The following is a 55,039-nucleotide window of genomic DNA, read 5'->3' as shown; positions in this document are numbered from 1 at the left end:
AATCCAACCCCCGCAACCACACACAACCAAGCCCCCATGGCAAATCGCCAAGGGGGCTTTCTTGCGTCCAGAGCGTGAGTAACCGACCGGGAGGTAATGCCTAGCGCTGGCTGCTGCGCATGGTCTTTCTCAGCGCGGTCTGGAAGCGGCCTATTTATTTATCGACGAGGGACTCGCGTGGGCGAGATCCGATGCGGGGCTGGCGCTGCCCTCGCGGATATACCAGCCGTGGTACTTTCTGTCGTGGCTAAGGGTACCGCTATCACTCACAGACATGTCTGCCGCGAGACTTATCGCGCCAGCGGCAAGTGCACTTCGAACGTGCTGCCTTCACCCGGCGCGCTTCTGACGAGGCGGATTTCCCCGCCGTGCAGTTCGACAAGCTGTTTGACCAAGGCGAGGCCGATCCCCAGGCCGCCTCCGACGAGCCCACGGCCATTGTCCGATTGTCCGAACATTTCGAAGATAACCGATTGTTGTTCCACGGGTATTCCGACGCCATTGTCCGACACTGTGATATTCGCGCCATCAGCCAGCTTTGACACGGCGACCGTGATCTGGCCGCCCGCCGGGGTATAGCGGGCCGCATTGCTGACGAGATTGCCTACGATCTGGATGAAGCGCGCCGGATCGACCTCCAGCGTCATCGGTTCATCCGGCAATTCCACCTGAAGGTCATGACCAGCGGCCTCGATCGCCGGTCCGGCAATATCGAGGGCTGGTGGCAGGATATCGCCGAGCAGGACCGTTTCCTTGCGGAGCGATATCTTGCCGTGCTCGATGCGGTTGATGTCGAGCAGATCGTCGACCAGTCGGGTCATGTGATGAAGGTGCTGCCGCATCGATTTGCGCACGGATTCGTTGTCGAGGCCTTCTTTCGGTCTCTCCAGAAAATTCAGGCCCGCCAACAGCACCGCGAGGGGATTGCGCAGTTCGTGGGCGAGGACCGCCAGAAACCGGTTCTTCTGTTGGTCTGCTGCCTGCAAAGCCGCGGTCAACATGGCCAGTTCGTCGCGTTGGGACGTAATCTGCTGGCGCTGGACGAATAGATCGAGAAAGACGTTCGACTTGGAACGCAGGATATCGGCTTCGATCGGCTTCTGGATGAAGTCGACGGCACCGGCCTCGTATCCGCGAAACTTGCGGGCCGCATCCCCGCTTCCGGCGGTGAGAAATATGATCGGGATATGCCGCGAACGATCGTTGGCGCGCATGATCTCGGCCAGTTCGAAGCCGTCCATGCCCGGCATTTGCACGTCGAGCAGGGCCAGCGCATATTCGTTGCCCAGCATCAGTTCGAGCGCTTCTTCGCCGCTGCGGGCTCTGTGCAGTTCAAGACCTTCGCGCGCCAGCAGTGCTTCAAGCGCGAGGAGGTTTTCCTCAAGGTCGTCGACCAACAGGAATTTTACGGTATTGGTCATCGCTCGACCATTGCCTCCAGAGCAGGTTCGATTTCTTCCAACGTCATCGCGCGCGCAGCGGGGCAGGCCGCGAGGGCAGCCTCTGGCATGGTCGCGACTTCTGCCGTCGCGGGGGCCTGCACGATGCCTTGCCCACCGGCGGCACACAGCGCCCGCAAGCCTTGCGCCCCGTCGTGGTTCGCCCCGGTCATGACGATACCAACCAGCCCGGGCCCATAGGCATCTGCCGCGCTTTCGAACAAGACGTCGATGGCCGGGCGCGAGTGATTGACCGTCTCGTCGGATGACAATGCAAACGTTCCGCCCGTTTCGACTAGCAGATGATAATCGGGCGGGGCAAAATAGATCGTGCCGGACGCAATCGGTTCCTTGTCCTCGGCTTCCTTGACCGCCAGTCGGCATTTCCTGGCAAACAGGTCGACCAGAGCATTATCCCGTCGCGGCGGAATATGGACGACGACCATGATCGGAACCGGAAAGTCGGCCGGCAAGGCCGGGAGGACTTGGGACAGGGCCTGAACCCCGCCCGCCGAGGCGCCAATGACGACAGCCTGCAAGGTCATCGCACGTTTCTCCGGTATATCCGTTCATCGCCCACGAAATCGGCGAAGTGATCGGCATGGGCGGAGAAGCGCAGGCTTTCCTTCGATCCAATCCCCAGGAAGCCGCCGCGCACGAGCGATTCCGCGAACAGGCCGACGACCCGGTCCTGCAATTCGCGATCGAAATAGATCAGCACGTTGCGGCAGGAAATCAGATGCATTTCTCCAAACGCTGCGTCGGTGACGAGGCTGTGATCGGAAAAGACGGTGCGCTCGCGCAGGGACTTGTCGAATACGGCCCGGTCGTAATCCGCGGTATAATGGTCGGACAGCGAGGAGTGCCCTCCCGACAGGCGGTGATTTTCGGTGAATAGGCGAATGCGGTCGAGCGGGTATATGCCCGCCTGCGCGGCGCGCAGGGCGGCCGGATTGATGTCCGTCGCGTAAAAGATCGTCCGCTCGGCCAGACCTTCCTCGGCGAAGAGAATGGCCAGCGAATAGAGTTCCTCACCGTTGCTGCACCCTGCGACCCACACCTTGAGCGAGGGATAAGTGCGCAGATGCGGTATCACCTTCTCGCGCAAGGCGCGGAAATAGGACGGGTCGCGGAACATCTCGCTCACCTGCACGGTGAGGTAGTTCAGCAGCCGCGGCAGGATCGTTTCGTCGTGAAGGACGGCCGACTGGATGGCGGAGATGCTGTCGTAGCCCAACTGGGTTCGCGCCTGCAGCAGGCGGCGCTTGATCGATGCGCGGGCATAGTGCCGGAAATCGTAGTGATAATGACGATACAGCGCATCCAGCAGAAGCTGGATCTCGATATCTTCGATGCTCTCGCCGGTCACCGCGGCATCCATACGCGCACCAGCGACAGCAGTTTGTCCACATCGATCGGCTTGGCCATGTAATCGTTGGCACCGGCATCGATGCACTTCTGCTGATCGTCGGGCATCGCCTTGGCCGTGAGCATCACGATCGGCAGCTTTTTCCAGTGCGGATCGGCCCGGATCGCGCGGGCGGCGGTAAGGCCGTCCATAACCGGCATCATCACGTCCATCAGCACGAGATCGATGGCCTTCGCCGGGTCGTCGACCGCTTCGGCGAGCGCGTCGAGCGCTTCCTGACCGTTGCGCGCGATCCGCGTCAACGCGCCGCGCGGCTCAAGCACGCTGGTGAGCGAGTAGACGTTGCGCACGTCGTCCTCGACGATGAGGATGCGCCTGCCTTCGAGCGCGGCATCGCGGTGGCGGGCCTTCTCAATCATCTGTCGCTGTTCGGGCGGCAGATCCGACACGACGCGGTGCAGGAACAGCGAGACTTCGTCCAGCAGTCGCTCGGGAGACTTGGCCCCCTTGATGATGATCGAACTTGAATAACGGCGCAGGCGCTGCTCTTCCTCGCTCGACAAATCGCGGCCCGTATAGACGATGACCGGCGGGAAGGGGCCACCCTTCTCCTCGCTCAGCGTCTCGAGCAGCGAGAAGCCCGATGCATCGGGCAGTGCAAGGTCGAGAACCATGCAGTCGTATTGCCCGCTGCGCAGCTCCTCGAGGCATTCGGCAGCGGTGCCGACACCAACGGTCTCGACGTCCTGGGATCCCAGGAGCTGGCCAACCGCCTCGCGCTGGACCTCGTCGTCCTCGACGATCAGCACGCGCCGCATGCGCGAAGCCAGCTTCTCCTGCAAACCTTCGAGCACTTCGGCGAGGCGATCGCGCGGGGCGGGCTTTTCCAGAAAGCCGATCGCGCCGAGCGCCATCGCGGTCTGACTTTGATCCGAACCGGATATCACGTGGACAGGAATATGCCGCGTCTCTGCCTCGTGCTTGAGCAGGTCGAGCACGGTAAGGCCCGACTGGTCCGGCAAGCCGATATCGAGCACGATTGCGCTGGGCCTGTATTCGCGGGCGAGGTCGATCGCGTCCTGCGCGGTTCCGGCAACGATGCACTGGAACCCCAACTCGCGCGAAAGGTCGCGCACGATGCCGGCAAAAGTGGTGTCGTCTTCGATGACCAGCAGCAGCCGCTTGTCTTCGTTCAGCGCCTGACGGTCGTCTTCCACGATGCTCAAGCCTGCCTGGGCTGGCTTCGATCTGGCCTCTGCGCGCGGGGCAGGTGCGCGCGGGGCCGGTGCGGGCGGGGGCGTTGGCGCGGCCTGGGTCGGTGCCTCGCTGGCAGTCGCAAGTTGCCGCGGCGCAACCATCGCGGGATCGTAGGTTGCCGGCACTGTCACCACGAAGGTGCTGCCTTTGCCCATCTCGCTGTCCAGTCGCATGGTGCCGCCCAGCAGACGCACCAGCTCGCGCGAAATCGACAGCCCAAGCCCCGTGCCGCCAAATTTGCGGCTGATGGTGCCGTCCGCCTGGCGGAAGGCTTCGAAGATTGCCTCGCGATGCGTTTCGTCGATGCCGATGCCGGTGTCGGCCACGGTGAAATCCACGGTGTCCTTCGCGCCCTGCGAGATGGTGAGGGCGACGCTGCCCTGCTCGGTGAACTTGATCGCGTTGGAAAGCAGGTTTTTCAGCACCTGTTCCAGCCGCTGCCGGTCGGTTTCGATCGATAGCGGCGCGTCAGTCTGCACGGTCATGCAAAGCTCCAGACCGCGCTGCTGGGCCAAAGGCTCGAACACCTTGCGCAGATCGGATGCCAGCCGTTCGGTCGAAACCGGGGCGGCCTCGATTTCCACGTGGCCCGCCTCGATCTTCGACAGGTCGAGGATATCATTGATAAGGGTCAGGAGGTCGTTGCCGGAGGATTCGATGGTACGGGCGAACTTGATCTGCTCGGCCGTCAGGTTGCCATCGGCGTTATCGCCGAGAAGCTTGGACAGGATGAGCAGCGAATTGAGCGGCGTGCGCAATTCGTGGCTCATGTTCGCCAGGAAGTCCGACTTGTACTGGCTCGCCTGTTGCAGTTCGCGCGCCTTCAGTTCGAGAGAGGCCGCCGCCCGCTTCAACTCGTCGCGCTGTCCTTCGAGCGTCTGCGCCTGCTCTTCGAGCTGGCTGTTGGTCTGCTCCAGTTCGACTTGCTGAAGTTCGAGGCGGGCCTGGGATTCCTTCAGCGCATTGCCCTGTTCTTCGAGCTCTTCGTTGGAAACCCGCAGTTCCTCGCTCTGCGCCTGCAATTCGCCCGCCTGCCGCTGGGTTTCCTCCAGCGCTTCCTGCAACCGCTCGCGAAAACGCGCGGAGCGGAGCGCGACGCCGATCGATCCGGAGACGGTATCGAGAAGTTCGAGCGTCCGTTCGTCGACCTTGTCGAAAAAGCCGAGTTCGATAACCGAATTCACGGCGCCTTCGTTGAACATGGGCGCCACCACGAGATGGCGCGGGGCGTCGCTCCCCATTGCCGAACCTATCTTGAGATAGCCGGCGGGAATGTCTGCCAGGACGGTGGCCCGCGCATCGGTCGCCACTTTGCCGAGCAGACCTTCGTCCAGAGCGAATTTTTCCGGCACGGAAGCGCTGTCCGAAACGCCCAGCAACGCGGCGCGGTTGAAAATGCCATGCTCGCCCTTGAACAGAGCCCCGGCACTGGCACCGCTTCTTTCGGCAAGGAACGAAAGCACGGCGGCGCCCACTTCGGGCACTGTCTGCTCGCCCCGCATGGCCTCGCTCAATTCCAGCTGCGCGGTCTGGAGCCACTGCCGCCGCTCGCGGGTGCGATTGCTTCGCCCCATGAGGATGAAAATCGCGATCGTCAGGGCGATCCCGATGAGACTGGTGACCACGGCGCTGATGATGGCGGCACGGGAAGCCGCAGCCAGTTCGGCGACGCGCTGCTCGCGCTCTGCCGCCTCGTCGCGGAACATCAGGTCCATTTGCTGGCGGATAGCGTCCATGGCCATCTTGCCGCGATCGCTGTCGGTCATCTGGACCGCCAATGCCATCCCATCCTCGCGCCGCGTACGGATAGCGTTGTCGGCAAAGCGGAGCTTGGTTTCGACTGCGGTTTGCAATGAAGGCAGGGTTTTGCGCTGGACCTCGTCGTCCTGCGTCAGCGTTTCGAGCAAGGTCAAGCTTGCGCGCGCCTTGGCGACACCTTGCTGATAGGGTTCGAGATATTGATCTTCGCCGGTAATGACGAAGCCACGCTGCCCAGTCTCGGCATCGAGCAACGCGATCATCAGGCCATCGAGTGTCGTCAGGACCTCATGCGTATTGCGAATCCGCGCCTCGTTTTCCCGCATGCTGACGATATTGATGTACGCAGCGTACGCCGACAGGAGGAAGAAGCCGACGCCGACCAGTAGGCCGATAACCGACCTGCTGCTGAGAGAATCACGGAAGCCTTGCTTCGGTTTCGCGTTTCGCAAGATGCTGGAACCTCATGAATAAGATTCTGGCCTTAAAGATACTCTGTAATCGCAGGCAACATTTTTCGGTCGATCATTCGTGCCTGTGCGGATCGGCGCTGAAGATGCCTCTGGCTGGAGACTGCGGACCGCATGGAACGATGATCGTCGGCGGTATCGGCGCCTCTACGGGGGAGGGGGCCTTTTGCGGAGGCCCCATGTGTCGTCCATTGCATCCAATGCAGCCAGTCTGCTTCCGGCCCAGTTTTCCCCAAACTGAGACTTTGAGAGTTCTACTGCGGAGCAGGGAGCGTCGTCTTCCAAGGCGCCGACACCCCCACCTTTTTGCAAGGGCGTTTCGTGAGTCAGCGGTCCCTAAAGCGCGGAAACGACCCTCCCCTTAAAGCTAGCTGGCGGACATTCATGTACGTTTTAAAACACTCAGATTAAACAAGGCGGGCGACACATCTCCCGCTATGACGGGGAGAGTGGAATGGTTGTTCGGTTGAGGCCGATTCTCTTGATTGGCGTAGCGTGCGGAGCGTTGTCGGCGCAGCCGGCCTGGTCGCAGGATGGTGAGGGGGTGGCCGCGGTCCGGCCCTCTTCGGGCGGACTTTCGGAAATCGTCGTCACTGCGCGTAAGCGGGAGGAAAGCGTCCAGGACGTGCCGGTCGCCGTGACTGCGCTTTCCGAAGAACTGATCGAAAACCGCGACATCACCAGTGTCGAAAAGATCGCCGCGATTGCGCCGCAGTTCAATGTGGGCCGCGCATCCAACGGTTCGGGCGCACAGCTGACCCTGCGCGGTATCGGTTCCTCATCGACCTCGATCGGGATCGAACAATCTGTCGCGGTGGTCGTTGACGGCGCCTATTATGGCCAGGGCCGCGTCATCAACGAAGGCTTTTTCGACCTTGCCCGCGTCGAAGTCCTGAAGGGGCCGCAGGCGCTGTTCTTCGGCAAGAACGCGACCGCCGGTGTCATCTCGATCACGACCAAGGATCCCGGACCCGATCCGGAATTCATGGTCAAGGCAGGGTATGAATTCGTGGCCGAGCAATACAAGCTCGAAGCCGTGGGTTCGGTGCCGCTGGGGGATCGTCTTGGTTTCCGCCTTGCCGCCCGCTATTCGAAGATGGACGACGGTTACTACACCAACCTGGCAGAGCCGTTCGAATACACCACCCGCGATATCACCGACCTGCTGGCAGGCGGTGACGGCAACCCGATAACATCGACTGCGCAGCCTGCCGCCCGGAACGAGCCCGGCGAGGAAGAAGTGCTGGCCCGCGCTACGCTCAAGTGGGAGGCCACCGACAATCTCACGCTGACTTTGAAGGGCAACTACGACTGGAATACGGTCAACAATTCGTCGTGGAACTACGTCGCCTATGCCTGCGGTCGCGGCGACGGCCTTTCGCAGCAGACGGGCCAGCCGTGCCGTACCGATTTCGTGACCTTCCAGAACAATCTGCCCGATGCGCTTGCCGGCAACATTCCGTGGTCGCGCGATGATGGTGCGCTCTACAACCGGTACGAGTCGGCTTCGTCCACGCTGAACACGGTTTACGAGACGGACTTCCTGCAGATCACGTCTGTCACCAACTACCAGTGGGTCAACAACAAGTGGACCTGTGCCTGCGATTTCCAGTCGACCCCGACCAGCGTTTGGGCGACAGAAAATTCAAGCTGGGAAGCATGGTCCGAAGAATTGCGCTTCCTTTCGACCTTCGATGGCCCGCTGAATTTCATGATCGGCGGCCTTTACCAGAATACGACGCGCGACTTTAACCAGCAGGCCGCTCAGGCAAACCTTTACAACAGCGCCGCGCCTGCTGGGCTGGAGTTCCTCGGAAACCAGAAGTTCAGCCAGACGAAGGGTGAAACCTTTGCCGTGTTCGGTCAGCTGACTTACGAGATCACGCCCGATCTCGAACTGGCCGGCGGTGCACGCTATACCGATGAAACGAAGGACAGCTACTTCGTACAGCCCTACGTCAATCCCGGACTTGCCGGTGTCTTCCGCATCGGTAGCGATCCACTGGGATATGTGACGGCCAATCAACATTTTACCGACATCTCGCCCGAAGCGACGCTGACATGGCAGGCGGCTGACGACGTTCTGGTCTACGGGGCCTACAAGACTGCCTACAAGTCGGGCGGCTTTTCGAACGGCGGCATCAACTCGCGGTTTTCGTCCGATCCGCTGGGAGACCTGACGTTCGAGCCGGAAACAGCGGAAGGTTTCGAAGTCGGCATAAAATCGACGATCCTCGACAACCAGCTGCGCCTGAACCTGACGGCATTCACATACGACTACAGCGATTTGCAGGTCGACTTCTTCAACTCGCCGATCTTTGCGTTTCAGACCCTGACGGCAGATTCGCGTTCGCGTGGTGTCGAGCTGGAGTTCGAATTCGCGCCATATGCGGTCGAGGGGCTGAATGTTTACGGCTCGATCAATTACACCGAGGCGGAATACACCGACTTCGAAGGTGCGCCCTGCTATGCAGGCCAGACCACGGGCGAAGGCTGTATCCAGATCAGCCCGATCGCTGCGCGACAGGACCTGACCGGCGCTCCGCTTTCGGTTTCCCCGGATTGGACCGGCAACCTGGGCGTGACCTACGAACGCGACATCGGCACGAATTACCGCGCAGGCCTCAGCATCGATGCCCGTTATTCGGACAGCTATCTCGCGTCGGGTTTCGGCAATCCGCTTTCAGTTCAGGACAGTTATGTCACTCTTGATGCCGGTTTGCGTTTCGGTGCGGCCGACGACAACTGGAAGATCGCGCTGATCGGCAAGAACCTGACCAACCAGTTTTACGTCACGGGTGTTGTCGACGGGCCATTCACCGGAGCCGGCACCGGGACGGCAGTCGGGACGAAGGCCGACCAGCTCGGTTTTGGCAGCCTGCCGCGGACCGTCCAGATCGAATTGACAAAGCGCTTCTGATCTCTCCCGATCAAGCGCCATACCTGCCGGGGCAGCTTTAACCAGCTGTCCCGGCTTTTTATTGTTTGCCGTGAAGGGAAAAAGCCGCCGCCATCAAGTCAAGTGACCAACTTGCCAACTCGCGCACGTCGTCGACGTCCATCCCGGCGTCCCGGCGGACGTCATGTTCGCACAACAAGGACAGAAAGCCGGTGGTCATCATCAGGGTGCGCGCGTCCGCTTTTCCGGCTTCATGCTGGTCAAGTCGGCGGCGCAATTCGGCAAGAATGCGCGGGATCACCAATTCTTCCGAAGTCTCGTCTTCGGCCGGATGCGGAACCGCGTGGCGCCCGAAACGTGTCAGGTAAGTCAGCAGCAGACGCGCATAACAGTGATCGCCATCCTCGTTCGTAAGGTCGAGGTACGGTTCGTATACGAGACCCAGCAAGTCGCGATCGGAAATGGATCGAAGCGCGCCTAGACATTCCAGCTTCGCCTTCCTGGTCACTTCCATCTCACGGACGCGATACTCGAAAATCGCGCGCAGCAGACCGTCTCGTCCGCCGAAATGGTACTGTACCGCCGCCACGTTCAACTGCCCCGCCGCCGCTGCGATGGTGCGAAGAGAAACTTCGTTGATCCCATCGCGCGCGAAGAGTTCTTCGGCGACGCGCATCATCTTGAGGCGCGACCGCGCACTGCGTCCGTTTTCTCCGCTCGTCCCGGTCGTCGTTGTCGCCATGTCGGGGCTTCTAGCCCGCGCGCAAATTCAATGAAAGTAGGGAGACCTGACCGTTGTCATAGTTCGGCGCAGGGCTGCTTGACCGATCAGGCTTTACCGTTTCTAATTCGACTGTTTTAAAAATCGAAAAAGCGGAGAGAGGTATGCGTACGAGAGCCTGGCCGTGGCTGGCCATCGGGGTGTCGGCGATCGTCTCATCGGCACTCGCACTGCTGGTGCCGGAAGGTGAGGCGACGCCGGTCAAGGCTGACAGCGTCACGGATGCAGGCCTGGACGTGCAACCGAAGCGGATGGCCTATTCACCGCCGCTGCGCAAACCGGCGGAAAACAACCTCTATTTCGGTGATTTGCACCTTCACACCAGCTATTCGCCGGACGCATTTCTGAACGGCACGCGAAGCGTTACTCCGGACGAAGCCTATCGCTTTGCCATGGGATACGAGGTCGGAGCCGACAATGGGGTCCCTGCCAAACTGCGCCGCCCGCTCGATTTTATCGGTATAACCGACCATGCCGAATATCTCGGGGTCTTTCCGCGTCTTCTGGCCGAAGATGACGAACTGACGAGTTGGCCCCTTGGTCTCGAATGGCTCGGCTATCTTCAGCGCAACGAACGGGCGAAGGTAGGTGTCGCCTTTGCCAACGCCATTCAATCCAGCGACCGTGCGCTGCGTACCCCCGATGCCGTGAACCGCAGCGTCTGGGGCGAGGTGGCCGACAATGCCGACCGTTACAACCGTCCCGGCCAGTTCACCGCGCTCGTCGGGTACGAATGGACCTCGATGATCAACGGCGACAATCTGCACCGTGTCGTGCTTTTCCGCGGTGACGGGGCCGAGGCCAAGCGGATTCTTCCATTCACGGCGCAGGACTCGGCCGACCCCGAAGATCTTTGGAACGCGCTGGAAAAATACGAGGCGGCGGGCGTTCGCACGCTCGCCATCGCGCACAACGGCAACGTTTCGAACGGCAGGATGTTCGCGCCGGTCACGATCAGCGGACAGCCTCTGAACGCTGCCTATGCCCGCAAGCGCAGCCGGTGGGAGCCGGTCTACGAGGTTACGCAGGTCAAGGGAGACGGCGAAACGCATCCCGATCTTTCGCCGAGTGACGCGTTCGCGGACTTTGAAACGTGGGACAAGGGCAACATCACGCTCAGCGAGCCGAAGACCAGGGACATGCTGCCTTACGAATATGCGCGTTCGGCGCTAAAAGAAGGTCTGCGCCACCAACGCCAGCTGGGGGCAAATCCTTTCGAATTCGGCATGATCGGCAGCACGGATCAGCATACCGGCCTGTCGACCACGAACGAGGACAATTTTTTCGGAAAGTTCCCGGAGTCCGAGCCATCCGATCACCGCTGGCGGGAGAAAATGTCGGCCGTTCTGCAGGAAAGCTGGGAACTGTCCGCATCGGGTCTCGCCGCTGTCTGGGCCCCCGAAAACACGCGTGAGGCGATCTTCGACGCGCTTATGCGGCGCGAGACTTATGGCACGACCGGGTCGCGCATCCGCCTGCGATTTTTCGGGGGCTATGATTTCGCCAAGGGCGACATCGACCGCCCCGACTATGCCCGCCTGGGCTATCGCCGCGGTGTACCGATGGGTGGCGACCTGGGGCGTGCCACGAACGACGCTCCGCCGTCCTTCATGATCCATGCCGTGCGCGATCCCGACGGGGCGAACCTGGACAGGGTGCAGGTCGTGAAAGGCTGGCTCGATGCGAAGGGGCGGACGCATGAGAAGATTTATGACGTAGCCCTTTCGGACAACCGCAAGGTCGGGCCGGACGGCAAGGCTCCGCCGGTGGGCAGCACGGTCGACATTGCCAAGGCGACCTACACCAACGCCATCGGTGATCCTGAGCTTGCCAAGTGGTGGCGCGATCCCGATTTCGATGCCAGTCAGCCCGCGTTCTACTATGTCCGCGTGCTTGAAATTCCGCGCCCGCGCTGGACCACCTACGACATGGCCTATTTCGGCATAGAGATGCCCGCCGAGGTCCCCCGCACGGTGCAGGACCGCGCTTACAGTTCGCCGATCTGGTACCACCCGTGATGCGGCGCGGGATCGATCCGCTATGGTGGTTTCTCGGCTCGGGCGCGGCGATCTTCGTGCTCGCCGCCTTTATCGACCCGGACGGCGCAGACGATACCTCCGTCATCCGGGTCGACCGGCCCGTGCTCGAAGCCTATCTTGCAGCTGGCGGAGGAAACGCCCTTTCCGAAACATTGTCGGCCGGTCCAAGGACGTTGGACGACCTGTCGCCCCAGGCGCGTAAAGACCTGGTCCAGCGCTATGTCGAGGAAGAAGCGCTCTTCCGCGAAGCGCAATCGTGGGGCCTCGATCAGGATGACCCGGCAATCCGGCGTCGTTTGGGCCAGTCCATGCGTTTTGCCTTGCGGCCCGAGGTCGCATCAGATCCGGGCGATGCCCAATTGCGCAAGTTCTTCGATGCCAACAAGTCCGAATACGCCGAAAGTGATCTCGTCACTTTCGAGCATATCTTCTTCGATGCCACCCGCGGCGGGGCCGACGGCGCGGCGCAGCGCGCAAGGGCGTTCAGACCGGACAGCGACTGGCAGGCTGCCGGAGACCGCTTTGCCTATCAGCGCACTTACGTCGGCGCGCGGTCGGAAGAAGTCTCGGCCCAGCTTGGCCGGGATTTCGCCGACGCCGTATTCGCCCTGAATCCGTCGGACGCATGGCAAGGACCGATCCGGTCCGACCTCGGCGCGCACCTCGTGCGGGTGGTGCGGCACGATCGCGCTGGCGAACCGGATTTTGCCGCCTTGCGTCCGATCATACTCGACGACTGGATGCGGGCGCGACAGGCCGGCGATCTGGAAAAGCGTATCGATGCCATCGTCTCCTCATACGAAGCGAAAGTGGCCCCTGAATTCAAAAGCGACGGGCGATGATGCGGCTGATCTTTTCGCTCCTGGTTGCTCTGGCGCTGGCCGCACCTGCAGCCGCGCACGAGAGTCTGCCCTTGATCGTCGAATTGACGCAGCAGGACCAAACGCGCTTTTCCATCGTCACCCGCGCGCCCGGCAATTTGCGGCGGGAGAATCTGCCGGACATAACCCTGACCGGCGATTGCGCTGAGCTGCCTCGCTCAGCCCGTGCCCGCCAGTACGAATGTCCCGAGCGCCCCAAAGAGCTGACAATCGGCAAGTCCGGTGCCGCCAGCGCACCTGCGATACTGCTCAAGGCCAGGTTCGCGAACGGTGAACGTCTCAGTGTCACTGCCCCACCCGGCAGCAGCAGCCTGCTTTTGCCGCGCGAGGAAACCGCAAGTAGCGTTCTGCTGGGTTATGTGAACATTGGCGTGTTCCACATCCTGACCGGGTTGGACCACTTGCTGTTCCTTGCCTGTCTGGTTCTTATCGCGCGGACATGGCGGCGAACTGCGATCACGGTGACGGGCTTTACCATCGGCCATGCGATTACCATAACGCTGGCGACACTGGGACTCGTGCGGGTCAATTCCGGCGCCGTAGAGGCGATTATCGCGCTGTCGATCGTGTTTCTCGCCGCCGAACTGGTTCGCGGGGATCGTAGCGGTCTTGTCTTCCGAAAACCCGCGATCATCGCCTCGGCTTTCGGTCTGCTGCACGGGCTGGGATTTGCAGGTGCGTTGATGAGCATTGGGACCGCACAGACGCGGCCCATCCTTTCTCTCATCGGCTTCAACATCGGAGTAGAGGCGGGGCAGTTGGTCTTTGTCGCGATAGCGCTCCTGCTCGTCAAAAGGTTCGCCCGCCTGCGCGGTCGGATCGCATCTCTACAATTCGGAAAATACGCGACGCGTGGCTTTATCAGCGTTATCGGCACGGTTGGGGGCTATTGGTTCATCGAAAGGACCGTCGGCATTTTCACGCAAGGCGGCTGGATTATCTGACGGCCAGGGCGCGGCGGGCGCCATGCGCGATACACCCGGTCGCAACGACCGTGTAACCCCGTCAGAACCGTAACGAACGCTGAATGCCGTCGTTTGCTGTCTCATTGCTGAGCGGATGGAGAGACAGACAACCAGCCGCATGGCCATCGTTGCCGCAACGATCGCATCCCTTGCCACCAGTCCGGTCCGTGCCGAGGAGATCGACCAAAGAGAGGCGGAGGCCGCGGTAATCGCGGGCCAGGATTACGAAAGCGTGATTTTCGTTTACGGGCGCAGCGAAAAGCGGATCGGTGTGGCCGCAGCCGCGAGTGAAGGCGGCGTGGCGGGCGCGGATATCGAAGTGCGACCATTGCTGCGCCCCGGCGAATTGCTGGAAGCAACGCCTGGCCTGATCGCGACCCAGCATTCGGGGGGCGGCAAGGCGAACCAGTTTTTCCTGCGCGGTTTCAACCTCGATCACGGCACGGACTTTTCGCTCTATCTCGACGATATGCCCGTCAACTTCCGCACCCATGGGCATGGGCAGGGCTATCTCGACGTGAACGGATTGATCCCGGAGGCGGTTGCGCGTGTCGATTACCGCAAGGGGCCATACCGCGCCGATCGCGGCGATTTCAGCTTTGTCGGGTCAAGCTCCATCACCACGCACGATACGCTTGCTCCGTTCGCCGTCGTCGAAGCGGGCGGCTATGGCTATCGCCGCGCGGTTGCAGGGGGATCGGCTTCTGTCGGTGAAGGCGACCTGCTTTTGCTAGGCCAAGCCAAGTTCAATGACGGCCCGTGGGAATTGCCCGAGGACTTCGAGGGCTATTCCGCCTTCGCAAAATACTCCGCTCCGCTTGGCACGGGCGAGTTCCGGGCAAGCTTCAACCTTTTCCACGCAAGCTGGGCACCCACCGAACAACTGCCTGAACGCGTCGTTGGAACCGACCTTTGCGAGGATCGCTATTGCTCGCTCGACCCCACATTGCGCGGCACGACCAAGCGCGAAGTGCTGACCGTGAACTATGCGGACGAGGATTGGCGCTTTACGGTCTGGGCGCAGCATTATGACTGGTCGCTGCTGTCCAATTTCACCTATTTCCTCGAAGACCCGGTGAAGGGCGACCAGCTTCGCCAGTTCGAGGAGCGTTGGTCCTATGGCGGGCGCGCCGAACGCAGCGTTGACGTTTCGAGCCGTCTGGACCTGACACTGGGGACGGAAATCCGCCACGATTCGATCGATCCCGTCGGGCTGGACGAGACGGTCGGTGGCGAGCTGGATTTCAACTACAACGCGTTCGAAGTGGATGAGACCAGCGCCGGCCTCTACGCCGAAGCGACGTGGCGGCCGATGGACGGGTTCATAGTAATCGGCGGGCTGCGTGGCGACTGGTACCGGTTTGAGACCCGGCCAATCAGCGGCGTCGACGTTTGGGGCGGCGTTGCGGGCGACCATATCGTTTCGCCCAAGCTTGGCCTCAACTACGAGGTTGTCTCCGGCATCGCGCTCTATGCAAATTGGGGGGAGGGCTTCCATTCCAACGATGCGCGCGGCGTGACCAACCCGGCCAACCCCGCCCCGGGCCTTGTCGAAGGCACCATGAAGGAAGTCGGCGCGCGCTTCGAACGCGGCGGCGCGATCCTCACCGCCGTCTATTGGTGGAGCGAGATCGATAGCGAGCTGATCTATGTCGGCGATTCCGGCGCGGTCGAACCCAGCGATCCGGGAAAGCGCCGCGGATACGAGCTTACCGGCTTCTACAAGCCGACGGATTGGCTTGCGGTGGATGCCGTGCTGACGGGTACCAAGGCGCGTTACGTCGGCCTGCCCAAGGGGGAAGACTACATCCCCGGTTCGCTTGAAAGCTCCGGCGAGATCGGTGTTTCAGCCATCTTCCCGGACTTCAACGCGTCGGCTCGGCTGCGCTATCTTGGCCCGCACCCGCTGATCGAGGATAATTCGGTGCGCGGCAAGGATACGCTGCTGGTCAATGTCCGCGCCGCATGGACACCGCGAAAGATTGCGGGGCTGGAAGTATACGCCGAACTTCTGAACGCCTTTGCGTCAGCCGATGATGACATCGACTATTACTACGCAACGCGCTTCCCGGGCGAACCGGCAGGCGGCGTAGAGGACAACAACAGCCGGATCGTGGAGCCGCGCCAGTTTCGCATCGGCGTCAAGAAAGCGTTCTAGCGCGCTATCAGGATATCGCATCACCGGCGAGCATGAGCGCGCCGCAAATCCCCGAATCTTCGGCCAGACCGGGGCACGCGATGCGATGCTTGCCTGATCCGGGCAGATAGCCCTTGTCCAATGCCGCTGAAATCTCACGAACCTTGGCGAGCAGGCCGCGCGACTTGGTCACGCCGCCGCCCAGCACGATGATTTCCGCCGCGGTCATGGCGAAGATCGCATGACATAGCTGGGCGAGGTAATGGGCGATGACCTCGAAAGCCTCATCATCGGCGGGAAAGTCCGACAGGGTCTTGCCCCACCGCGCCATGATTGCCGGTCCGCTGGCCAGCCCTTCAAGGCAATCCCCGTGAGCAGGGCAGATGCCTTCGAACCCGGTGTCGGAAGGGTGTCGCCGGGGGAGGATATGGCCCATTTCCGGGTGAGCGGAACCGTGGACAGCCTTGCCATTGATGACGAGCCCGCCGCCGATCCCGGTTCCAACGGTCACATAGGCCAGCGACGACACACCGCGGCCCGCGCCCAACCGGCTTTCCGCAAGCGCGGCCCCGTTGACGTCGGTATCGAAGCCGACGGGCACGCCGAATTCATCCGCGAAATATCCAGCCAGATCGCATCCTGACCAGCCCGGCTTGGGCGTCGTGCCGATATGCCCCCACGCAGCATCTGCGCGGTCGACGATGGCGGGGCCAAACGTCGCGATCCCCAGAGCCTTCAGCGGGAGATGCCGGCGAAACCATTCTGCCGCCTCGGCCAGTGTCTCGTCGGGTGAGCGGGTGGGAATTTCGTGACGCGCGACGATCTCGTCAGGTGAATGGCCGACGGCCAGGACGAATTTCGTGCCACCGGCCTCTATCCCGCCCAACAAAGGGCGTTCTTCGGTCACGGTAGCTTGCCTTTGAGCGTGGTGCGGCCATCCTCGTCGATCGCCAGTTGCAGTAGCGGTGCCGGGACGCCTCCGAAGAAGGCGTTGGCCTTGACCGGATCGGATGGCAGCGCGCGCCCGTTCAGCCCGAAGAAGTCGACGAAGCTCGACGCGACAAGTTCGGCCGAAACGAACCAGCTATAGCTCTGGATCGGTTCGTCTTCGGGATTGGCCAGGACCAGTCCGCTGCCGTTCAAGGGCCGATAATCGCCCAGCAATCGATCGGAAACCATGCCGTAGAGCCCGTTGGGCGCATCGGGTGTGCCCGGCGCGAAAGTGATGCCCTGGGTGACCCAGAACACGTAATAGCGGCCGTCGTGAAACACGACATGCGCGCGTTCCAGTTCGTTGTTGACGCCATCGGCATGGACGAGCGGAGGCAGCAATTCCCAACCGGCTTCACCCTTGCGGGCGATGCCGACGGCACCGTTGAAGTCGCTTGCCGAATTGGCGAGCGAGGCGGTGAAGATCAGGTATTCGCTGCCGTCTGCCGGATCGCGGAAAAAGGCCGGGTCGCGGAAAGCCTTGATCTTTCCCGCTTCGCCTTCGTGCGCGTCCGCCGCCATGTAATCGGCAGTGATCGCCGTGATCGAGGGGACCGGCGGCTGCCAGTCGCAGGGAAGGCCATCGTCGCCGATCCTGCCGTGCGCTTCGAACAGCCGCTGCTGGTATCCGCCACTGCGTTCATGCGTGCCTGCGGCGGTGAAATAGAGGGTGATGTCGTCGCCCTTGGCCACGGCTGATCCGGCCCATTCCCGCTCGTAGTCCACGTCGAAGTCGGGCAGGACGTTGCCGCGGTCGACCCAGGTGCCGTCCAGCCGTTCGAGAAGCCTGATCTTCGCCTCGAAATGGCGAAGATTCGGATTGCCGCGATCGGGGGCGGTGAGGGCCATCCACAATTCGCGCCCCTTTATCGATGCGATATGGCCGCTTTCGTCCTGAACCGGCCACATGTCCCAATAGACACGCCCGCTGTCGAGATTGCCGGAACTGGCCGACGCGATTGCGGGGACACGGTCGATCCGGTCGAACGCAATCTGGCGAAGGTCTTTCAGGGTCCAGGCTGTGGTCATCGCATTTTCCGTATCAGATTCGGGGAATTTGGGGCCGGCCGGTAAGGGAGTGCCGACCGGCCCCGTCTCCATCGCTTCGATCAGAAGTCGATGCGAACCGATGCAGTCACGCTACGGCCTTCGATCGAGCGGGCGCGGACCAGGCCATTGCCGGGGATCGCGCCTTCTTCGGCCTCGGTGTAGCCGTAGACGTCGAACAGGTTGTTGGCGTTCAGCGACAGTTCCATGCGGTCGAGCGGGCGCACGGCCAGGAACGCGTTGACTTGCGTAAAGCCGGGCAGCTTCAGTTCGTTGCTGTCCTGCGTATAACTGTCCGTCGTGCCGATCATGTTCAGGCCGGTGGTCAGGAAGTCGTTTTCGTACTGAACCGTGCCCTGGAAAACGAGATCGGCCTGACGACGCGGAGTGTTGCCGATCACCGATGCGTTGAGCGATTCCTTGATCTCGGCATCGGTCCAGGTCGCACCGCCAGAGATGGAGAAAGGCCCGAAGGAATAGCTGCCTTCCAGTTCGAGACCGACCGCCTCGTACTTCGTGTCGGTCAGGACCAGCGGCGCGATTTCGACGTTGGTTTCCGCCGTCTTGGCATAGAATGCGGTGGCATAGAGATTGAGGCCGCCGCCCTGGTACTTCAGGCCGCCTTCGAGCTGGTCTACCGTGGCAACGACACCTTCGTCGCCGCCGGGCAGGCTGCCGTCCAGTGTGCTGACGGCGGGCGAGAACAGGCTGCGGTCGGCGGTGTGGCGACCGCCCTGACTGTAACGGGCGAAGGCCGAAAGATCGTCGGTCAGCAGGTAGTTGGCACCGATGGAGAACGAGAAGTAGTTGTAGTCGTAGTTCACCGGCCGCGCATTGCCGAGCGGCAGTACCGCCGTCTGCGCTTCGGCCGGGCTGATCTGGCCGTCATTGTTGAAATCGTATGACGTGATCCCGCTGCCATACCCGCTGTCCGAACCGGTGATCGTGCCGTCCGCGCTGCCGAAGTCGTAACGGATGCTGCCATCGATCGTCAGGCGATCGAAATCGAACATGACCGAAGCGAACGGCGCATAAGTGTCGTACCGCACGTCGTAGTTGCGGCGGCAGCAGTTGCCGAAGAAGCTGGCGCTGTATCCGACCACGCCGCCGTCGGTGACCTGGTTGCCATTGGCGTCAATCACGTCGACCAGAACCGAATTGCCGTCGCCTTCAACCGTCTGAACATAGGACGTCCAGAGCCAGTCGGTATCGACGTTCTGGCGGCTGCCGTAAAATCCGGCCGTGAAGGTCGCCGTCGCACCGCCCATGTCGAAGTCTTTCGACACGCGCAGGTCGTTGGCGATGAGCCCCAGGTCATTGAGCCGCGTGTTGAACAGCACGACATTGGTGAGCAGGCCGTTGCCGCCAAGGTTCGACGGGTCGCCAACCACCTGTCCGGCATTCGGACCGCTTGCCAGCACGATGGTCGATCCCGCGCCGCCTATGCCGTCGGCAATCGACTGTGCATCGCCGACGCTGGCCGGGAAGGGCGAGACGAAGCTGCCGCTATTGTCCGAATACCGGAACCGGTTGGTAAGGGTCCAACCCGGTGCAAATTCGACTTCGGCCTCGATGCCAAAGGACTTGCTCAGCACGGAAAGGCCGTCGTGAAAGTCGTAAGTCGTTGGGTTGTTGTTGCCGTCCAGCGTCAGCGCCGTGGTGATGTAACGGCTGTAGAGCGAGTCCGTGCGCGGATCGAAGTTGGCAATCGCGTTGTAGTCGGGATCGCCGTTGCTTCCCGAAACCGACACCGGCTGCGGCAGGATCGTCGGCGTGCTGTCGTCGAGGAACTTGCCGTGGAAGCGGATGAAGCCGCCGTCGAATTCCTTGGTGAAGTTCGCCTTGATCTGGCCGCCGTTCTTGGCGTTATAGCCGACGTCGCGGACACCTTCGCCGGTGCGGTAGAAACCGCCGACGTGGAAGTAGCTCGTATCGCTCAGCGCGGCGCCATAGTCGAAGTCCAGGCGATAGGTTTCATGGTCGAGGCCGACCGTTCCGGCGACCGCGCCGCCTTCCTGCTGACCGGTCTTGGAAATGAAGTTGACCACGCCGCCCGGCGAGTTCGACGCGAACGTCGAGGCAGAGCCGCCGCGGACCGCCTCGACCCGGCCGATATTGCGGTCGGCGCGCAGGAAGTTGTCGGCGTTGCCGAAGATGATGTCACCGAATTCGAGAACCGGCAGGCCGTCTTCCTGCAGCTGGATGTAACGCGCGCCACCGGTCGATACGGGGATGCCGCGAACGGCGATGTTGGCGTTGCCTTCGCCGCCCGAAGCTTCGGAACGGATGCCGGGGATCTGGCGGATAAGGTCTGCCGAGGAACTGGGGTTGAGATCGGTGATCGCATCGGAATCGAGCGAGCTTACCGAGATCGAGGTTTCGAGGCGGTTCTGTCCGCGCGAGACAGCCGTGACGACGATGACGTTGCTGTCGAGTACCGGCTCGGCATCGGTTGCAGGCTCACCGTCCTGGGCAAGGGCAGGGGTGGAAATGGCCGAAAGGGCAACGCTTGCGGCAAGGGCATGACGGAACTGCATTGAAACTCTCCCACGATGATTTTTATCGATTCGCCATTTATGCATACGGCTGCTGCAAACGTTTGCAACAGCTTTCTTGCAAACGTTTGCAATCAATCGCGCTTTCTGTCACTGATTTGCCACAACGCCGGGATCACGCCGGCACGGACAAGAGGATGTTGGCTATGCAAAGCGCGGTAAAACCACGGCTTTCCTTGCTGCGAATCATCGAAATGAACATCGGCTTCTTTGGCCTGCAGTTCAGTTTCGGGCTTCAGCAGGCGAACATGGGCCCGATTTACGGCTTCCTGGGCGCGGACGAAGCCACGATGCCTTTGCTCTGGCTGGCTGGCCCGATGACGGGGCTGATTATCCAGCCGATCATCGGCGCGATGAGCGACCGTACGCATTCGCGTCTTGGCCGTCGCACGCCCTACTTCCTGATCGGTGCGATCATCTGTTCGATCAGCCTGTTCCTGATGCCCTATTCCAGTGCGCTCTGGATGGCGGCAAGCCTGCTGTGGATCCTCGATGCAGGCAACAACATCACGATGGAGCCCTATCGCGCATACGTCGCCGACAGGCTGGCGCCCGAACAAAGGTCGGTCGGGTTCCTGACGCAGAGCGCGTTCACGGGCCTTGCGCAAACGCTGTCCTATCTTGCGCCCACGCTCCTGACCGCGTTCGTTGCCAAGGACGTCCTTGATGCGAACGGCATTCCCATGATCGTGAAGATCGCCTTCATCATCGGCGCCATCCTTTCGATCAGCACGATCGTCTGGTCCGTCTGGCGCGTTCCGGAACTGCCGATGACTGACGAGGAGCAGGCAGCTCTGGAGGCCAAGCCGCTGACACCGTCCGCGACGGCGGCCGAGATCGTCAGCGCGATCAGGGAAATGCCCAGGGCGATGCGCCAGCTTTCCCTGGCGATGCTGTGCCAGTGGTACGCGATGTTCGCCTATTGGCAGTACATCACTTTCGCGGTCGGACGCTCCTTGTTCGACACGTCCGATCCGTCGAGCGCGGCGTTTCGCGATGCGACCCTGACCACGCAGCAGGCCGGCGCGCTTTACAATTTCATCGCCTTCCTCGGCGCGCTTGCCCTGATCCCGGTGGTGCGGAAACTGGGCGCGCGTCTGACTCACGCTTTCTGCCTCTCGGCTTCGGGCGCGGCGATGCTTATGATACCGGGGGTGGAAACGCCCGCCGCCCTGTTCGTGCTGATGCTGGGCATAGGGATTGGCTGGGCCGGAATGATGGGTAATACATATGTCATGCTCGCCGATGCCATCCCCCCTGAACGCAACGGAATCTACATGGGCATATTCAACATGTTCATCGTCATACCCATGCTGATCCAGACCGTGACCATGCCGCTCATCTACCGCCCGATCCTGGGCGGCGATCCGCGCAACGTGCTTATCCTTGGCGGCACGATGATGATCGTCGGCGCGATCGCGACCATGTTCGTCGATGCCGGCAGGCCGGTTCCCAAAATCATGCGGGCCGAGGCGAACTAGGTTCGATGGCGGATCGCAAGCCTGAGGTGGAAGTCGTATCCCCCAAGCGCGCCAGGACGATCACCGATCTGGCGCGCTTGGCCGGCGTTTCGCCCGGCACGGTGTCGCGGGCGCTTGGCGGCAAGCGGGAATTGGTCAGCACGAAGACCCGCGAAAAGATCGAGGCACTGGCCCGCGAACATGGGTTCCAGCTCAACCAGATGGCAAGCCGGTTGAGGCGGCAGAAGACCGGGGTGATCGGCGTGGTCATCCCCCTGGGGCACGACCGGCACCAGCAGATATCCGACACGTTCTTCATGACGCTGCTGGGCTATCTTGCCGATGAACTGACCAATCACGGCTACGACCTCATGCTGCGCCGGGTCATTCCCGATCAGGACGAGGATTGGCTCGACCGGTTCATCGGGTCGGGCATGGTCGAAGGCGTGCTGGTCATCGGGCAATCCGACCAGTTCGACCGGATCGACGAAGTGGCCGATGGCTATATGCCCATGGTCGTCTGGGGCAACCACAAGGAGGGCCAACGCCACTGCGTGGTCGGAACCGACAACCGCCTCGGCGGCAGGCTGGCAGCAGAGCGCCTGATCGCCGCGGGTGCAAAGAAGCTGATGTTCCTCGGGTCGTCAGAACCGATCGAGTTCGCCGCCCGCTATGCCGGAGCCAAGGCGGTGGCGGACAAGATGGGCGTTTCGCTCGGCATCCTGCCGACCCACCTCAATCCCGACGAAGCGGCTGGTGAAATTGCCGAATACCTGTCGGCCAACCAGATCACCTTCGACGGAGTTTTCGCAGCGTCGGATATCCTCGCGGTGGCCTGTATGAAGGTGCTGCAAGAGCGGGGCGTCACGGTGCCGGACCAAATAAAGCTCGTCGGGTTCGATGACCTTCCCATCGCTGCGCAGACGCAACCTGCGCTGACCACGGTCAAACAGGACATTGCCACCGGTGCAAAGTCGATGGTGAACCTCCTGCTCAGGCGCATTGCGGGCGAGGGGACCGAGAGCCTCGTCCTGCCGCCGACGCTGGTGCGACGGCAGTCGGCTTAAGGAAGTTCACGATCAGGCCTTCGGAGGTTGGCACGGTCCTTCGCGTTCGGATTCCAGACACGTGATCGAACCGGGTGTGCCGCCGCCGGTGCGGGCGATGGCACACCTTGTCGAAAGGTCAGACGGGATCAGAACCTGACCCGTGCAGTGACCGACGCGTTGAGCGGTTTGGCCGGCTGGATGTTGTTGTCGCCGTGCGCGCTGGGATAATAATCCTCGTCGAACAGGTTCTCGACATTGACTTGCAGCGCGATGCGTTCGTTCACATCGAAATAACCGGCCAGGTCGACGCGGGTATAGGCAGGCAGCTTCACCGCGTTGCTAAGCGAGGCGTACTGGCTGGAACTATGGACCACGCCCCCGCCGATGCCGAAGCGGGGTGAGAAGTCATAGCGAGTCCACGCCGTCAGGTGATGTTCGGGCACTTGTTCAAGAACCGTCCCGGCCTCCGTGCTGCCGACGCGCGAGCGGACTTTCCCGTCGAGGTAGCTGTAACCGATGTTCGCGTTCCAGCCCGGTGCAAGCTCTCCGGTCAGCTGCGCCTCGAACCCGCGGGTGCGGGTCTTGCCGGTCAGGATGACGAAGCCCGGATTTTCGGGATCGGTGGTCTGGCGGTTCGAACGCTCAAGCTGGAACGCAGCGGCCGTCAACAGCAGGCCGGGGCGGGGCGACCATTTGATCCCCGCTTCGATATTTTCGAACTGCTCCGGCGCAAGTTCTGCCGAAGTCGGGCTGAGCAGCACGAACTGGTCACCGGCCTGCGGCAGGAAGCTTTCCGAATAGCTGGCATAGAGCGACACGGTTTCCTGCGGCTTGACCATGATGCCAAGGCGCGGGCTCCACTTTTCATCCTTGCGCGATGCGGGCGTGTTGCTGACAAGATTGACGGTATCGAGGTCGAAGCTTTCGAAACGCACACCGCCGATAATATGGACGAATTCGCCCAGTTCGATCTGGTCCTGCACGTAAGCGGCCAGAACGGTGAGCTCCGATGCCCGGTTGCGTGCCAGCGGGTCGAGGAAGAACGCCGGCACCGAGATATCCCTGGCCAGCGGGACTTGCGCAGAGGTCGGTCCATCGACCGCGCCAAAGTGGACAACATCGCGCGCATTGCCGGTGTCCTGGCTGATGACCTCGAACCCGGTCAGCAGGGTATGGCCGATGCCGCCGGTGTTGCCGGTCCAGACAAGGTTGCCCTGACCGATCCAGTTGCGCCGGGTCGTCGCGTCGCGATAGCCCGAAAGAGTGACCGTTTCGCCGTCGGTGCCCGACGGGACGATGTTGGCATAGACCTTGTCGTAATCGGCGAACTGGCCGCTGAGGTTCACGCTCAATTCGTTCGAGAAATCGTGTTCGATCCGCGCGCGGGCGATGTGCACTTGCGCGCTTGCTTCGTTGAAGCCGGACTGGCCAAAGAAGGTCTTGTCGTAGCCGGTGAGGGGGCCATCGCCGAGCGAGGGGACGCCGCGATCGGTGACGCGTTCGTCGTCGTCATAGCTATAGCCAAGGATGATTCGCGTGTCGGCACCAGGCTCCAGCGTGACGGTCGGGCTGATGCCGATGAAGCAGCCTTCGTATTCGTCGCGGTGGCTGTCGAATTCCTGGTACGTCGCGTTGAGGCGCGCGGCGGCGTTCATCGACAGCGGCTGGTTCAGATCAGCCGAAAGCGAGAAGGCACCGAAGGTGTCGACAGAGCCATCGGCTGCGGCGAATGCCGTGTTGGGGCTGGCGGTCTTGCTGACGCGGTTGATCGCACCGCCGCCTGCGCCGCGCCCGAAGATCAGCGCGCTGGATCCCTTCAGGATCTCAACCCGTTCGATATTGTAGAGCGAACGGTAATACTGCGCATCGTCGCGCAGGCCGTTCAGATAGAAGTCCGCAGTGCTTTCCTGTCCGCGAATGAACACTTCGTCGCGGTGGCCTTCGCCCGTTTCAAGCGTGACGCCGGCGACGAAGCGCAGGGCATCGTTGAGCTGGGTGACGGCCTGATCGTCGATCTGGTCGCGCGTGATGACCGAAACGGCCTGCGGCACGTCGATGATCGGCGTAGGGGTCTTCGTCGCGCTCGACCCGTCTTCGAGCGCATAGCCGTCACGCTCTGCCGATACGACGATTTCGTGCGGCAGATAGGAACGGCGCTGATCGTCCCCGCGATCCTGCGCCAGTGCCGGATACGCAGCCAGTGCGGACGTCAGCAAGAGTGACGTGCGAACGGAACCTGCGGAAACTCGGCGAAACGACATTTGGGACCTCCTATTATTGCGACTAATTCGCATTTTCGAATCGCCTGCTAATGAGATTAAATCGCAAAAGCAACTGCTGTAGAGGGAGGCAGGAAAATTCGCTGCGAATGTGCAGGAAAGGCCGCCATGCGCAGACGATGAAAACTCTTGAGTGTATTGATCTCTTTTACGTGTCGTGCCAGTAGAGGGACACCAGATGACCGAAGTATCACCCTTCCGAACGGCCGAGCAGAAAGAGGCCGAGCGTGCTGCCAAGCGCGATGCCGTGCTTTCGGCTGCGGCGCGCATGTTCAACGAACGCGGATTTGCGAACACGTCTCTCGACGACGTGGCTGCGCGGCTGGGTATCTCCAAGCGGACGATCTACCATTATTACCCGACCAAGGATCAGGTCCTCCTCGCTTGCCTGAAGAAGGGCATGGGTCAGTTGCGCGATGCGGCGGACGATGCGCGTGGCCGTGATGGCGACGGGCTCGCCCGGCTCGAATACTACCTGCGCCGCTATGCCGTGATCAGCATGGAGGATTTCGGCCGCTGCGTGATCCGCACCGGGGTCGAGGAGCTGAAGCCCGAAAGCCTGGCAGAATACCGCGTGTTGAAACGCGACATGGACGCGGCGGTTCAGGCGATGCTTCACGCGGCGGTGGAGGACGGCTCCATCGCTTGCGAGAATGAGAAACTGGCCGTTTTTGCGCTGGCCGGGGCCTTGAACTGGCCCGCGCGCTGGCACGATCCGGAAGGCGCTCTGTCCCGCGAAGAGATCGCGGACCAGCTTGTCGAATTCCTGATGCGGGGCCTGCGTCCGCGGACCTGAAACGCAACGGCGAAATTTACCGAATTGCCGGTGCAAGGCCGGACCAAGGAGAGAGACATGACAACCGCAGACCCGATCGTCATCGCCAGCTATGCACGCACGCCGATGGGCGGGATGCAGGGCGTCTTTTCCGATGTCGCCGCCCCGAACCTGGGTGCCGCCGCGGTTCGCGCGGCCGTGGAGCGCGCCGGGATCACCGGAGAGGCGGTGGACCAGATCATCATGGGCTGCGTCCTTCCGGCAGGGCAGGGGCAGGCACCCGGCCGCCAGGCGGCGATCCTTGCCGGTCTGGGCGAACACGTGACGGCCACGACCATCAACAAGATGTGCGGATCGGGCATGCAGGCCGCGATCATGGCGCACGATGCGCTGTTGGCCGGATCGTCGGACATCGTCGTTGCGGGCGGGATGGAAAGCATGACGAATGCGCCTTACCTTTTGCCCAAGCATCGCGGCGGCGCGCGGCTGGGCCATGACGTGGTGAAGGATTCGATGTTCCTCGACGGGCTGGAGGACGCCTACAACCCCGGCCGCCTGATGGGCGCCTTTGCCGAAGACGCGGCGCAGGAATACCAGTTCACCCGCGAGACGCAGGACGATTACGCGATCCGTTCGCTCACTCTTGCGCGCGAAGCAGGCGAAAGCGGCGCGTTCGACCGCGAAATCACGCCGGTCACGGTCAAGACGCGCAAGGCCGAAGTCACGATCGATACCGACGAACAGCCCGCCAAGGCCAATGTCGAGAAGATCCCCACTCTGCGCCCCGCTTTTGCCAAGGACGGAACGGTCACGGCCGCAAACAGTTCGTCGATTTCCGACGGTGCTGCCGCACTTGTCATGTGCCGCGCGTCGACTGCTCAGAAGATGGGCATGAACCCCGTCGCCCGCGTGGTCGGTCATGCCAGCCACGCCCATGAACCGGCCCGTTTCACCACCGCGCCCGTCTTCGCGACGAAGAAGCTGTTCGAGAAGACCGGCTGGGGCATGGATGATGTCGACCTGTTCGAAGTGAACGAGGCTTTCGCCGTCGTCGCCCTGATCGCCGAACGCGACCTTGGGATCGAGCGGGACCGTCTGAACGTGAACGGCGGTGCCTGCGCGCTGGGCCATCCGATCGGGGCATCGGGCGCGCGCATCATGGCGACGCTCTTGGGCGCGCTGGAGAATCGCAATTTGAAGCGCGGCGTAGCCAGCATCTGCATCGGCGGCGGAGAGGCGACTGCCATCGCGCTCGAACGGTTCTGACGAGCCTCGTTTTTCGCCCATAACGGGGCGGTTCGATAGTTAAGCGAAAGCCGCCGCGCGCCGCCTTCGGAAACGGAGAACGGGCGGCGGGGTGTTTACCGCTTATCAACCCTGTTTCTGTAACCCCGAAGTCATGTTGGGGTCTGTACTCAAGCGCAAGGGCGGCAATTCGGCGCCCCAGTCAGCGAGCGAAGACGCTTTCGTGCCCGAGTCGCGCGATGGCATGGCGAAGCGCGTCATGGGCAAGTTTCGTCGCGGCGAAGAGAGACCCGGACGCCTTGTCGGTCTGCAATATGGCGCATTGGCACGCGGTGCCTGGCTGCGCTTTGCGATCTTCATTGCCGCCGCGCTTCCCGCCATGGTCGTCTGGAACGCGGCTGCGGGCGGGATGATCGTTGGCGGCTGGTTCGCGCTGGTCGTCATGATGGCGCTGGCCATGATGCGGATCGAGCGGACCTTCAGCGATGCCGAGCGTCGGCAACTGGGCTCAGATGAACTGCGCACGCACCTTGCCACCGTCGGCCTTGCCGGCGGCCTGTGGGTCGCGCCGATGCTGATCTTCCCCGAAGTGCTCAGCACCGGCAGCGCGCCGCAATATGCCGTGATGGTCATGCTGATCGGGGTATTCGTCCTGTCCCTTTCCGTCGTGCCGACGGCGGCGATGGTTTTCATCGGCATCTTCGGCATTGGCGGCGCGATCGGCCCTGCCATCCGCGGTGATTGGATCGCCGCGATTGCCCAGCTCGCCTTTTCCGGCACTATCGCGGGCGGTGCGCTGGCACTGTCGCGGCTCTACCTGCGCCTTCGCATTACCGAGGCGAGCCTTGCCGAAAAGGCGGAAACCGTATCCCTGCTGCTTCACGAATTCGAAGAAAACAGCGCGGACTGGTTGTGGAGCGTCGACAGCTCTCGCCGGGTTCGCGGTGTCTCGCCCCGCTTTGCCCACGCCCTGCAGATGCAGCCGCATCAGGCCGATGGTCAGCCGCTTCTGCGCCTGATCGCGGGTGACGGCTGGGAAAGCGGTTCATTGCCCTCGTCGCTTCGCGATCTGGCCGAACGGCTGAAGCGGCGCGAAAGCTTCTCCAACCTCATGGTCCGCGTGAACGTGGGCGGCCGCAGCCGCTGGTGGGAGCTTTCGGGTACGCCCAAGCATGACGAACACGGGCAGTTCTCCGGCTTTCGCGGGGTGGGTTCGGATGTAACCGAACAGCGCGAGAGCGCCGAGAAGATCGCGCAGCTGGCACGTTATGACCAGCTGACCGGGTTGCCGAACCGCATGATGCTGACCGAGGCGCTGGGCACGGCGTTGCAGCGGGCCGAGCAGTGGCGCACGCGCTGCGCATTCCTGATGATCGACCTCGACCGGTTCAAGGCCGTCAACGATACGCTGGGCCACCAGATCGGCGACGAGTTGCTTGCCCAGGTGTCGCGCCGCCTGCGCGTTCTGATGGGGCAGCACGACACTTGCGGCCGGTTGGGCGGGGACGAATTCGCTGTCGTCATGGCCGACGTCAACGATCGCAACGCAGTCGACCGCATGGCGCACGCCATTATCGATGTCCTGTCCAAGCCCTACGACGTCGATCACCACACGCTTTACGTCGGGGCTTCGGTCGGTTCCGCGATCGGCCCGCGCGATGCCCGTACGGTCGAAACGCTGATGCGCAATGCCGACCTCGCGCTCTATCGCTCGAAGGATGAAGGCGGCGGCAGCCACTTTGCCTACGAACCGCAGATGCACGCCCATGCCGAGGAACGCCGCAAGCTCGAATTTGCGCTGCGCCACGCGCTGGAACGGGACGAATTGACCCTGGCGTTCCAGCCGGTCGTCGATGCAGAAACCGAACAGGTGATGAGCTTCGAGGCATTGCTACGCTGGAATTCGGCCGAGTTCGGACCGATCAGCCCGGCCAAGTTCATCCCGATCGCAGAAGACACGCGCCTCATCGTGCCGATCGGCGAATGGGCCCTGCGCCGCGCCTGTGAAGAGGCGGCACGCTGGCCCTCGAACATCCGCATCGCGGTCAACGTGTCGGCGGAACAGATGCTCGACGCCAGCTTTGCCAGCACGGTCGTCTCGGCGCTGGCCAGCAGCGGCCTTGCGGCGGAACGGCTGGAACTGGAAGTCACCGAATCGATCTTCCTGCGCGATGGCGGTGCGGCGCAGAACACGCTTCAGCAGATCCAGTCGCTGGGCTGCGGTATCGCGCTCGACGACTTCGGCACCGGCTATTCCTCGCTGGGCTATTTGCGCAATAATCGCTTCACCACGATCAAGATCGACCGTTCCTTCGTGCAGGGCGCGGCCAAGGACAGCCCGGAATCGCTGGCCATCATCCGCGCCGTCGTCGCCATGGCCGACGCGCTGGACATGACGACCACTGCCGAAGGCGTGGAAAGCGAACGCGAACTCGACCGTATCCGCCAGCTGGGCTGCACCAAGATTCAGGGCTTCCTGTTCGGACGGCCCATGGGCGCGATCGAGGCGGCGGCGCTTCTGGCCCGCGACGCGGACCGCAAGATTGCCTGACACACGACTTCACGGTCTGGACGCGCTACGCGGAATTGCCGCTGTTTGCGTATTTTTATTTCACCTGAGTGCTGAAACCATAGGCATTGGCGGAACCAATGCGGGTTTGGCGGTCGACTTCTTCTTCATGCTTTCGGGCTATGTCATGGCACGGACATACGAAAGTCGCTTCGCCGAAGGCTTGGGGGCAGGCTCTTTTTTCACTCTGCGCTACTTGCGACTTTGGCCCACGATGGCTGTCGGTGCGATAATTGGGTCGTTCTACCTAGCGACAAGTACGAACGAATTTTGGCTGGCCATGGCCGCCAATCTTCTTCTCATACCATATTTCGTGAACCATCAACCATTCGGAGCCAACTGGGCTGCATGGTCGATCTTTTACGAGCTTGTTGCGAATGTCGCACATGCCGCCTGGTTTTGCAGGATAAAAAAGCTGATCCTGCCCTTGGCGTTGCTTGGGACAGGAATTTTAGTCATTTCTCTTGATTTCCCATCGTTCACTGCGGGCCACAAAGACAGCACTTTCGCTGCTGGCTTTGTGCGGGTGTTTTTTTCCTATCTGATCGGAGTGCAACTGCATCGCTCTCTCGGATCTCGTTCCGTACCCACCACATCCTCGATTTTGATTCTAAGCATTCTTCCGCTTATATTTGTGACGACTTGGTTCCTGCCTCAGCGTTCCACGTTGCTGGATATGCTGATCGTTGCCGGTGTGTTTCCCTGCCTGATTGCTGCGGGTACATCGATTTCGGTGGGGGCGGGCCTGAAGTGGCTCGGGCGTATTTCGTTTCCGCTATATGCGGTGCATTGGCCGCTGATGGCATTTTGCCATATCTATGGCTGGTCCGTCCTTTGGTCTGTGCCGGTCGCATTCGCCTTGGCATCGCTCATGCCGGATGGACTTCGCTTGAAAAGCTTGGGGAAGGTGTTCCAGTTGACGAAGGAACCTACGACAAGACTTGCATCGAGCGAGTGACGTGCGCCGCCTTTAGTTTGCGAAAAAGGATGCAAACCAAACCGCGATCAAGAGCCAAGCTGCCACAACCGCAATCAGCCCCGCGGTAGAGCGCGGTTTCGCCAATGTTTCCGCGCGACTCCGCAAGTCGGCCATTACCGGCGCGGGGATCAGGCGCAGGGTTAGCCAGATGCCCGCAGGCACGATCAGCAGATCGTCTATCAGTCCCAGCACGGGGATGAAGTCGGGAATGAGGTCGATAGGCGACAACGCGTAGGCGGCGACGGCACCTGCGACCATCTTGGCTCCCAGTGGCACGCGAGGATCGCGCGCGGCGAGCCACAGCGCGATCACGTCGCGTTTCAGCGCCTTTGCCCAACGGCTTATTTTGCTTTTCAGCCGGTTGAGCACGCCGGCGGCCGACTTACGCGACCGACAGCCCCTCGAACACGGCTTCGAACAGAACGCGGCCATCGTCGCCGCCCTGTGCCGCCTCGATCATGCGTTCGGGGTGCGGCATCATGCCCAGGACATTGCCCTTGGCATTCAGGACGCCAGCGATGTCGCGGGCCGATCCGTTGGGGTTCTGGGCATAACGGAACGCGACCTGGTCTTCGCCTTCCAGCCGGTCCAGCGTTTCATCATCGGCGTAGTAGTTGCCGTCATGGTGGGCGACCGGGATCACGATTTCCTGTCCGGCCGAATACTTCGTGGTGAACAGCGAGGTGTCGTTGCCCACGATCAGCGGCACTTCGCGGCAGACGAAGTGGATGCCGGCATTGCGCATCAGCGCGCCCGGCAGCAGGCCCGTTTCGGTCAGGATCTGGAAGCCGTTGCACACGCCCAGAACGGGCACGCCGCGCGCGGCTGCCTCTGCCACGGCGCGCATGACCGGGCTGTTCGCGGCCATCGCGCCCGAACGCAGGTAATCGCCATAGGAGAACCCGCCCGGAACCGCGATGAAGTCGAGACCGTCGGGCAGGGCGGCATCGCCGTGCCAGATGCGGGTGGCGGGCTTGCCCGAAACCGCTTCGATCGCGACGGCCATGTCACGGTCGCAGTTGGAGCCGGGAAAGGTGATGACGCCGGCGGTGAAGGCCATGGCTCAGCCCACCTTCTCGATGCGGTAGTTTTCGATCACCATGTTGGCGAGCAGCTTGCGGCACATGTCGTCCAGTGCCTCGTCGCTCGTATCGTCGGCGACGTCGAGAGCGATCAGGCGACCTGCGCGAACGTCGTTGACGCCGGTAAAGCCCAGGCCTTCGAGCGCGTGGTGGATCGCGCGGCCCTGCGGATCGAGCACACCGGGCTTGAGGCTGACGTGGACGTTGACCTTCATCGAAGGGCCTTTCGCAATTGGTGACGGAGATTCGTGGCTGCGCCTATGCCGCGATTGCGCCGCGCTCGCAAGCGAGGGGCGGGCCTGATCCAAGAAAAAGGCCCCGTCCTTGCGGGCGGGGCCTTGATCTTGTGCCTATCGCGTCGAAGCGATCAGCCGCCGACCTGTTCCTCGGTCTCGGCTTCGGCTTCGGCAGTCGCTGCTGCGGCCGGGGCCTCGGGGGCCGGGCGGCGGGCGAAAGCTTCGGCAACGCGTGCCTTCATGGTTTCGTCGGTCTGCGACTTGGTCGCGATTTCGTTGAAGGTGTTGGGGTCAAGGCCCGAACCATTCACCGCAGCGACCATGGCGGCCTGCTTGTCTTCGGCCGACATCGTAGCATCCTGTGCGACTTCGTTCACCTTGATGGCAGCGGCCGCGAACTTGTCGAGGTCGGCATCGGTGATCGGTGCCGCTTCGGGAGCGGCGGCTTCTTCAGCGGCAGCAGCAGCGGGTGCTTCGGCAGCGGCTTCGGCCTGTGCGAGTGCGGGGGTGGCGGTGAGGGCGCCGGCCAGCGTCGCAACTGCGAGGAATTTCTTCATCGTCCAAGTATCTCCGTTTGGGTGATCCGCGGGCCTTGTGTCGGCTGGACCCGCAGTGCCGCAAGGACGCCTTCCACGAAGCGTTCTCTGTGCACGATGAGTCGTTAGGCTGCCATGAACGGTTGCTTAATATCGGTGAATATCAAGTGCGGCAAAAGAACGAACAAGTACGCGTAGGATGCTTACTTAATGCGAAGATCGTGGCCTCAAGGTGAGTGTGGTGTACAACGCAAAGTAAAATTGAGAAGTATTATTGCAATATACTTTTAGCTTTTCGTCATCGCTTCACAGGTCCGGCTGCTCCGCGCCCTCTGGAATGGCAACGATCTCGACTGCGCCGCCTTCGGGCAGCCACTGGCGCGCGGCCTCACGAAGCTGTTCGGGCGTGATCGATTCGAGCCTGTCGCGATAGGCCGCATAGCGGGCAAGCCGCTCATCCTGGCTTTGCGCGCGGTCGACCAAGCCAACCCAGCCCGCATTCGATTTCAGGGCATTGTCGTACTTGTCTAGCATGGGCTGACGCGCGCGCTGGACCAGATCGGCGGGGATCGGTTCATCGCGCAACTTGCGCAGCGTTTCCTCTATCGCGTCGACCGATGCCGGCACCTGCGACAGATCCACCCCAACGTTCAGCAGGAAGACGCCGAAACCGGGGTAGGTCTGGCTCATCGAAGAGACCACACCCGGCGAATAGGCTTGGCCCAGGCGTTCGCGCAGTTCCTCGGTCAGGGCGATGTCGACAACGCTTTTCAGCAGTCCGAGCCTTGCGGTCAGCCCCGCGTCGCTATCGTCCGTCGTCGGGAAGAAATAGCGGATGACGGCCTGGTCCTCCTGACCGCCGTGGCGGACGAAGACGGGGCCGCGCGTCGCGGTGAAGCTGCGCTGGCGGGCATCGGTGCGGGGCAGGAACTCGGGCTCGCGCATGGGCAGGGCACCGATGGTTTTCGCGACCATGGCAATGGCCTCGTCCTCGTCGACCGCGCCGACGATGCCGATTTCGATTGCGCCATTTGCCAGACGGTCGGCCATGACTGCGCGCAAGTCGGCAAAGTCGAGCGCTTCGTAAGCCTCGATAGGCTGGATCGTGTAGCGCGGGTCCTTGTCCGACAGGATTTCCATCTGACGGGTCGCCAATGCCGCATTGGGCGTTGCGTCCATGCGGGCGAACCGGTCGGGCAGCTGGCGGCGATAGGCGGAGATCGCCTCGCTCCGATAGCCCGGATCGGTCAGGTATGCTGCGAACAGTTGCAGCTGAAGTCCGAGATCGCGGGGCGTGGTCGTGCGCGTGGACGTGAAAACCTCACCCGATGCGCCGAGCCGCGCGCCGACGTTACGTCCGGCCAGGATCGTTTCCAGCTCGTCCGCGCTGTGTTCGCCAAGACCGCCCGCAGGCAGGCTGGGCGCCAGTTCGACCGCTAGCGGATTGTCCTTCGATTTCAGCAGGTCGCCACCGTCGAGCGAGAGACGCACGATGACCTGGTCTTCGGCCAGATCTGTCTTCTTGATGTTGAGGCGAACGTTGTTGGCGAAAGTGACGCGGCGTATGTCGTAGACGGGATCACGCTCGTCGCTGACCACCGTTCCTGCGGGGCCGAAATCGGTATAGGCGAATTCGGCAACTTGCGGCGGGGCGGTGTCGGCCAGGGGCGCGTCCATCGCCTCGTTCCAGGCCGCGCGCAGGGCCGCCGTACCACCTTCGGGCTCGGTGCGGCCGGAATAGCGCAGCATGGCATCGTCCAGCGGCACCATTTCATCCTTAAGCGCGGCCAGAACGCTTTCGGGCGTGATCTCGGCTTCCATCGCGCGCAGGCGTTCGAGGCTGGCGCTGGGCAGGGTCGGAACCTCGCCCTCGTCGAAGAAGTCGAGAATTTCGGACGTGATAGCGGAGTTCGTGCGCGTCGCCTCTCCGGCGGCGGCGTCTTCCTGTGCGGTGATCAGCCTGGCAAGCTGTTCGGCGACTTCGGCCTTGCTGAAACCGCCGGCAAGCGCGCGGCGATATTCGGCGACGGCGGCGTCAAGCCCGCGTTTCCACTGGCCTTCGGGTGTATCGACGGCAAGGCGCGAGATGCGCCCCATGCGGAACATCTCGCTGGTCCCGATGCCTGCCGATTTGAACGGCGGGTCGTCCTGACGCGTCAGGCGCTTCAACCGGCGGTTGACGATGGCATAGCCGATCCAGCGCAGCACGTCCTTGCGCCGCGCGGCGGCGGTGTCTGGCGCAAGCTGCGGCTGGCCCTGCCGCGTGGCGGACACGCGTTCGGGAAGGGCGGGGTGGATGTAGATGTCCTCTGCCGGCGCGCGCGACAGGTCCACGCTGCCATAGGCGCGGTCGGGGACGGTCGAGCTCTTGGCCTTCCAGTCGGAGAACCGGGCCTTGATTTCTGCTTCGACCATGTCGACCGGATAGTCGCCGACGACGGTGAGGACGGCCAGTTCCGGCCGGTAATTGCGTTCCCAATAGGCGCGGAGCGCCTTGCCATCGGCGGCGTTCAGCGTTTCCAGCGTGCCGATCGGCAGACGGTCGGGATACGTCGCGCCGGGGGCTTCGAAAGCGAAACGGTCGACCACGTCCTGAAACTGGTAGGTGTTCCGGTCGCGCCGTTCGGACAGGATGATGCCCTTTTCGCGCTGCACGGCTTCATCGTCGAACAGCAGCTCGCTGGCCGTTTCGCGCATCAGCATGAGCGCGGTGTCCAGCAGGTCCGGCGTGTTGGTCGGCAGGCTCAGCTTGTAGATCGTGGCGTCGAAACCGGTGGAAGCGTTGGTATCCGCGCCAAAGGCCAGCCCCTTGCGTTCCAGCAGGGCGACCATTTCGCCCTCCGGCACGTTGGTCGACCCGTTGAAGGCCATGTGTTCGATATAGTGGGCATAGCCCTGTTCAGCCGCCGTTTCGTCAAGCGAGCCGGTATCGAAACGCAGGCGTACTTCGGCCGTGCCCGCGGGCGTTGCGTTGTGGCGGATGACGTAAGTCAGGCCATTGGCCAGTCGGCCGATGCGCAGCGCCGGATCGGGGTCAAGATCGGTTGCCGCCAGCATCGCCTCGAACGGCGGCAGGCCGGACTGCGATGGACGCGCACTTTCGGGAACCGTCGCATCGGGCGCGGCGGCCGGTTGCACCGCGGCGACGACGGTTTCGTCCGTCGCCGTGGTGCAGGATGTCAGCAGAAGGGCGGCTAGAGCGACCCAGGTTCCCGTAACGTGCCGTTTTTTGATTACTTCTTTCCTCTGAGCTTCCGGTGCGCCGCGATGTCCGCGACTTCACTGGGCCCATCTTCCTGCAACACGCCAAGGCGGCGCGCCACTTCCTGATAGGCATCCTCTTCCCCGCCAAGGTCGCGGCGGAACCGGTCCTTGTCCAGCTTTTCGTTGGTGGCCATGTCCCAAAGGCGGCAACCGTCGGGGCTGATTTCGTCGGCCAGGATCACGCGGCTGTAGTCGCCGTCCCAGATACGGCCGAATTCGAGCTTGAAATCGACCAGGCGGATGCCGACGCCCGCGAACATCCCGCACAGGAAGTCGTTGATGCGGATCGCCATCGACGACATGTCCTGCATTTCCTCGTTCGAGGCCCAGCCGAAGCACGCGATGTGTTCTTCCGCGATCAGCGGATCGCCCAGCGCGTCGTCCTTGTAGTAATATTCGATCAGCGTGTGGGGCAGCGGTTCGCCTTCTTCGAGGCCAAGGCGCTTGGAAATGGAACCGGCCGCAACGTTGCGGACCACGACCTCGAGCGGGATGATCTCGACCTGACGGACGAGCTGTTCGCGCATGTTGAGGCGGCGGATGAAGTGCGTGGGGATGCCGATGTGCGACAGGCGGGTGAACACGAACTCGCTGATGCGGTTGTTGATCACGCCCTTGCCGTTGATCGTGCCCTTTTTCTGGGCGTTGAACGCGGTGGCATCGTCCTTGAAATACTGGATGATGGTGCCCGGTTCGGGGCCTTCGTACAGGATCTTGGCCTTGCCTTCGTAGATCTGGCGGCGACGCGACATGGGCTGGACTTTCTTCGCAAAAACCAAGCCCCGGCCTTGCCGGCCGCCCGTCAGATGGCGTCAACCGGAAACTGCCGGGGCGTCTTGCCCGCCCTATAAGCGAACGAGGTGCAAAAGCAAAGCCGATGCGGCTTGTCCTGATGCGTTTGCCACGCTTACCCTGCGCGGCAGGGTTGCAAGGGGCTTTACGCGGATGGACGAAGCGGGAGATCGGGGGGCTGGCTCGGCAGGCGGAGAGGTCTGGCTGACCGACTGGATGGAAGTCGGCTCTGGACTGGTCGAACAGTTTGCCGACCTGACCGAGGACTGGAACCCGATCCACGTGGACGAGGACGCGGCCCGCGCATCCGGCCTATCGGGAACGATCGCGCATGGGTTCCTGCTGGTCTCGCTGCTGGCACCGTTACTGGCCGACAGCGGGCATCCGCTGGGCGATGAACCGAATCTCCTGAACTATGGCTTTGACAGCCTGCGCTTCATCGCGCCGGTGCCGACGGATAGCCGCATCCGCGCACGGTTCCGCGAGGCCGGGCGAGAGCGGGTGAAGACGGGCCTGCGGATCACACTGGACGTGGAGATCGAGGTGGAGGGCGGTGAGAGGCCCGCGATGGTCGCCCGCTGGGTCTTGCTAAAGCGCGGTTAGGCCAGTTCCACGACTTGCGAGGCGAGGCGGTCCACTTCCGCGCGGTCGTGACTGACGTACAGGATCGGCAGGGCCAGGTCGTCGCGGATACGCTCGATCACGCGCAGGATACCGTCGCGCCTGTCAGCGTCGAGCGAGGATAGCGGCTCGTCCATCAGCAGCGCGCGTGGCCCCGACAAGAGCGCTCGCCCGATGGCGACCCGCTGCGCCTCGCCGCCGGACAGGTGGCGGACCGACCGGTCCAGCAATGCGCCGATGCCGAGGAATTCGGTCGCCTCGCGAAGATCCATGAAACGGCGATCCTCTGGTGCGAGGGCCCATCCGTATAGCAGGTTGTCGCGCACCGATTTGTGCGGAAACAGGCGGCCATCCTGAAACACGTAACCGCAGCCGCGCTTTTCGGGCGCAAGCGACAGGCCCGTATCTGCATCGAACAACGTCGTTTCGCCAATGCGCACATGCCCCGATGCCGGGCGGACGAGACCTGCAACCGCGTCCAGCACGGTCGTCTTGCCAATACCGGACGGCCCGAACAGCGCGGTGATCCCCGGTGCCGGGGCAATGCGGACCGACACGGTGCGCCGCCCGCGCGGAACGGTCAGGTCGACGTTAAAGGACATGGCTGCGCCCTCCCTTGCGGACCAGCCACTCCGAGATCAGCAATGCCACCAGCGACAGCACGACCGATGCGATGGCCAGGCGTGTGACGCTTTCCTCGGCCCCCGGCACCTGCAGCGCGGTGTAGATCGCCAGCGGCAGGGTGCGTGTTTCGCCCGGTATGTTGGAGACGAACGTGATCGTCGCGCCGAATTCGCCCAGCGACCGTGCAAAACCCAGCACGACCGCCGCGCCTATACCGGGCAGGGCCAGCGGCAGGGTGATCGAGGCGAAAGCACGTAAGGGCGATGCGCCCAGCGTGCGTGCCGCGCTTTCAAGGCGCGTGTCTATCGCCTCCAGCGAAAGTCGGATGGCGCGGACCATCAGCGGCAGGGCCATGATCCCCGCCGCCAGCGCCGCGCCGGTCCAGCGGAACATCAGCGTCGTGCCGAACAGCGCCGAAAGCATACGCCCGCCCCAGCCGTTCGCGCCGAAGAACAGCAGCAGCAGCCATCCGGTGACCACTGGCGGAAGCACCAGCGGCAAGTGGACCAGCGTGTCGAGCAGCATGCGCCCCGGAAACCGCTTTCGCGCCAGGAGCCACGCCAGCACAAAGGCGACGGGGAGGGTGAGGACGATCGCGGCGGCCGCGACTTTGAGCGAAAGGCCGACAATCGCCCACTCGACCGGGGTCAGCATCAGCCTTCCGGCTCTGCTTCCTCGGCGCTGCCTTCTATAGGCGGCGGACCGAAGCCGTATTTCGCGAAGATCGACTGTCCTTCGGGCGAGAGAAGGAAGTCGCGGAATTCCTCTATCCCCTCGGTTTGCGACCGGGCGGGGATGGCGATGGGATAGGTGATCGGGGCATGGCTTTCGTCTGGAAAGCGGCCCACGATCCTGACGCCGTGATCGGCGACGGCATCGCTGCTGTAAACGACGCCCAGCGGCGCATCGCCGCGGCTGACGAGGTTGAGCGCGGCGCGCACGTCGGCGGTTTGTGCCACCTTGTCCTTCACTTGGTCCCACGCACCGATGGAGATCAGCGCCGCCTTGCCATATCGGCCCGCTGGTACTGCTATCGGATCGGCGATGGCCAGCCGCCCGTTTCCGAGGGCATCGGCCCAATCGCCCTTGGCGGGAAACGAGACATCGCTGTCGTTCGGCGCGATGAGGACGAGCGAATTGGTGGCCACAATCGCGCGGCTCCCTTCGCGCAAGGGGACCGTGCTGTCGAGCCAGTCCATCCAGCGCGTGTCGGCCGAAACGAACAGGTCCGCCGGTGCGCCCGTCGCGATCTGGCGGGCGAGGGCACCGCTGCCCGCAAAGGACAACGTGGGTTCAAGGTTGCCCTTGGCGGCCCAGGTCTTCGCCGCCTCGGTCATCGCCTCCTGCGTGCTGGCCGCGGCCAGGACCAGCGGTGCACGCGGTTCGGGCTGCGATCCGCAAGCGGCCAGCGAAAGGGTTGCGAAGAAGGCAAGGGCAGCGGCGATGATGCGCATGGCGTCACGCATAGCCGTTCAGCTTTTGATATAAAAGGATGTGATGCCCCGGTAAGGCAGAATGGCGCGCGATCGGCGCATGCGTATTTCCGTCTTGGGAAAGTGGTGCCCGGGGACGGAATCGAACCGCCGACACTGCGATTTTCAGTCGCATGCTCTACCAACTGAGCTACCCGGGCATTGCCTTGCGGCAGGCCGCGTCGCGTAAGGGACAAACCATGTGTCCGGCGACGGGAGCGGCGCATATGGCCAAAGCCGCGCCGCCTGTCCAGCCCCTATTTCATCAATAATCCTCATCCTCTTCGCCGGTCGGGACGCGGGCCGGTTCGCCGGGGATCGCATAGCCGTCATCCAGCCATTTCGCGAGGTCGCGGTCGCGGCAGCGGGTCGAGCAGAAGGGGGTGTGTTCCTGTTTGCGGGGCTTGCCGCAGATCGGGCATTTCTTCGCGGTCGTCATGACGAAACCGCCTGCGCGAAACCGGCGTGCGGTGCAAGAGCGCCATCTGATTCGATCCGCACTTGCCTTCCGGTCCGGCGAGCGAGCTGCGCGCGCCAGTCGTCCGAAATGAAGCTGGCGATGGCCGGATGACAGTGCAGGACCAGCGTGCCCGGCTCTGTCACGCCTTCCGCGCGCCGCACCAGCAGGCGGGCCAGCGATGCCATGCGGTGGCGGCGATAGCGATGGAGGATCGAAGGGCCGGTGAGGCGCGATACGATCTGCACGAAGCCGAACCCGTTCATCGCGGTGCGTTCGTGCGCGAAGCCGGACAGCGCCTTTTCCAGCGCGTCGTCGACCGCGCGGCGATCGGCCTTGGCCTCTATCGTGGGGAAATCGACGCCGATCGATCCGCCGATGTCGAACCGGCGCAGCGCGTCGGCAATCGTGGGCACGGCGGCAAGCGCGAGCGGCCCTGGCGCCAGCGCGCCGTCGATATCGATCAGCGTCATCGCAGGGGTGGGCGACAGGATCAGCGAGCCGCCGTCGAAAGCCATCACGCCATCGAGCACATCCGAGGCAAGATCGTCCCAGCCATCGGCCGGGAAACGGTGGACTGCGCGCACCGCGTGGCCTTCTGCCTTCAGAGTGTCGGCCAGTGTCGGGGCGGGGCGCAGGGGTTTGTCCGTCGGGCGGGCCTGTGCGCGCTTGGTGCGGCTGCCTTCGCCGATTTCGGCGCGGGTCACCTCGATTCGGATCGATGCGCCTTCGCTGGCGTCCTTGGCCAAGCGGTCGACCAGCACTTCGGTGCCGTCAGTCAGGACCGCCGTGCCGCGCTTCGACCCTGCCGGGCGAGAGGCCAGCTTGGCCTCCACAACGGAGCCTGCGGCCAGTTCGCCCGGCCATGCGACTTTTGCAGCGACGATTTCGCCGGATTCGATCCGGATCGCGCGGGTCTCGCCGATCCCGTCTTCGATCAGCCACTCAGCCAATCGGGAAACCTGCAGATTTCAGCAAGGCGCGAGTTTCGAACAGCGGCAGGCCGACGACGCCCGAATGACTGCCCTCGATCCAGGCGATCAGCCCCTCGGCGCGGCCCTGGATGGCATAGCCACCGGCCTTGCCCTCCCACTCGCCGCTGTCGATGTAGGCGGCGATTTCCTGATCGTGCAGCGGTTTGAAGCGCACGACGGTTTCGGACAGCCGTTCGCGCATCGTGCCGTCGGGCGCGCGCAGGGCAATGGCGGACAGGACGCGGTGACGCCGCCCGCTCATTAAACGAAGGCATTCACGCGCAGTTTCGGCGTCTTCCGCCTTGGGCAGGATGCGCCGTCCAACGGCGACGACCGTATCGCCGGCCAGCACGTGGGCATCTTCGCGCGCGGCGGCCGTAGCCTTTTCACGCGCCATGCGCGCGGCATAGGGCCGGGGCAATTCGCCCTTGTGCGGATTTTCGTCGATGTCGGCGGGGGCAACGCCGTCAGGTTCCAGCCCAAGCCGCGCGATCAGATCGCGGCGGCGCGGGCTGGCAGAGGCGAGGATGAGGCGCAGGGGCGCCATGGCCGCGGATTACTGCGGACCGGGGCCGCCGCGACCGGGCATGAAGCGGTAAGTGATGCGACCCTTGGTAAGGTCGTACGGCGTGAGTTCGACCAGGACTTCGTCGCCCACCAGCACGCGGATGCGGTTCTTGCGCATCTTGCCGGCAGTGTGGCCGAGAATCTCGTGATCGTTTTCCAGCCGCACCCGGAACATGGCGTTGGGCAGCAGTTCGACAACCGTGCCGCGCATTTCAAGGAGTTCTTCTTTGGCCATAAGGGGCTGCTTGCGCCCTTCCTTTCACTTCATAATGTTCGAAAAACGTGGGCGCGCCTTTAGCCGCACCTGCGCGAAATGGGAAGCCCAAGCCGCTTTTTCAATTGAGGCCGGTTGTGAACCGCCCTCGCCGGCAAACGCGATTTCGCCAGGATCACAGCGGGATGCGACAATCTGATACGCGTGGCGACTTGTGACGGATCGGCGGCATCGCCAGCTAAGGGCCATGAAATCGACCCCTTTCCTGACCAGCAGCGCAGTGCTTGTCATCGCCTTGTCCGCCGCGCCCGCCCTCGCGCAGGATGCCCCCGATATCGAGATGGACGACAACGAGATCGTCGTCACGGCAGAGCGTATTCGCGGACAGGTCGAGGCACCGCAGGCGCCCATCGCGGTGATCGGGGAAGACGAGATCGCCAGCTACGGTGTCTCCTCGCTGGCCGAGCTGATTGACGAACTGGCCCCGCAGACCGGCTCTGCCCGCGGGCGCGGCGGCGGCAGACCTGCATTCCTGGTCAATGGGCGACGGGTCACCGGCTTTCGCGAGATGCGCAACTATCCGCCCGAAGCGATCCGGCAGGTCGAAATCCTGCCCGAAGAAGTGGCCCTGCGCTATGGCTTCCGCCCGGACCAGCGCGTCGTGAACTTCATCCTGAAGGACAACTTCGTTTCGCTCAGCGCAGATGCCGAATACGGCTTTCCCTCGGGCGGCGGCTATTCGACCAACGAGATCGAGGGATCGTTCCTGCGGATCGATGGGGACAACCGGCTCAACCTCGCTTTCGAGGCCGAAGACAGCTCGATGCTGACTGAGGCGGAGCGGGACGTTTCCTCAGTCAGTGCGGTGCCGCTGGCAGGCGACGCCGATCCGGCGGCCTACCGCTCGCTGGTGGCCGACAGCCGCGACCTGCAGCTCAACGCCAACTGGAGCAAGAGCCTTGGCGAAGGCGGGCTGGGCGGGGCCATCACCCTTAGCGCCACGGCAACGCGGTCGGACAGCCTGTCGTGGCGCGGGCTGGACGCGGTGACGCTGACCGACGCGAATGGCAACAGCGCCTATCGCACGCTTTATGACGTGGACGCAGGTTTCGGCCCGCGCGTGCGCGACACGAAGAGCGAGGGCTTCGAACTGGGCGCGAGCTACGACACGCGGCTGGGCGACTGGGGCCTGACGGCAACGACCAATTGGGCGCATGACGAGACGCGCACGTTCACCGACGCCAGCGCCGATACCAGCGCGCTGCGGGACGCGGTGGCGGCGGGCACGATTGCCTTCGACGCACCGACCGCGACCCTGTTGAACAGCGGACTGGTGAGCGCGCGCGACACCTACCGGGCCGACACGAACACCGAATCCGTCTCGTCGCTCGTCACCCTGACCGGGCACCCCGTGGTCCTGCCTGCGGGCGAGATTTCGCTGGTGGTGAAAGCGGGCTACGACTGGGATGACATCGACAGTTCTGACACCCGCAATCCGTCAAGCGATGCAAGGTTGACGCGCGGCGATGCCAGCGGCGGTATCTCCCTTGGCCTGCCGATTGCCAGCAGGCGAGAGGGTGTGCTTTCCGCCATCGGCGACCTCACACTCGACCTGTCGGGCGGGGTCAATCACCTGTCGGATTTCGGCACCTTGTTCGATGGCAGTGCGGGCCTGACCTGGGGCGTGACCGACAAGCTCGACCTGCAGGCCAGCTACATCTACCGGGAGGCAGCACCCTCGCTCAGCCAGCTTGGTGCGCCGCAGGTCATAACGACGGGGGTCACCGTCTACGACTTCACGACCGGGCAGACAGTTCTGGTCGACGTGCTTTCGGGCGGCAATCCCGATCTTGTCGCGGAAAAGCAGAAGGACTGGAAATTCTCGCTGAACTGGGACCTGCCGGTGCTTCAGCGTTCGCGCTTCATCGTCGAATATTATGACGAGAATTCGACGAACGTGTCCTCTGCCTTCCCGGTGCTGACCCCCGCGATCGAGGCCGCGTTCCCGGGCCGGGTCGTGCGCGACGATAACGGCAACCTGCTATCCATCGACCAGCGCGCGGTGACTTTCGCCAGCCAGAACGGTCAGCGCATCCGTTACGGCATCGACATATCGGACCGGATCGCGGGCAAGGAGGACGAGGCGGGAAATCGCGGCAACCGAAAGCGGGGGCCGAGCATGGGTATGCCCGGAAGACGCAGTGGCGGACGGTGGAGCCTTGCGCTCTACCACACGTGGCGCCTGCAACAGGACGTGCTGATCGGCGCGAATGGCCCATTGCTGGACCTGCTGGACGGCGATTCGCTATCGAGCAGCCCGACCGCACGGCACGAAGTCGAAATGCGGGGCGGCGTATATTATAACGGCATCGGCCTGCGTCTGTCGGGCAATTACTACGGCGGATCGAGCGTCGACGGCAGTACGGCGACGGGGTCGACCTCGCTCGACTTCAATCCTTATGCGACGTTCGATGCGCGGCTGTTCGTGGACCTTGAGCGGCAGTTCAAGGATATCGATTTCCTGAAAGGCAGCCGCTTTTCGATCCGCGTCGACAATATCTTCGACGCACAGCAGCGCGTGACGGACGAGAACGGCGTGGTCCCGGTGAGCTACTTGCCCGATTTTACCGACCCGAAGGGCCGTTTCATCGAACTGGATTTCCGGAAACGGTTCTAGGGCTTTCATCCCCGCGCGAAATCCGGGGCCAAACGGGCGGATGACGGTTCCCTTCGCCGCCTGCGATTCCTATCTGGAAAGCCCATGTCGCGCGCAAAGGCCGGAACCCCGCCCACACCCACGGGCAGCGAACGCTTTCTGGAAGAGAAGGCGACTGCCGCCGTGCGCGGGTCGCAGCCGGATATCGAGGCCGGGGTCAAGGCCATCCGCGAAGTGCAGCGCACGCTGAAGCCGAAACCCGGCGTCTACCGCATGCAGGATGCGCGCGGCGACGTGCTCTATGTCGGCAAGGCACGCGCACTGAAGAACCGCGTGGCGAACTACACGCAAGTCGAACGCCTGCCGATGCGGTTGAAGCGCATGGTCGCGCAGACGCGGTCGATGACGATCGTGACGACGAATTCAGAGGCCGAGGCGCTCCTGCTCGAAGCGCAGCTGATCAAGCGTTATCGCCCGCCGTACAACGTGCTTTTGCGCGACGACAAGAGCTTCCCCTTCATCCTGCTGCGGTCCGATCATTCCTATCCGCGCATCATGAAGCACCGCGGCGCACGCCGGGCCAAGGGCAATTATTACGGCCCGTTTGCCAGTGCCGGTTCGGTCAACACCACGATCAATGCGCTGCAGAAACTGTTTCTTTTGCGCAGCTGCACCGACAGCTTCTTCTCACGCCGCGACCGGCCCTGCCTGCTTTACCAGATCAAGCGGTGTTCGGCCCCGTGCGTGGGCCGCATAGACGAAGCCGGATATGCCGAGTTGGTGGGCGAGGCGAAGGACTTTCTTGCCGGCAAGTCGAGTGCGGTCCAGGCCAAGATCGAGACGCAGATGGCAAAAGCTGCCGAAGCGCTCGATTTCGAAACCGCGGCAATGCTGCGCGATCGTTTGCGCGCGGCCACTTTCATTCAGGGCAGCCAGGCGATCAACGCGGCTGGCGTCGGCGATGCCGATGTCTTTGCTATGGCGACGAAGGGCGGGCAGGTCGGGATACAGGCTTTCTTTATTCGCGGCGGGCAGAACTGGGGTCACCGCGCGTTCTTCCCCCGCCATACCGAGGGGCTTGAGGAAGAGGCGGTGTTCTCCGCCTTCCTCGCCCAGTTCTATGAAGAAGTGCCGCCCGCAAAGACCATCCTGGTCGACCGCGAATTGCCGGACCGCGAACTGCTTGAAGAAGCGTTCTGCGAAAGCGCAGGGCGTGCCGTGTCGATCAGCGTGCCGCAGCGCGGGGACCGCCGCCGGTTGCTGGAACAGGCCGCCCGCAACGCGGTCGAGGCGCTGGAGCGCAGGCTGGCCGAAACCAGCACGCAGGCTGCGACCTTGCGCGAAACGGCGGAGTTCCTCGACCTGCCGGACATCCCGCAGCGGATCGAGGTTTACGACAACTCGCACATTCAGGGGACCAATTCGGTCGGCGCGATGATCGTGGCCGGGCCGGAAGGGTACCTGAAAAACCAGTACCGCAAGTTCAACATCAAGAAGGCGCAGACCAACGACGACTTTGGCATGATGCGCGAGGTCATGGAACGCCGCTTCAGCCGCGCGCTGAAGGAAGACCCCGACCGCGCCACACAAGGGAAAGGCGACGGGATGTGGCCCGACCTCGTCCTTGTCGACGGCGGCAAGGGGCAGGTGTCGGCGGTGATGGACACGCTGGAGGAACTGGGCATCGAGGACGTCAACGTCGTCGGCGTAGCCAAGGGGCCGCACCATGGCCGCGAAGGCCGCGAGGTGTTCCATTTTCCCGACGGGCGCGAAAAGACGCTGCCCACCAATTCACCGGTCCTGTTCTATCTGCAACGCTTGCGCGATGAAGTGCACCGGTTCGCCATCGGCGCTCACCGTGCCAAGCGCAGCCGTGCCATACAGGCCAGCCCGCTGGACGAGATTCCCGGCATCGGCCCCGCGCGAAAGCGGGCGCTGCTGCTGCATTTCGGCACGGCGGGCAAAGTGCGCGCGGCCGGGCTTGAGGATTTGCGCCGCGTGCCGGGTGTGTCGGCCGCCGTGGCGCGGCAGATATACGATTTCTACCATCCGAACGGCTGACACACAGGCTTTTGCACCGATCGATACTGGCAAAACAGGGGCGGGTGCCTAGATAGGCGGCAGTTCCGGGAGACAATGATGAGCAGCCTCGTAGGCCCTGATGAAGACAATCCGCTCGGCAAACCGCCGGTGCCCGACGACGTGCAGGAAGCGATCCGCACGCTGATCCGCTGGTCCGGCGACGATCCGGAGCGTGAGGGCCTGATCGACACACCCAAGCGCGTGGCGCGCGCGTGGAAGGAATATTGCGTCGGTTATCAGGAAGACCCGGCCATCCACTTGTCCCGCATTTTCGAGGAAGTGGGCGGATATGACGAGGTCGTCCTCTTGAAGGATATCCCGTTCCAGTCGCACTGCGAACACCACATGGCCCCGATCATCGGCAAGGCGGCCATCGCCTATCTGCCGAGGGATCACGTCGTCGGCATTTCCAAGCTGGCGCGCGTTCTCCACGGCTTTGCCCGCCGCTTGCAGATCCAGGAACGCCTGACCGCCGAAGTCGCGCAGTGCATCTGGGACCACCTGAAGCCGCATGGCGTTGCCGTGGTGATCGAGGCGAGCCATGCCTGCATGACCGCGCGCGGCGTGCGCACCCCCGGCGTTGCCATGACGACTAGCCGGATGATGGGCACGTTCCTCGAAGATCAGCGCAGCCGGAAGGAAGTGCTGTCCCTGATGGGCTACTGATTTCAGGTCGCCCTTGGCCTGAAATCACCCGCCTGATACCCGTGCGCGGCCAAACTCTCCCGCACGCGGGCGAGGGCGGCGCCCTGGGGGTCGGGTTCTTCCAGAAGCGCGAAGCTTCCCGACACGACGAAGCTGCAATGGCCGTGCACGACGGCGACCAGCGAGCGGGCGAGGCGCACGACATCGGCCTCTGTCCCTGTGGGTAGCACGGCGCGGATTTCGTCCTCTACGATCTGGGTCAGTCCGGCGCGGCGGGCCTTGTCCTCTTCGGGAAGGTCCATCCCCTCGGGCAGTCGGTGCGCATAGATCGCGGACCAGAGTTCGGGCGAGTGTTCGGCAAAGGCGAAGTAGCCATCGACCAGCGCGGCGATCCGGTCCTCTTGCGCGCAGTCCATCCGTTCGCGCAGGATCTGCGCCCATATCTCGAAACTGCGCGAATTGATCGCGGCGATCAGGCCATCGACTGATCCGAACAGGTTTGAAATCGTGCCGACCGAATAGCCGACACGCTTCGCGACCTCGCGCCCCGAGAATTTCGCAAGGCCCGCCTGCGCCAAGTGGGCGTGCCCTTCCAAGATGAAGAGCGCGCGCAATTCCTCTCGTGTATGATCCGATCTGCGTCCCATGAAGAGCGGTCTAGCCAAACAAATGAACACTGTCCAATAAATATATTGAACACCGTTCAGTAATCGGTTATCTCCGCCGCGACGAAGGGGAAGGACGAACGTGATGGAATGGCTGATCATCATCGGGATGGGCGTTACGCTGTACCAGTTGTGGCGCAGGGTCGAACGGTTGGAAGAACGGCTGTCGATGCAGGAAATGCTGGGCCGCCGGCCTGTCGTTCCCATGGAAGAGGCGGCCATGCCCGTTGTAGAGCCTGTGGCGGAACACTCCGCACAGCCCGAACCGGCGGCGGCAACCACGGTGCCGCGGGTCAGACGCGCCGTCGCCCGCGTCACGGGCAGCGTTTCCTCCATGACATCAAGACCCGCTGCCACGACCACAGTATCGGATGAAAAGCCCGGCATCGCCTTCAATTTCGAAGACCTGTTCGGCCGACAGCTTCCGATATGGGCGGGCGGCATCACGCTCGCCATCGCGGGCTTCTTCCTTGTCATGTACGCGATCGAACTGGGCCTGTTGTCGCCTTCGGTCCGCGTGTTCATGGGCTTCCTTTTCGGTGGCACGCTGATCGGCGGGGCCTTCGTGGCCGAGAAGATGGCAGAGCGTATCGCCGACATTCGCGTGCCGCAGGCGCTGGCGGGGGCGGGGATCGCGACGCTTTATGCCTGTTTCTACCTTGCCGGTACGGGATACGGGCTGATCGGTGCGGGCTTCGCCTTTGCGGGGCTTGCGGCGGTGACGGCGGGCGCGATCTACCTGTCGTTCCGGTTCGGCCTGCCTTGTGCGGTTCTGGGCCTGCTGGGCGGGTTTGCTGCACCCATGATGGTGTCGGCGGACGAAGCCAACTTGCCGATCCTGTCGATCTATCTCGCGCTCGTATCGGCGGGGCTGGTGCTGACCGGCAATCGCCAGCAGCGCCCCTGGCTGGGTGCGGCGGCGATGGGTGGCGGCCTGCTCTGGGGCCTGCTGCTGCTGTTTTCGCAGGACCTGACTTTCGCCGACCAGCTTTTCGTCGGCGTCTACCTGATCGGGGTCGGCGCGGTGCTGCCGACTGCGCTGGGCGAAGTCCCGTTCCGCCACTGGCTGCGTGCGGGGGCAGGGGCGTTTGCCGCGCTGCAGATGGCGATCCTGATCGATCAGGGCGGCTATTCGCTGCTGGCGTGGGGGCTCTATGTCCTGCTCGGCGGCGCGCTGGCTTTCCTTGCGTGGAAAAAGACCGAATTGCGCGATCCCCAAGCACTGGCCGCCGCGATCGCGATTTTCATGCTGGCATTCTGGCCTAACCCGGAAGAGGGCGAATTCGCCCTGATCGGCGGGGCGATGGCGGCGATTTTCGCTGTGGTCCCGCTGTTCCATATCTGGCGGGGCGAGCGGCTTCGCGCCGACGTCGTGCAGGTCGCAGGCTTTGCCCCCGGCCTCGCGCTCGCCGCGACGTGGCAGTTCGGCGATGTCTTCCACGACTTCCTGCCGGTGCTGGGCGCGGTTTCGCTGGCCCTTGCGGCGCTGCCCGCGCTGGCCGCATCGCGCCTTTCGCCCGATGGCGGCTGGAAGGTCTGGCTGCTGGAATTTTCCGCCGCGATGACTTGCGTCGTCGCCTTCTCGCAAGTTCTGCATGATGACTGGGGCGCGATCGCCTGTGCGCTGGCGGCGATTGCCCTTGCCCTTGGCCTGCCGCGCCGTGTCGCCGCCGCGCGGACGTTTGCCGGGGTGGCCGCAGCCTTTGCAGTCTTCCCCCTGATCGCATGGATCGACGCGGGGCTGGATGCGCTGGTGGGGGAACCGTTCTTCCTGTCCGACCTTGAAAGCTGGCAGGATACCATGCGCTACCTGGTGCCTGGTGTTCTGGCGACACTCGTCGTGGCGTACAGGCAGACCGGCATCGGTAGAGCCCGCGTCGTACAGGCGATGGCCGTCCTTGGCGGGGCAGGTGCGGTGATCGCGCTGCACAGCTTCTACAAGCTCGGCTTCGCGATCGACGGTTATACCCGCTTCGTGACTTACGGCCTTGCCGAAAGGACTGTCTGGGAAGCCCTGCTCGTCGCGGCCGCCTTCGCCCTTTTTCAGGTTCGGGATCGCATCGCCTTTGCCCGCATGGTCGCTATCGCCCTTCTGGCCGCTGCGCTTGCCCACTTCGGCTGGTTCACGTTCCTGTGGCACAACCCCTTGGGCACTGCGCAGGCGGTTGGCCCGATGCCGGTGGCAAACCTCGCCCTTGCCGCATACGGCGTTGCGATTGCTGCGCTGGTCATCGGCAAGTCCGTTTCCTCGCCGCAATGGCGCCGGGCGGCCGACATCGCGATCATGGTGCTGCTGCCGGTTCTGGCCATTACCCTGCTGCGTCAGGGCTTCAGCGGCACGATCCTGACGGCACAGCCGATGGGGCAGGGGGAGGATCTCCTGCGCTCGCTATCGGGCATCGTGCTGGCCATCGGATACCTGCTGTGGGGCGCGCGCCGTGAGGATCGGACCTGGCGTATCGGATCGCTCGTCCTGATGATCCTGGCGGTCGGCAAGGTGTTTATCGTCGATGCCGCCGTGCTGGAAGGATTGGCCCGCATCGCCAGCTTCCTGGCATTGGGCTTCAGCCTGATCGGGATCGGCTGGTTCTACTCGCGCATATTGGCTCGGCCCCGGCAGGACGCGCCTCAACCCTGAGCAGGCTGAGGCGCGGCCAGTTCGATCAAGCCGTCGATGACCGATGGGTCCTCGATGGTCTGGGGCACCACGATCTCGTCACCGTTGAGGATCGCGCGAAGCAGGTTGCGCAGGACTTTGCCCGAACGGGTCTTGGGCAGCGCATCGGCGAAGAATACGTCGCGCGGGGACGCGATCGGGCCGATATCCTCACGGATGGTGCGTACGATGTCCTTTTTCACCGCGTCGAGATCGCCGGTCCCGCCGCGCGTGATGACGAAGGCGACCGCCATTTCGCCCTTCAGTTCATCTGCCGCGCCGACAACGGCGCATTCGACGACCGCGGGGTGATTGGCGACGACTTCTTCCATCTGCCCGGTCGACAACCGGTGTCCGGCGACGTTGATGATATCGTCGGTGCGGCCCATGATGTGGATGAAGCCATCCTCGTCGATCATGCCGGCATCGCCGGTGGTGTAGTGGCCGGGAAAATCGACAAAGCCCGATGCGAATTTTTCGGGGTTGTTCCAAAGCGCGCGGAAATTACCTGGCGGCAGCGGCTGTTCGATCAGCAGGGTGCCGACCTTGCCGGGGGCCGCGTCCTCGCCCGCTTCGTCCTTGACCTTGAAGCGATAGCCCGGAACCGCGCGGCCTGCACTGCCCGGCTTGATATGTGTTTCGCCAAGGCCGAAGCACGTGGCGATGGCGGGCCAGCCCAGTTCGGTCTGCCACCAGTGGTCGATCACCGGCTTGCCCAGCTTTTCCGCGATCCACAGCAGCGTGTCGGGATCGGCGCGTTCGCCTGCAAGAAACAGGGCGCTAAGGCTGTCGAGGCTGGCATGCGCGATGAACTCGCCGTCGGGATCGGCGCGGCGAATGGCACGGATCGCGGTGGGCGCGGTGAACAGCGACTTGACCTGATGCTTGTCGACGAGGTTCCAGAATATCCCGGCATCGGGCGTGCCGACGGGCTTGCCTTCGAACAGGATCGTCGTCGCCCCGGCCAGCAGCGGGCCATAGACGATATAGCTGTGCCCCACGACCCAGCCGATGTCAGACGCGGCCCAGAAAACGTCCCCCGCATCGATCGCGTAGATGTTCTTCATCGTCCATGCCAGCGCCGCGGCATGTCCGCCGTTGTCGCGCACCACGCCCTTGGGCGTGCCGGTCGTGCCCGAAGTGTAGAGGATGTAGAGGGGATCGGTGCTGGCCACCGGCACCGGACCTGTCGGCGATGCCGCGTCGTAGGCGGCCTGCCAGTCGATGTCGCGGTTGGGCACCAGGTCGGCGTGCAGTTCCTCGCGCTGGTGGATGATGGCAACATCGGGCTTGTGCGAGGATAGCTCGATCGCCTTGTCGAGCAGCGGCTTGTAGGCAATCGTGCGCCCCGGCTCCAGCCCGCAGGACGCCGACATGATGGCGGCGGGTTTGCAGTCGTCGATGCGCTTGGCCAGTTCCGGGGCGGCGAACCCGCCGAAGACGACCGAATGGATCGCCCCGATGCGGGCGCAGGCCAGCATGGCGAACAGCGCTTCGGGCACCATCGGCATGTAGATCACGACACGGTCGCCCGCCTTTACCCCTGCGTCACGCAGCATTCCGGCCGTGCGCGACACGCGTTCGAGCAGGTCGTCATAAGTGAAGCTGGCCGAACGGCCGGTGATCGGGCTTTCGTAGATCACGGCAACCTGCGATCCGCGCCCGGCCGCGACATGGCGATCGACCGCATTGGCGCAGGTATTCAGCTTGCCATCGGGAAACCAGCTGTCGGTGCCCTCGTCATGGGCGATGGTCGGCGCCTCGCTCCATTCCAGGGTTTTCGCCACGTCCATCCAGAACCCCTGCGGGTCGCGGTCCGCCGTTTTGAAAGCCTTTTCGTATGCCACCCGGTGTCTCCCTCAAGACCTGTTCAATCGGTATTGCCGATGGGGCGTCCCAAATCGTGCGAACGCCCCATGGCCCATCATTCTGGCACAGGCAGCCTTTCGCTGCTTGTCCCACAGTGCGCTAGAAGCTGTATTTGGCGGAAACCTGCACTTTCTGAAGGTTGCCGTCGAGACCGGCCTCGTTTTCGCGTTCGACGTACATGTATTCCACGCCCAGATCGAGTTTCGGAACGGGCGTATAGATAACGTTGGCCAGCGCGTTCCACACCGTGTCGGTCGGCGATGCGGATGTCAGCGCGACGGGGTTGTCCGCCTTGAAATAGCTGCCCGCGATAGTGGACCGCAGTTTGTCGCCCCAGACGTGGCGATAGGCGGCAAATCCGGAATAGCTCGCGATGGCATCGAGATCGCCGGTGACCGGATCGATCGCGGCATCGTTGACGATGTTGAGCCCGATGTACCGGCCAAGCCCTTCGCCCGCGTTCACCATGAAGCGGAAGTCGTCCTTCTCGCCGATGCCGATCTTGCCCGACACTGATACGCCGTAACCCAGCGTGCTGTCGCTGCCGAGGCCGAAGTCGTCGTTCGACACTTTCAGCTGGCGCCCGATCGCGGCGATGGAGAACGCACTTTTCCCGGCTTTCTTGTCGAAGCGCAGGACGACATCGGGCAGGGCATCGTCACCCGGTGTCACGCGGCCGCCAGTGGCGGTGGTGACAGTCGTTTCGGGCTGTTCGACCGCGATGGAAAGCCCGCTTTTGGTGGTATAACGGACCAGCGGCTGACGCACGAAGACCGTGCCCGGCGTGGTGCCGATGAAGTCCAGCGTGTCGGGCAGGGCGCCCACGTTGAAGAACGTGCCCCAGGTCTGGCCGATGGTCCATCCGTCGTAAGTGACGAAGGCATGGCGCAGGCGCGGGGTGTAGGAATTGGTGATGCGCTCGTCCCCGCCGCTGGTGACCATGAAGTCCATTTCCAGCGTCGTGCCCAGCGTCTTGCCCGCAACCGGGGTCGCGGTCTTGATGGCCACGCGGCTCTGGCGGGCGTTGAAATCGGTGTCCCACCCCGAACCGGCGCCGTCGCCCACGGGCACGACGCTCGGTATCAGGAAGTCGCGCAGGAACGTGTCGCCGCCCAGTTGCCCCGCGCTGGTGCGCGCGGTGATCGCGTCCATCTTGACGTAACCGCCGATGGTAACTTGCGTATCGCCGATGTGGAAGCCGGACTTGTCCGAGGTTTCGACCGCCGCGACGCGGGTTTCAAGCTCGCCCTGTCTTGCCGCCACGGCGCGCGTTTCAGCAACGGCGGCGCGCATTTCTGTGACGGCAGCCTGAGTCTGCGGATCGGCGGGTGCGTTCTGCTGCGCATCCATCCGCGCCTCGAGCGCCATGATCATGGCCTCCAGCTTGTCGAGCCGGTCCTCTACCGAAGCTTGCGCATGGGCTGCGGCCGGTGCCAGTGCCGTGGCGGCCAGGAGGCCCGCGGCAATGGAACGACGCAACACTTTGCCAGACGTATTCGTGTACATCAGGAATTCCCCTCCCCATCTGTCGTGGATGTGGCGCAAGAGGTCGCAGTTTTGGGTGGGTCGCTCTATCGGCAATACGTCTATAAGACTAAGGTCGAGAAGCGCGAACGGCCGCGAGACGCTAGGGAATGCGTGTTTTTCGCGGTTGCAACGAAATTATCGGACAACACTCGAATTCGGGGGAGTAGCATGCAGGAAACAATCGAACGCCAAGGTGACGTCGTCGCCGTTCCCGCCAGTGCAAAAGAAGGCACTTCGTGCACGCTGGAACAGTACAACCAGATGTATGCCCGATCGGTCGATGATCCGGACGGATTCTGGATGGAACAGGCAGAGCGGCTCGACTGGATCGAGAAGCCCACGAAAGTCGCCGACTGGTCGTTCGATCCGGTCGACATCAAGTGGTTCACCGATGGCAAGCTGAACATCTGCGCCAATGCGCTGGACCGCCACGTCGCGGCGGGCAAGGGCGATACCGTCGCGCTGATCTTCGAACCCGACAGCCCCGACACCCCCGACCGCAAGATCACTTACGCCGACCTGCTGGCCGACGTGATCAAGATGGCCAACACGCTGAAGAAGATGGGCGTGAAGAAGGGCGACCGCGTCACGATCTACATGCCGATGATCCCCGAAGGCGCGGTGGCCATGCTGGCCTGTGCCCGTATCGGCGCGGTCCACTCGGTCGTCTTCGGCGGCTTTTCGCCCGACGCCATCGCCGGCCGCATCGAGGATTGCCAGTCCGACTACGTCATCTGCGCTGATGAAGGTCTGCGCGGATCCAAGCGCGTGCCGCTAAAGGGCAATGTCGACGAGGCGCTGAAGAAGGTCGCCGTCAAATCGGTGCTGGTCGTGCGCCACACTGGCGGCGACGTGAACATGACCGAGGGCCGCGATCACTGGTATCATGAGTTTTCGCAAGGCGTGGACACCGAATGCGCGCCCGAGGCGATGAACGCGGAAGACCCGCTGTTCATCCTCTACACCTCCGGTTCGACGGGCAAGCCGAAGGGCGTCGTCCATACTATCGGCGGTTATGCCGTGTGGACCGAAACGACCTTCCGCTACACGTTCGATTACCGCCCCGGCGAAATCTACTGGTGCACCGCGGACATCGGCTGGGTCACGGGTCACAGCTACATCGTCTATGGCCCGCTTCAGGCAGGGGCCACCGCGCT

42 protein-coding genes and 1 tRNA gene (1 of these 43 cut by a window edge) are annotated in these 55,039 nt (G+C 63.0%); 17 read left to right on the top strand and 26 right to left on the bottom strand.

The window, feature by feature from the left end:
• Positions 1-290: 290 nt before the first annotated feature.
• The 4 genes from FAX90_RS14970 to FAX90_RS14955 are packed head-to-tail and all read right to left on the bottom strand — an operon-like array spanning position 291 to position 6,149.
• Complete coding sequence (locus FAX90_RS14970; RefSeq protein ID WP_144098213.1) at positions 291-1,421, bottom strand: hybrid sensor histidine kinase/response regulator; 1,131 nt, start codon at positions 1,419-1,421, stop codon at positions 291-293.
• Positions 1,418-1,984 carry a chemotaxis protein CheB gene (locus tag FAX90_RS14965; RefSeq protein ID WP_144098212.1) on the bottom strand — a complete coding sequence of 189 codons (567 nt, stop codon included), beginning with the start codon at positions 1,982-1,984 and terminating at the stop codon, positions 1,418-1,420. Before FAX90_RS14965 ends, FAX90_RS14970 begins: the two co-directional genes overlap by 4 nt.
• Entirely contained in the window at positions 1,981-2,820 is an 840-nt protein-coding gene (locus FAX90_RS14960; RefSeq protein WP_144098211.1) for a CheR family methyltransferase, read from the bottom strand. The genes FAX90_RS14965 and FAX90_RS14960 overlap by 4 nt, the downstream gene beginning before the upstream one ends.
• Positions 2,805-6,149: a response regulator gene (locus FAX90_RS14955; RefSeq protein WP_144098210.1), complete on the bottom strand. Its 3,345-nt coding sequence runs from the start codon at positions 6,147-6,149 to the stop codon at positions 2,805-2,807. The genes FAX90_RS14960 and FAX90_RS14955 overlap by 16 nt, the downstream gene beginning before the upstream one ends.
• Before the next feature lie 598 nt (positions 6,150-6,747).
• On the opposite strand from FAX90_RS14955, the gene FAX90_RS14950 reads away from it, so the two are divergent.
• Positions 6,748-9,213: a TonB-dependent receptor gene (locus FAX90_RS14950; RefSeq protein WP_144098209.1), complete on the top strand. Its 2,466-nt coding sequence runs from the start codon at positions 6,748-6,750 to the stop codon at positions 9,211-9,213.
• A gap of 58 nt (positions 9,214-9,271) precedes the next feature.
• Here the strand turns inward: FAX90_RS14950 and FAX90_RS14945 are convergent, their stop codons facing one another.
• The gene (locus FAX90_RS14945) at positions 9,272-9,934 is read right to left on the bottom strand and encodes a TetR/AcrR family transcriptional regulator (protein WP_144098208.1); all 663 of its coding nucleotides are present in this window, start codon (positions 9,932-9,934) and stop codon (positions 9,272-9,274) included.
• Between the two features lie 143 nt (positions 9,935-10,077).
• On the opposite strand from FAX90_RS14945, the gene FAX90_RS14940 reads away from it, so the two are divergent.
• The 4 genes from FAX90_RS14940 (at position 10,078) to FAX90_RS14925 (ending at position 16,016) form a co-directional block, all read left to right on the top strand.
• Positions 10,078-11,991: a DUF3604 domain-containing protein gene (locus tag FAX90_RS14940; RefSeq protein WP_144098207.1), complete on the top strand. Its 1,914-nt coding sequence runs from the start codon at positions 10,078-10,080 to the stop codon at positions 11,989-11,991.
• The gene (locus tag FAX90_RS14935) at positions 11,991-12,854 is read left to right on the top strand and encodes a peptidyl-prolyl cis-trans isomerase (RefSeq protein WP_144098206.1); all 864 of its coding nucleotides are present in this window, start codon (positions 11,991-11,993) and stop codon (positions 12,852-12,854) included. Before FAX90_RS14940 ends, FAX90_RS14935 begins: the two co-directional genes overlap by 1 nt.
• Positions 12,851-13,837 carry a HupE/UreJ family protein gene (locus tag FAX90_RS14930; RefSeq protein ID WP_144098205.1) on the top strand — a complete coding sequence of 329 codons (987 nt, stop codon included), beginning with the start codon at positions 12,851-12,853 and terminating at the stop codon, positions 13,835-13,837. Before FAX90_RS14935 ends, FAX90_RS14930 begins: the two co-directional genes overlap by 4 nt.
• Positions 13,838-13,952: 115 nt before the next feature.
• Complete coding sequence (locus tag FAX90_RS14925; protein WP_240704937.1) at positions 13,953-16,016, top strand: TonB-dependent receptor; 2,064 nt, start codon at positions 13,953-13,955, stop codon at positions 16,014-16,016.
• A gap of 7 nt (positions 16,017-16,023) precedes the next feature.
• Here FAX90_RS14925 and FAX90_RS14920 read toward each other — a convergent pair whose 3' ends face one another.
• The 3 genes from FAX90_RS14920 to FAX90_RS14910 all read right to left on the bottom strand — a co-directional run bounded on the left by FAX90_RS14920 (position 16,024) and on the right by FAX90_RS14910 (position 20,569).
• Entirely contained in the window at positions 16,024-16,902 is an 879-nt protein-coding gene (locus FAX90_RS14920; protein ID WP_240704936.1) for an ROK family protein, read from the bottom strand.
• Positions 16,899-18,014, bottom strand: coding sequence for a glycoside hydrolase family 68 protein (locus FAX90_RS14915; RefSeq protein WP_144098203.1), 1,116 nt, complete (start codon positions 18,012-18,014; stop codon positions 16,899-16,901). The genes FAX90_RS14920 and FAX90_RS14915 overlap by 4 nt, the downstream gene beginning before the upstream one ends.
• Positions 18,015-18,094: 80 nt before the next feature.
• The gene (locus tag FAX90_RS14910; RefSeq protein ID WP_144098202.1) at positions 18,095-20,569 is read right to left on the bottom strand and encodes a TonB-dependent receptor domain-containing protein; all 2,475 of its coding nucleotides are present in this window, start codon (positions 20,567-20,569) and stop codon (positions 18,095-18,097) included.
• A 164-nt stretch (positions 20,570-20,733) separates the two neighbouring features.
• Between FAX90_RS14910 and FAX90_RS14905 the strand changes: the two genes are divergently transcribed.
• A complete protein-coding gene (locus FAX90_RS14905) occupies positions 20,734-22,068 on the top strand; it encodes an MFS transporter (protein WP_144098241.1) in 1,335 nt (444 codons plus the stop codon).
• A 5-nt stretch (positions 22,069-22,073) separates the two neighbouring features.
• Positions 22,074-23,114, top strand: a complete 1,041-nt coding sequence (locus tag FAX90_RS14900; protein ID WP_144098201.1) for a LacI family DNA-binding transcriptional regulator — start codon at positions 22,074-22,076, stop codon at positions 23,112-23,114.
• 128 nt (positions 23,115-23,242) lie between these two features.
• On the opposite strand, the gene FAX90_RS14895 is transcribed toward FAX90_RS14900, so the two are convergent.
• Complete coding sequence (locus FAX90_RS14895) at positions 23,243-25,357, bottom strand: TonB-dependent receptor (RefSeq protein ID WP_144098200.1); 2,115 nt, start codon at positions 25,355-25,357, stop codon at positions 23,243-23,245.
• Positions 25,358-25,553: 196 nt separating this feature from the next.
• On the opposite strand from FAX90_RS14895, the gene FAX90_RS14890 reads away from it, so the two are divergent.
• The 4 genes from FAX90_RS14890 (at position 25,554) to FAX90_RS14875 (ending at position 30,922) form a co-directional block, all read left to right on the top strand.
• Positions 25,554-26,171, top strand: a complete 618-nt coding sequence (locus FAX90_RS14890; protein ID WP_144098199.1) for a TetR/AcrR family transcriptional regulator — start codon at positions 25,554-25,556, stop codon at positions 26,169-26,171.
• Positions 26,172-26,228: 57 nt separating this feature from the next.
• Positions 26,229-27,416 (top strand): acetyl-CoA C-acyltransferase, encoded by a 1,188-nt coding sequence (locus FAX90_RS14885; protein WP_144098198.1) that lies wholly within the window; start codon positions 26,229-26,231, stop codon positions 27,414-27,416.
• Between the two features lie 133 nt (positions 27,417-27,549).
• Positions 27,550-29,946, top strand: a complete 2,397-nt coding sequence (locus tag FAX90_RS14880; RefSeq protein ID WP_240704935.1) for a putative bifunctional diguanylate cyclase/phosphodiesterase — start codon at positions 27,550-27,552, stop codon at positions 29,944-29,946.
• Complete coding sequence (locus FAX90_RS14875; protein ID WP_144098197.1) at positions 29,939-30,922, top strand: acyltransferase family protein; 984 nt, start codon at positions 29,939-29,941, stop codon at positions 30,920-30,922. Before FAX90_RS14880 ends, FAX90_RS14875 begins: the two co-directional genes overlap by 8 nt.
• A gap of 12 nt (positions 30,923-30,934) precedes the next feature.
• Here the strand turns inward: FAX90_RS14875 and FAX90_RS14870 are convergent, their stop codons facing one another.
• From FAX90_RS14870 to purC, 6 genes are all read right to left on the bottom strand, one after another.
• On the bottom strand, positions 30,935-31,312 hold the full coding sequence (locus FAX90_RS14870; protein WP_240704934.1) for a YkvA family protein: 378 nt from the start codon (positions 31,310-31,312) through the stop codon (positions 30,935-30,937).
• A 13-nt stretch (positions 31,313-31,325) separates the two neighbouring features.
• Positions 31,326-32,003 carry a phosphoribosylformylglycinamidine synthase subunit PurQ gene (gene purQ, locus FAX90_RS14865; protein WP_144098195.1) on the bottom strand — a complete coding sequence of 226 codons (678 nt, stop codon included), beginning with the start codon at positions 32,001-32,003 and terminating at the stop codon, positions 31,326-31,328.
• Between the two features lie 3 nt (positions 32,004-32,006).
• Complete coding sequence (gene purS, locus FAX90_RS14860) at positions 32,007-32,240, bottom strand: phosphoribosylformylglycinamidine synthase subunit PurS (RefSeq protein ID WP_144098194.1); 234 nt, start codon at positions 32,238-32,240, stop codon at positions 32,007-32,009.
• 152 nt (positions 32,241-32,392) lie between these two features.
• Complete coding sequence (locus FAX90_RS14855; protein ID WP_144098193.1) at positions 32,393-32,818, bottom strand: DUF4168 domain-containing protein; 426 nt, start codon at positions 32,816-32,818, stop codon at positions 32,393-32,395.
• A 285-nt stretch (positions 32,819-33,103) separates the two neighbouring features.
• Positions 33,104-35,935: a M16 family metallopeptidase gene (locus FAX90_RS14850; protein ID WP_144098192.1), complete on the bottom strand. Its 2,832-nt coding sequence runs from the start codon at positions 35,933-35,935 to the stop codon at positions 33,104-33,106.
• A 95-nt stretch (positions 35,936-36,030) separates the two neighbouring features.
• A complete protein-coding gene (purC, locus tag FAX90_RS14845) occupies positions 36,031-36,813 on the bottom strand; it encodes a phosphoribosylaminoimidazolesuccinocarboxamide synthase (RefSeq protein ID WP_066761167.1) in 783 nt (260 codons plus the stop codon).
• Positions 36,814-37,006: 193 nt separating this feature from the next.
• On the opposite strand from purC, the gene FAX90_RS14840 reads away from it, so the two are divergent.
• On the top strand, positions 37,007-37,456 hold the full coding sequence (locus FAX90_RS14840; RefSeq protein ID WP_170235003.1) for a MaoC/PaaZ C-terminal domain-containing protein: 450 nt from the start codon (positions 37,007-37,009) through the stop codon (positions 37,454-37,456).
• Here the strand turns inward: FAX90_RS14840 and FAX90_RS14835 are convergent.
• From FAX90_RS14835 to infA, 8 genes are all read right to left on the bottom strand, one after another.
• A complete protein-coding gene (locus FAX90_RS14835; RefSeq protein WP_144098190.1) occupies positions 37,453-38,076 on the bottom strand; it encodes an ATP-binding cassette domain-containing protein in 624 nt (207 codons plus the stop codon). The genes FAX90_RS14840 and FAX90_RS14835 overlap by 4 nt on opposite strands.
• Complete coding sequence (gene modB, locus FAX90_RS14830; protein WP_144098189.1) at positions 38,066-38,752, bottom strand: molybdate ABC transporter permease subunit; 687 nt, start codon at positions 38,750-38,752, stop codon at positions 38,066-38,068. The genes FAX90_RS14835 and modB overlap by 11 nt, the downstream gene beginning before the upstream one ends.
• Positions 38,752-39,564: a molybdate ABC transporter substrate-binding protein gene (gene modA, locus FAX90_RS14825; protein WP_144098188.1), complete on the bottom strand. Its 813-nt coding sequence runs from the start codon at positions 39,562-39,564 to the stop codon at positions 38,752-38,754. Before modA ends, modB begins: the two co-directional genes overlap by 1 nt.
• A gap of 91 nt (positions 39,565-39,655) precedes the next feature.
• A tRNA-Phe gene (locus tag FAX90_RS14820) sits at positions 39,656-39,731 on the bottom strand.
• Between the two features lie 104 nt (positions 39,732-39,835).
• Positions 39,836-40,009: a DNA gyrase inhibitor YacG gene (gene yacG, locus FAX90_RS14815; RefSeq protein ID WP_144098187.1), complete on the bottom strand. Its 174-nt coding sequence runs from the start codon at positions 40,007-40,009 to the stop codon at positions 39,836-39,838.
• Positions 40,006-40,980 (bottom strand): ribonuclease E/G, encoded by a 975-nt coding sequence (locus FAX90_RS14810; RefSeq protein ID WP_144098186.1) that lies wholly within the window; start codon positions 40,978-40,980, stop codon positions 40,006-40,008. The genes yacG and FAX90_RS14810 overlap by 4 nt, the downstream gene beginning before the upstream one ends.
• A complete protein-coding gene (locus tag FAX90_RS14805; protein ID WP_144098185.1) occupies positions 40,973-41,548 on the bottom strand; it encodes a Maf family protein in 576 nt (191 codons plus the stop codon). The genes FAX90_RS14810 and FAX90_RS14805 overlap by 8 nt, the downstream gene beginning before the upstream one ends.
• A gap of 9 nt (positions 41,549-41,557) precedes the next feature.
• On the bottom strand, positions 41,558-41,803 hold the full coding sequence (infA, locus tag FAX90_RS14800; protein ID WP_066761159.1) for a translation initiation factor IF-1: 246 nt from the start codon (positions 41,801-41,803) through the stop codon (positions 41,558-41,560).
• 226 nt (positions 41,804-42,029) lie between these two features.
• Here infA and FAX90_RS14795 point away from each other — a divergent pair, with 226 nt between their 5' ends.
• From FAX90_RS14795 to folE, 3 genes are all read left to right on the top strand, one after another.
• Entirely contained in the window at positions 42,030-44,459 is a 2,430-nt protein-coding gene (locus FAX90_RS14795; protein WP_144098184.1) for a TonB-dependent receptor domain-containing protein, read from the top strand.
• An 84-nt stretch (positions 44,460-44,543) separates the two neighbouring features.
• A complete protein-coding gene (gene uvrC, locus FAX90_RS14790; protein WP_205700702.1) occupies positions 44,544-46,499 on the top strand; it encodes an excinuclease ABC subunit UvrC in 1,956 nt (651 codons plus the stop codon).
• Between the two features lie 78 nt (positions 46,500-46,577).
• The gene (folE, locus tag FAX90_RS14785; protein WP_144098182.1) at positions 46,578-47,186 is read left to right on the top strand and encodes a GTP cyclohydrolase I FolE; all 609 of its coding nucleotides are present in this window, start codon (positions 46,578-46,580) and stop codon (positions 47,184-47,186) included.
• 2 nt (positions 47,187-47,188) lie between these two features.
• Here the strand turns inward: folE and FAX90_RS14780 are convergent, their stop codons facing one another.
• On the bottom strand, positions 47,189-47,812 hold the full coding sequence (locus FAX90_RS14780; RefSeq protein WP_144098181.1) for a TetR/AcrR family transcriptional regulator: 624 nt from the start codon (positions 47,810-47,812) through the stop codon (positions 47,189-47,191).
• Between the two features lie 103 nt (positions 47,813-47,915).
• Between FAX90_RS14780 and FAX90_RS14775 the strand changes: the two genes are divergently transcribed.
• The gene (locus tag FAX90_RS14775) at positions 47,916-50,468 is read left to right on the top strand and encodes a DUF2339 domain-containing protein (RefSeq protein WP_144098180.1); all 2,553 of its coding nucleotides are present in this window, start codon (positions 47,916-47,918) and stop codon (positions 50,466-50,468) included.
• Here FAX90_RS14775 and FAX90_RS14770 read toward each other — a convergent pair.
• On the bottom strand, positions 50,459-52,333 hold the full coding sequence (locus FAX90_RS14770; protein ID WP_240704933.1) for an AMP-binding protein: 1,875 nt from the start codon (positions 52,331-52,333) through the stop codon (positions 50,459-50,461). The genes FAX90_RS14775 and FAX90_RS14770 overlap by 10 nt on opposite strands.
• 121 nt (positions 52,334-52,454) lie before the next feature.
• Complete coding sequence (locus FAX90_RS14765; protein ID WP_144098179.1) at positions 52,455-53,861, bottom strand: DcaP family trimeric outer membrane transporter; 1,407 nt, start codon at positions 53,859-53,861, stop codon at positions 52,455-52,457.
• Positions 53,862-54,050: 189 nt separating this feature from the next.
• Here FAX90_RS14765 and acs point away from each other — a divergent pair, with 189 nt between their 5' ends.
• A protein-coding gene (acs, locus tag FAX90_RS14760; protein WP_144098178.1) for an acetate--CoA ligase crosses the window boundary here: on the top strand, positions 54,051-55,039 show its 5' portion. Its footprint extends 964 nt past the window's final position; 989 of the gene's 1,953 nt are visible here — the first part of the coding sequence; it begins with the start codon at positions 54,051-54,053; its stop codon lies off the right edge, out of view.

The organism is Croceicoccus sediminis (genome assembly GCF_007570835.1).
In the GTDB taxonomy this organism is placed as follows: Bacteria; Pseudomonadota; Alphaproteobacteria; order Sphingomonadales; family Sphingomonadaceae; genus Croceicoccus; species Croceicoccus sediminis.
Note: the sequence above shows the minus strand (reverse complement) of the source record. Positions and strands in the feature narration are given on the sequence as shown.

Excerpts from the sequence above, each read along its gene's own strand:
- FAX90_RS14970 (WP_144098213.1), bottom strand. The coding sequence starts at position 1,421 with ATGACCAATACCGTAAAATTCCTGTTGGTCGACGACCTTGAGGAAAAC.
- FAX90_RS14965 (WP_144098212.1), bottom strand. The coding sequence starts at position 1,984 with ATGACCTTGCAGGCTGTCGTCATTGGCGCCTCGGCGGGCGGGGTTCAG.
- FAX90_RS14960 (WP_144098211.1), bottom strand. The coding sequence starts at position 2,820 with ATGGATGCCGCGGTGACCGGCGAGAGCATCGAAGATATCGAGATCCAG.
- FAX90_RS14955 (WP_144098210.1), bottom strand. The coding sequence starts at position 6,149 with ATGCGGGAAAACGAGGCGCGGATTCGCAATACGCATGAGGTCCTGACG.
- FAX90_RS14950 (WP_144098209.1), top strand. The coding sequence starts at position 6,748 with ATGGTTGTTCGGTTGAGGCCGATTCTCTTGATTGGCGTAGCGTGCGGA.
- FAX90_RS14945 (WP_144098208.1), bottom strand. The coding sequence starts at position 9,934 with ATGGCGACAACGACGACCGGGACGAGCGGAGAAAACGGACGCAGTGCG.
- FAX90_RS14940 (WP_144098207.1), top strand. The coding sequence starts at position 10,078 with ATGCGTACGAGAGCCTGGCCGTGGCTGGCCATCGGGGTGTCGGCGATC.
- FAX90_RS14935 (WP_144098206.1), top strand. The coding sequence starts at position 11,991 with ATGCGGCGCGGGATCGATCCGCTATGGTGGTTTCTCGGCTCGGGCGCG.
- FAX90_RS14930 (WP_144098205.1), top strand. The coding sequence starts at position 12,851 with ATGATGCGGCTGATCTTTTCGCTCCTGGTTGCTCTGGCGCTGGCCGCA.
- FAX90_RS14925 (WP_240704937.1), top strand. The coding sequence starts at position 13,953 with ATGGAGAGACAGACAACCAGCCGCATGGCCATCGTTGCCGCAACGATC.
- FAX90_RS14915 (WP_144098203.1), bottom strand. The coding sequence starts at position 18,014 with ATGACCACAGCCTGGACCCTGAAAGACCTTCGCCAGATTGCGTTCGAC.
- FAX90_RS14910 (WP_144098202.1), bottom strand. The coding sequence starts at position 20,569 with ATGCAGTTCCGTCATGCCCTTGCCGCAAGCGTTGCCCTTTCGGCCATT.
- FAX90_RS14905 (WP_144098241.1), top strand. The coding sequence starts at position 20,734 with ATGCAAAGCGCGGTAAAACCACGGCTTTCCTTGCTGCGAATCATCGAA.
- FAX90_RS14900 (WP_144098201.1), top strand. The coding sequence starts at position 22,074 with ATGGCGGATCGCAAGCCTGAGGTGGAAGTCGTATCCCCCAAGCGCGCC.
- FAX90_RS14895 (WP_144098200.1), bottom strand. The coding sequence starts at position 25,357 with ATGTCGTTTCGCCGAGTTTCCGCAGGTTCCGTTCGCACGTCACTCTTG.
- FAX90_RS14890 (WP_144098199.1), top strand. The coding sequence starts at position 25,554 with ATGACCGAAGTATCACCCTTCCGAACGGCCGAGCAGAAAGAGGCCGAG.
- FAX90_RS14885 (WP_144098198.1), top strand. The coding sequence starts at position 26,229 with ATGACAACCGCAGACCCGATCGTCATCGCCAGCTATGCACGCACGCCG.
- FAX90_RS14880 (WP_240704935.1), top strand. The coding sequence starts at position 27,550 with ATGTTGGGGTCTGTACTCAAGCGCAAGGGCGGCAATTCGGCGCCCCAG.
- purQ (WP_144098195.1), bottom strand. The coding sequence starts at position 32,003 with ATGGCCTTCACCGCCGGCGTCATCACCTTTCCCGGCTCCAACTGCGAC.
- purS (WP_144098194.1), bottom strand. The coding sequence starts at position 32,240 with ATGAAGGTCAACGTCCACGTCAGCCTCAAGCCCGGTGTGCTCGATCCG.
- FAX90_RS14855 (WP_144098193.1), bottom strand. The coding sequence starts at position 32,818 with ATGAAGAAATTCCTCGCAGTTGCGACGCTGGCCGGCGCCCTCACCGCC.
- purC (WP_066761167.1), bottom strand. The coding sequence starts at position 36,813 with ATGTCGCGTCGCCGCCAGATCTACGAAGGCAAGGCCAAGATCCTGTAC.
- FAX90_RS14840 (WP_170235003.1), top strand. The coding sequence starts at position 37,007 with ATGGACGAAGCGGGAGATCGGGGGGCTGGCTCGGCAGGCGGAGAGGTC.
- FAX90_RS14835 (WP_144098190.1), bottom strand. The coding sequence starts at position 38,076 with ATGTCCTTTAACGTCGACCTGACCGTTCCGCGCGGGCGGCGCACCGTG.
- modB (WP_144098189.1), bottom strand. The coding sequence starts at position 38,752 with ATGCTGACCCCGGTCGAGTGGGCGATTGTCGGCCTTTCGCTCAAAGTC.
- modA (WP_144098188.1), bottom strand. The coding sequence starts at position 39,564 with ATGCGTGACGCCATGCGCATCATCGCCGCTGCCCTTGCCTTCTTCGCA.
- yacG (WP_144098187.1), bottom strand. The coding sequence starts at position 40,009 with ATGACGACCGCGAAGAAATGCCCGATCTGCGGCAAGCCCCGCAAACAG.
- FAX90_RS14805 (WP_144098185.1), bottom strand. The coding sequence starts at position 41,548 with ATGGCGCCCCTGCGCCTCATCCTCGCCTCTGCCAGCCCGCGCCGCCGC.
- infA (WP_066761159.1), bottom strand. The coding sequence starts at position 41,803 with ATGGCCAAAGAAGAACTCCTTGAAATGCGCGGCACGGTTGTCGAACTG.
- FAX90_RS14795 (WP_144098184.1), top strand. The coding sequence starts at position 42,030 with ATGAAATCGACCCCTTTCCTGACCAGCAGCGCAGTGCTTGTCATCGCC.
- uvrC (WP_205700702.1), top strand. The coding sequence starts at position 44,544 with ATGTCGCGCGCAAAGGCCGGAACCCCGCCCACACCCACGGGCAGCGAA.
- folE (WP_144098182.1), top strand. The coding sequence starts at position 46,578 with ATGAGCAGCCTCGTAGGCCCTGATGAAGACAATCCGCTCGGCAAACCG.
- FAX90_RS14780 (WP_144098181.1), bottom strand. The coding sequence starts at position 47,812 with ATGGGACGCAGATCGGATCATACACGAGAGGAATTGCGCGCGCTCTTC.
- FAX90_RS14775 (WP_144098180.1), top strand. The coding sequence starts at position 47,916 with ATGGAATGGCTGATCATCATCGGGATGGGCGTTACGCTGTACCAGTTG.
- FAX90_RS14765 (WP_144098179.1), bottom strand. The coding sequence starts at position 53,861 with ATGTACACGAATACGTCTGGCAAAGTGTTGCGTCGTTCCATTGCCGCG.